The organism is Streptomyces sp. NPDC046349, assembly GCF_055587885.1.
In genome coordinates this window covers 412,469-470,139 of sequence record NZ_JBVJFK010000004.1, presented here as the reverse complement: position 1 = coordinate 470,139, position 57,671 = coordinate 412,469, and the positions used below count along the sequence as shown (strand labels likewise).

General features: G+C 69.6%; 52 protein-coding genes and 1 tRNA gene (2 of these 53 running past the window's edge). 31 read left to right on the top strand and 22 right to left on the bottom strand.

Translation table 11 applies throughout. The annotated features are described in order from the left end of the window. The 3 genes from ACZ6JS_RS12180 to ACZ6JS_RS12170 all read left to right on the top strand — a co-directional run. On the top strand, window positions 1–560 hold the final stretch of the coding sequence (locus tag ACZ6JS_RS12180) for a cystathionine gamma-lyase (RefSeq protein WP_469297532.1). It extends 610 nt beyond the left edge of the window; the window shows 560 of its 1,170 coding nt (coding positions 611–1,170); the start codon falls outside the window, past its left edge; the stop codon is at window positions 558–560. Between the two features lie 176 nt (window positions 561–736). Then, window positions 737–1,642 (top strand): LysR family transcriptional regulator, encoded by a 906-nt coding sequence (locus ACZ6JS_RS12175; RefSeq protein WP_469297531.1) that lies wholly within the window; start codon window positions 737–739, stop codon window positions 1,640–1,642. A gap of 60 nt (window positions 1,643–1,702) precedes the next feature. Next, on the top strand, window positions 1,703–2,182 hold the full coding sequence (locus tag ACZ6JS_RS12170; RefSeq protein WP_359124854.1) for an NUDIX hydrolase: 480 nt from the start codon (window positions 1,703–1,705) through the stop codon (window positions 2,180–2,182). 62 nt (window positions 2,183–2,244) lie between these two features. Here ACZ6JS_RS12170 and ACZ6JS_RS12165 read toward each other — a convergent pair whose 3' ends face one another. Then, window positions 2,245–3,432 carry a globin domain-containing protein gene (locus ACZ6JS_RS12165; protein WP_469297530.1) on the bottom strand — a complete coding sequence of 396 codons (1,188 nt, stop codon included), beginning with the start codon at window positions 3,430–3,432 and terminating at the stop codon, window positions 2,245–2,247. Between the two features lie 141 nt (window positions 3,433–3,573). Beyond that, window positions 3,574–4,224, bottom strand: coding sequence for an HAD family hydrolase (locus ACZ6JS_RS12160; protein ID WP_469297529.1), 651 nt, complete (start codon window positions 4,222–4,224; stop codon window positions 3,574–3,576). A gap of 147 nt (window positions 4,225–4,371) precedes the next feature. Between ACZ6JS_RS12160 and ACZ6JS_RS12155 the strand changes: the two genes are divergently transcribed. From ACZ6JS_RS12155 to ACZ6JS_RS12145, 3 genes are all read left to right on the top strand, one after another. Continuing rightward, window positions 4,372–5,259 (top strand): GNAT family N-acetyltransferase, encoded by an 888-nt coding sequence (locus ACZ6JS_RS12155; RefSeq protein ID WP_469297528.1) that lies wholly within the window; start codon window positions 4,372–4,374, stop codon window positions 5,257–5,259. Window positions 5,260–5,274: 15 nt separating this feature from the next. Further along, entirely contained in the window at window positions 5,275–5,736 is a 462-nt protein-coding gene (locus tag ACZ6JS_RS12150; protein WP_469297527.1) for a GNAT family N-acetyltransferase, read from the top strand. 61 nt (window positions 5,737–5,797) lie between these two features. After that, window positions 5,798–6,973, top strand: coding sequence for a winged helix DNA-binding domain-containing protein (locus tag ACZ6JS_RS12145; protein WP_469297526.1), 1,176 nt, complete (start codon window positions 5,798–5,800; stop codon window positions 6,971–6,973). A 16-nt stretch (window positions 6,974–6,989) separates the two neighbouring features. Here the strand turns inward: ACZ6JS_RS12145 and ACZ6JS_RS12140 are convergent, their stop codons facing one another. Together ACZ6JS_RS12140 and dnaB are read right to left on the bottom strand one after the other, a co-directional pair. After that, the gene (locus ACZ6JS_RS12140; RefSeq protein WP_469297525.1) at window positions 6,990–8,375 is read right to left on the bottom strand and encodes a serine hydrolase domain-containing protein; all 1,386 of its coding nucleotides are present in this window, start codon (window positions 8,373–8,375) and stop codon (window positions 6,990–6,992) included. A 9-nt stretch (window positions 8,376–8,384) separates the two neighbouring features. Then, window positions 8,385–9,842 (bottom strand): replicative DNA helicase, encoded by a 1,458-nt coding sequence (gene dnaB, locus ACZ6JS_RS12135; protein ID WP_030762553.1) that lies wholly within the window; start codon window positions 9,840–9,842, stop codon window positions 8,385–8,387. Window positions 9,843–10,293: 451 nt separating this feature from the next. Here dnaB and ACZ6JS_RS12130 point away from each other — a divergent pair, with 451 nt between their 5' ends. Continuing rightward, entirely contained in the window at window positions 10,294–11,631 is a 1,338-nt protein-coding gene (locus ACZ6JS_RS12130) for an MATE family efflux transporter (RefSeq protein ID WP_469297524.1), read from the top strand. A gap of 141 nt (window positions 11,632–11,772) precedes the next feature. Here ACZ6JS_RS12130 and rplI read toward each other — a convergent pair whose 3' ends face one another. From rplI to rpsF, 4 genes are all read right to left on the bottom strand, one after another. Then, window positions 11,773–12,219, bottom strand: a complete 447-nt coding sequence (gene rplI, locus ACZ6JS_RS12125) for a 50S ribosomal protein L9 (RefSeq protein ID WP_469297523.1) — start codon at window positions 12,217–12,219, stop codon at window positions 11,773–11,775. Between the two features lie 18 nt (window positions 12,220–12,237). Beyond that, on the bottom strand, window positions 12,238–12,474 hold the full coding sequence (rpsR, locus tag ACZ6JS_RS12120) for a 30S ribosomal protein S18 (protein WP_005315025.1): 237 nt from the start codon (window positions 12,472–12,474) through the stop codon (window positions 12,238–12,240). A gap of 42 nt (window positions 12,475–12,516) precedes the next feature. Next, a complete protein-coding gene (locus tag ACZ6JS_RS12115) occupies window positions 12,517–13,107 on the bottom strand; it encodes a single-stranded DNA-binding protein (protein ID WP_060177162.1) in 591 nt (196 codons plus the stop codon). Window positions 13,108–13,179: 72 nt separating this feature from the next. Further along, window positions 13,180–13,470: a 30S ribosomal protein S6 gene (gene rpsF, locus ACZ6JS_RS12110; protein WP_004950685.1), complete on the bottom strand. Its 291-nt coding sequence runs from the start codon at window positions 13,468–13,470 to the stop codon at window positions 13,180–13,182. A 250-nt stretch (window positions 13,471–13,720) separates the two neighbouring features. Here rpsF and ACZ6JS_RS12105 point away from each other — a divergent pair, with 250 nt between their 5' ends. The 3 genes from ACZ6JS_RS12105 to ACZ6JS_RS12095 all read left to right on the top strand — a co-directional run bounded on the left by ACZ6JS_RS12105 (window position 13,721) and on the right by ACZ6JS_RS12095 (window position 16,391). After that, entirely contained in the window at window positions 13,721–14,023 is a 303-nt protein-coding gene (locus tag ACZ6JS_RS12105; RefSeq protein ID WP_202200733.1) for a hypothetical protein, read from the top strand. Between the two features lie 141 nt (window positions 14,024–14,164). Then, entirely contained in the window at window positions 14,165–15,283 is a 1,119-nt protein-coding gene (locus tag ACZ6JS_RS12100; RefSeq protein ID WP_030025757.1) for a lipid II:glycine glycyltransferase FemX, read from the top strand. A gap of 76 nt (window positions 15,284–15,359) precedes the next feature. Continuing rightward, window positions 15,360–16,391, top strand: coding sequence for an alanine racemase (locus tag ACZ6JS_RS12095; protein WP_469297522.1), 1,032 nt, complete (start codon window positions 15,360–15,362; stop codon window positions 16,389–16,391). A gap of 10 nt (window positions 16,392–16,401) precedes the next feature. Here ACZ6JS_RS12095 and ACZ6JS_RS12090 read toward each other — a convergent pair whose 3' ends face one another. After that, window positions 16,402–17,862: a glycosyltransferase family 87 protein gene (locus ACZ6JS_RS12090; protein ID WP_469297521.1), complete on the bottom strand. Its 1,461-nt coding sequence runs from the start codon at window positions 17,860–17,862 to the stop codon at window positions 16,402–16,404. Window positions 17,863–17,956: 94 nt separating this feature from the next. Next, window positions 17,957–20,539 carry a transglycosylase domain-containing protein gene (locus ACZ6JS_RS12085; RefSeq protein ID WP_469297520.1) on the bottom strand — a complete coding sequence of 861 codons (2,583 nt, stop codon included), beginning with the start codon at window positions 20,537–20,539 and terminating at the stop codon, window positions 17,957–17,959. A 275-nt stretch (window positions 20,540–20,814) separates the two neighbouring features. Between ACZ6JS_RS12085 and ACZ6JS_RS12080 the strand changes: the two genes are divergently transcribed. The 3 genes from ACZ6JS_RS12080 to ACZ6JS_RS12070 all read left to right on the top strand — a co-directional run bounded on the left by ACZ6JS_RS12080 (window position 20,815) and on the right by ACZ6JS_RS12070 (window position 23,923). Further along, window positions 20,815–21,417 (top strand): PadR family transcriptional regulator, encoded by a 603-nt coding sequence (locus tag ACZ6JS_RS12080; RefSeq protein WP_030025751.1) that lies wholly within the window; start codon window positions 20,815–20,817, stop codon window positions 21,415–21,417. A gap of 49 nt (window positions 21,418–21,466) precedes the next feature. After that, window positions 21,467–22,549: an inositol-3-phosphate synthase gene (locus tag ACZ6JS_RS12075; protein ID WP_030956798.1), complete on the top strand. Its 1,083-nt coding sequence runs from the start codon at window positions 21,467–21,469 to the stop codon at window positions 22,547–22,549. 105 nt (window positions 22,550–22,654) lie between these two features. Beyond that, window positions 22,655–23,923: an MFS transporter gene (locus ACZ6JS_RS12070; RefSeq protein ID WP_469297519.1), complete on the top strand. Its 1,269-nt coding sequence runs from the start codon at window positions 22,655–22,657 to the stop codon at window positions 23,921–23,923. 70 nt (window positions 23,924–23,993) lie between these two features. Here ACZ6JS_RS12070 and ACZ6JS_RS12065 read toward each other — a convergent pair whose 3' ends face one another. After that, entirely contained in the window at window positions 23,994–25,460 is a 1,467-nt protein-coding gene (locus ACZ6JS_RS12065) for a CCA tRNA nucleotidyltransferase (protein ID WP_469297518.1), read from the bottom strand. A 186-nt stretch (window positions 25,461–25,646) separates the two neighbouring features. On the opposite strand from ACZ6JS_RS12065, the gene ACZ6JS_RS12060 reads away from it, so the two are divergent. From ACZ6JS_RS12060 to trxA, 7 genes are all read left to right on the top strand, one after another. Then, window positions 25,647–27,911: a DUF6049 family protein gene (locus tag ACZ6JS_RS12060; protein ID WP_469297517.1), complete on the top strand. Its 2,265-nt coding sequence runs from the start codon at window positions 25,647–25,649 to the stop codon at window positions 27,909–27,911. A gap of 46 nt (window positions 27,912–27,957) precedes the next feature. Further along, window positions 27,958–30,132 (top strand): murein biosynthesis integral membrane protein MurJ, encoded by a 2,175-nt coding sequence (murJ, locus tag ACZ6JS_RS12055; protein WP_469297516.1) that lies wholly within the window; start codon window positions 27,958–27,960, stop codon window positions 30,130–30,132. Window positions 30,133–30,249: 117 nt separating this feature from the next. Beyond that, window positions 30,250–31,974, top strand: coding sequence for a protein kinase family protein (locus ACZ6JS_RS12050; protein ID WP_469297515.1), 1,725 nt, complete (start codon window positions 30,250–30,252; stop codon window positions 31,972–31,974). A 25-nt stretch (window positions 31,975–31,999) separates the two neighbouring features. Then, window positions 32,000–32,698: an RNA polymerase sigma factor SigM gene (gene sigM / locus ACZ6JS_RS12045; RefSeq protein WP_469297514.1), complete on the top strand. Its 699-nt coding sequence runs from the start codon at window positions 32,000–32,002 to the stop codon at window positions 32,696–32,698. After that, entirely contained in the window at window positions 32,695–33,609 is a 915-nt protein-coding gene (locus ACZ6JS_RS12040) for an anti-sigma factor (RefSeq protein WP_469297513.1), read from the top strand. Before sigM ends, ACZ6JS_RS12040 begins: the two co-directional genes overlap by 4 nt. A gap of 124 nt (window positions 33,610–33,733) precedes the next feature. Further along, entirely contained in the window at window positions 33,734–34,693 is a 960-nt protein-coding gene (gene trxB, locus ACZ6JS_RS12035; protein WP_469297512.1) for a thioredoxin-disulfide reductase, read from the top strand. Window positions 34,694–34,754: 61 nt separating this feature from the next. Further along, window positions 34,755–35,096 (top strand): thioredoxin, encoded by a 342-nt coding sequence (gene trxA / locus ACZ6JS_RS12030; RefSeq protein WP_112448015.1) that lies wholly within the window; start codon window positions 34,755–34,757, stop codon window positions 35,094–35,096. A gap of 66 nt (window positions 35,097–35,162) precedes the next feature. Here the strand turns inward: trxA and ACZ6JS_RS12025 are convergent, their stop codons facing one another. From ACZ6JS_RS12025 to rpmH, 9 genes are all read right to left on the bottom strand, one after another. Next, window positions 35,163–35,780: a GNAT family N-acetyltransferase gene (locus ACZ6JS_RS12025; RefSeq protein WP_469297511.1), complete on the bottom strand. Its 618-nt coding sequence runs from the start codon at window positions 35,778–35,780 to the stop codon at window positions 35,163–35,165. A 103-nt stretch (window positions 35,781–35,883) separates the two neighbouring features. Further along, on the bottom strand, window positions 35,884–36,972 hold the full coding sequence (locus ACZ6JS_RS12020) for a ParB/RepB/Spo0J family partition protein (protein ID WP_469297510.1): 1,089 nt from the start codon (window positions 36,970–36,972) through the stop codon (window positions 35,884–35,886). Then, a complete protein-coding gene (locus tag ACZ6JS_RS12015) occupies window positions 36,969–38,057 on the bottom strand; it encodes a ParA family protein (protein WP_078959535.1) in 1,089 nt (362 codons plus the stop codon). Before ACZ6JS_RS12015 ends, ACZ6JS_RS12020 begins: the two co-directional genes overlap by 4 nt. A gap of 265 nt (window positions 38,058–38,322) precedes the next feature. Further along, on the bottom strand, window positions 38,323–39,039 hold the full coding sequence (gene rsmG / locus ACZ6JS_RS12010; RefSeq protein ID WP_469297509.1) for a 16S rRNA (guanine(527)-N(7))-methyltransferase RsmG: 717 nt from the start codon (window positions 39,037–39,039) through the stop codon (window positions 38,323–38,325). A gap of 129 nt (window positions 39,040–39,168) precedes the next feature. After that, complete coding sequence (locus ACZ6JS_RS12005; protein WP_030025736.1) at window positions 39,169–39,681, bottom strand: Jag family protein; 513 nt, start codon at window positions 39,679–39,681, stop codon at window positions 39,169–39,171. Between the two features lie 15 nt (window positions 39,682–39,696). Further along, window positions 39,697–40,800 carry a membrane protein insertase YidC gene (gene yidC, locus ACZ6JS_RS12000; RefSeq protein WP_469297508.1) on the bottom strand — a complete coding sequence of 368 codons (1,104 nt, stop codon included), beginning with the start codon at window positions 40,798–40,800 and terminating at the stop codon, window positions 39,697–39,699. Between the two features lie 3 nt (window positions 40,801–40,803). Further along, entirely contained in the window at window positions 40,804–41,085 is a 282-nt protein-coding gene (yidD, locus tag ACZ6JS_RS11995; RefSeq protein WP_076043740.1) for a membrane protein insertion efficiency factor YidD, read from the bottom strand. Beyond that, a complete protein-coding gene (gene rnpA / locus ACZ6JS_RS11990; RefSeq protein WP_469297507.1) occupies window positions 41,082–41,456 on the bottom strand; it encodes a ribonuclease P protein component in 375 nt (124 codons plus the stop codon). The genes yidD and rnpA overlap by 4 nt, the downstream gene beginning before the upstream one ends. Window positions 41,457–41,477: 21 nt before the next feature. Further along, on the bottom strand, window positions 41,478–41,615 hold the full coding sequence (rpmH, locus tag ACZ6JS_RS11985; protein WP_018547628.1) for a 50S ribosomal protein L34: 138 nt from the start codon (window positions 41,613–41,615) through the stop codon (window positions 41,478–41,480). A gap of 100 nt (window positions 41,616–41,715) precedes the next feature. Between rpmH and dnaA the strand changes: the two genes are divergently transcribed. The 11 genes from dnaA to ACZ6JS_RS11930 all read left to right on the top strand — a co-directional run bounded on the left by dnaA (window position 41,716) and on the right by ACZ6JS_RS11930 (window position 56,160). After that, window positions 41,716–43,764, top strand: a complete 2,049-nt coding sequence (dnaA, locus tag ACZ6JS_RS11980) for a chromosomal replication initiator protein DnaA (protein WP_469297506.1) — start codon at window positions 41,716–41,718, stop codon at window positions 43,762–43,764. A gap of 875 nt (window positions 43,765–44,639) precedes the next feature. Then, window positions 44,640–45,770: a DNA polymerase III subunit beta gene (dnaN, locus tag ACZ6JS_RS11975; RefSeq protein ID WP_469297505.1), complete on the top strand. Its 1,131-nt coding sequence runs from the start codon at window positions 44,640–44,642 to the stop codon at window positions 45,768–45,770. 243 nt (window positions 45,771–46,013) lie between these two features. Continuing rightward, the gene (gene gnd, locus ACZ6JS_RS11970) at window positions 46,014–46,889 is read left to right on the top strand and encodes a phosphogluconate dehydrogenase (NAD(+)-dependent, decarboxylating) (RefSeq protein ID WP_469297504.1); all 876 of its coding nucleotides are present in this window, start codon (window positions 46,014–46,016) and stop codon (window positions 46,887–46,889) included. 70 nt (window positions 46,890–46,959) lie between these two features. Further along, window positions 46,960–48,096 carry a DNA replication/repair protein RecF gene (recF, locus tag ACZ6JS_RS11965; RefSeq protein WP_469297503.1) on the top strand — a complete coding sequence of 379 codons (1,137 nt, stop codon included), beginning with the start codon at window positions 46,960–46,962 and terminating at the stop codon, window positions 48,094–48,096. After that, complete coding sequence (locus ACZ6JS_RS11960; RefSeq protein ID WP_469297502.1) at window positions 48,093–48,629, top strand: DciA family protein; 537 nt, start codon at window positions 48,093–48,095, stop codon at window positions 48,627–48,629. The genes recF and ACZ6JS_RS11960 overlap by 4 nt, the downstream gene beginning before the upstream one ends. A gap of 305 nt (window positions 48,630–48,934) precedes the next feature. Continuing rightward, complete coding sequence (gyrB, locus tag ACZ6JS_RS11955) at window positions 48,935–50,956, top strand: DNA topoisomerase (ATP-hydrolyzing) subunit B (RefSeq protein WP_469297667.1); 2,022 nt, start codon at window positions 48,935–48,937, stop codon at window positions 50,954–50,956. 45 nt (window positions 50,957–51,001) lie between these two features. Further along, window positions 51,002–53,608, top strand: a complete 2,607-nt coding sequence (gene gyrA / locus ACZ6JS_RS11950) for a DNA gyrase subunit A (protein ID WP_469297501.1) — start codon at window positions 51,002–51,004, stop codon at window positions 53,606–53,608. A gap of 87 nt (window positions 53,609–53,695) precedes the next feature. Then, window positions 53,696–54,256 carry a DUF3566 domain-containing protein gene (locus tag ACZ6JS_RS11945; RefSeq protein WP_469297500.1) on the top strand — a complete coding sequence of 187 codons (561 nt, stop codon included), beginning with the start codon at window positions 53,696–53,698 and terminating at the stop codon, window positions 54,254–54,256. Window positions 54,257–54,373: 117 nt separating this feature from the next. Beyond that, window positions 54,374–54,447 (top strand) — tRNA-Ile (locus ACZ6JS_RS11940). 145 nt (window positions 54,448–54,592) lie between these two features. Beyond that, window positions 54,593–54,727 (top strand): DLW-39 family protein, encoded by a 135-nt coding sequence (locus ACZ6JS_RS11935; RefSeq protein WP_208809277.1) that lies wholly within the window; start codon window positions 54,593–54,595, stop codon window positions 54,725–54,727. Window positions 54,728–54,849: 122 nt separating this feature from the next. Then, on the top strand, window positions 54,850–56,160 hold the full coding sequence (locus ACZ6JS_RS11930; RefSeq protein WP_469297499.1) for a hypothetical protein: 1,311 nt from the start codon (window positions 54,850–54,852) through the stop codon (window positions 56,158–56,160). Here the strand turns inward: ACZ6JS_RS11930 and ACZ6JS_RS11925 are convergent. Further along, window positions 56,147–57,454, bottom strand: a complete 1,308-nt coding sequence (locus ACZ6JS_RS11925; RefSeq protein WP_469297498.1) for a serine/threonine-protein kinase — start codon at window positions 57,452–57,454, stop codon at window positions 56,147–56,149. The genes ACZ6JS_RS11930 and ACZ6JS_RS11925 overlap by 14 nt on opposite strands. 44 nt (window positions 57,455–57,498) lie before the next feature. Further along, on the bottom strand, window positions 57,499–57,671 hold the 3' end of the coding sequence (locus ACZ6JS_RS11920; RefSeq protein ID WP_031156000.1) for a helix-turn-helix domain-containing protein. The gene runs 376 nt beyond the window's last position; 173 of the gene's 549 nt are visible here — the last part of the coding sequence; its start codon lies beyond the right edge, outside the window; its stop codon occupies window positions 57,499–57,501.

Below are 57,671 nucleotides of genomic sequence, written 5' to 3'. Positions count from 1 at the left end.
GCGGCACCAAGGGCCTCACCGGCCACGGCGACCTGCTCCTCGGGTACGTCGTGTGCCGCGACCCCGGACTCGCGGCACGCGTCAGGGGGTGGCGCAAGATCGTCGGCGCGATCCCCGGCCCCATGGAGGCCTGGCTCGCCCACCGTTCGCTGGCCACGATCCAGTTGCGCGCGCAGCGCCAGTGGGCCAACGCCCTGGCCGTCGCGCAGGCGCTCGGCGAGCGCCGCGAGGTGAGCGAGGTGCGCTACCCGGGGCTGGCCACGGACCCCTCCCACAAGACGGCTGCCCGCCAGATGCGGGGCTTCGGCTCAGTGGTCTCCTTCACCCTGCCGGACCGGTCACACGCGGAGCGGTTCATGGCCGCCCTGCACCTGGTCGAGGACGCCACGAGTTTCGGTGGCGTGCGGTCCACCGCCGAGCGGCGCGGACGGTGGGGCGGCGACGCAGTGCCCGAGGGCTTCATCCGCTTCTCCGCCGGGGCCGAGGACACCGCGGACCTGGTCGCAGACGTCTTGCGGGCACTCGATCGTGCCCTCGACCCGGCCGGTCACGACCGCTGAGCACGATGTGGAAAGGCAGTCCGAGCCTCCCCCCTAGTGGCTCGGACCGCCCCGGGTTCCGCGCGTGAAGAACCACGCGACAAGGCTAATTGACTCTGCGTCAGAGTCCAATCACGGTAGCGACAGGGGCCTATCTGCATATTTATAGTTGTAGGCCCCCACCGAGAGGTGTCGCGATGGATCTGGCCCTGCTGCGCACCTTCGTCACCGTTCACCGGGCGGGCTCGTTCACGCGCGCCGCCGCCCTGCTCGGGCTGTCCCAGCCCGCCGTGACCTCGCAGATCCGGACACTGGAGCGCCAGTTGGGTCGGCCGCTCTTCCACCGCCGGGCTCGCGGGGTCACTCCCACCACTGTCGGCGACGAACTCGCCCACAAGGCCGCCCCCCACCTCGACGCCCTGCTCCGGATCACCGAGGCCGAGCGGGAGGACGCGGGCGGGCTGCGGTCCCTCCACGTCGCGGGGCCTGCCGAGTTCCTGTCGCTGCGGGTGCTTCCCGCCCTCGCGCCCCTCGTCGGCCAGGGCCACACCCTGCGCGCCACCCTGCAGAGCGACTCCGCGACCGTCCTCGACGGACTCGCCGCCGGCCACCACGACCTCGTCGTCACCACCGCCCGCCCCCGCAGCGGACCCTTCACGGCCACCGCCCTGTGCGACGAGGAACACGTCCTGGTCGCCGCTCCCTACTGGGCCGCCCTCGTCGACACCGACCGGCTGCGGGACGACGGCCCCGCGGCTCTGGAGGGCATCCCGCTCGTCGAGGTCCACGAGACCCTGCCGCTCGTCACCCGGTACTGGAGCGCCGTCTTCGACACCCTGCCGGACGCCAGGTCCCTCGCGGCAACCGTGGTCGCACCCGACCTGCGCGCCGTACTGGAATGCGTCCTTGCAGGCGGGGGGCTCGCCGTGCTGCCCCGCTACCTGTGCCAGGACGCCCTCGACAGCGGCCGGATCGCCGCCGTGGCGGAGCCTCCCGTCCCACCGCTGCGCACCTGGTTCCTGGTCCTGCGGACGGGGAGCCCCTCTCTCGCCCACCTCGCCCGCGCCCGCGAGCGGCTGCTGGACGCCGCCGTGCACTGGTGAGCCCCCTGTTTCCGACACGTGGCGCGTTTCAGAAGCGGAGCGGTGGGCCACTCTTCTCCCATGACCGAACGTCCCGTGGTCAAACGCACCGCTCGCGCGATTCTGCTCGACGGTGACGACCTGATCCTCATCAAGCGCACCAAGCCCGGCGTCGACCCGTACTGGCTCACCCCCGGCGGGGGAGTGGAGTCCTCGGACGCCACCGTCGTCGACGCCCTCCACCGAGAGGTCCACGAGGAACTCGGCGCGAAGATCACTGACGTCGTGCCCTGTTTCGTCGACACCGTCGAGCACATCGCCGGCGGCGGGGTGACCGGCGTGAAGGTGCAGCACTTCTTCGTCTGCCGCCTCGAATCCATGGACCCCGGCCTCCGGCACGGCCCCGAGGTCGACGAGCCCGAGGGTGAGTACGAGATCGTCCGGGTGCCCTTCAGCCGAGTGGGCATCGCCGCGGTCCACCTCGTCCCGCTGTCGCTGCGGCACTACCTGGACGGCAACATCGAGGGCGTGCGCGCCATGCACGCGCCCGACCTGGGCTGAGGCCCTCCAGGTCCGGGTCCGGTGGGCAACCGCCGGTCCCGGACCGGCCGTGCCCGCCGGTCTCACCCGGCGATGCCCACCAGTTCCTCGACCGCGTCGTGCCGGATCCGCTCGCCGGGGATTCCGATGCGCAGCAGTTCGTCGACCCCGCTGCGGATCATCGCGGGCGGGCCGGAGATGAACGCGTCGTATGAGCTCCACGGCCCGTGCTCACCCACGGCGTGCGGCAGCTGTCCGGCCAGCCCGTCCCCGACCACCGGCCGGACCGAGAGCCACGGGTGCGAGCGCTGCAGTCCCATCAGGGTGTCCTTGTCATACAGGTCGCTGTCGCTGCGCGCACCGAAGAACACCTCCACCGGCCGCCGCTCCCCATGTCCGGCCACATCCTCGATCAACGCCTTGATCGGGGCGATACCGGTGCCCCCGCCCAGGCACAGCATCCCGTTGTCCGTGGTGTGGTCCACCACCATCGACCCGGCCGGCGGACCCAGACGCAGTACGTCACCGGGGCGGGCGTGGCGCACCAGAGCGTTGGAGACCCAGCCTGCGGGGACGGCTTTGACATGGAAGGTGAGCAGCCCGTCGGGCCGGGGGGCCGAAGCGAAGGAGTAGTGCCGCCACACCCGCGGCCACCACGGGGTCTCCAGGCTCGCGTACTGGCCGGCGAGGAAGGCGTACGGCTGGTCGGGGCGGACGGTCAGCACGGCGATGTCCGGGGTGCGCAGGTCGTGGGAGACCACCTCCGCGTGCCACCACGCGGGGGCCTTCACCTCGTCCTCCGCCGCGGCGTCGATCATGATCTGGGAGATCGCGGTGTAGGCCCGCACCCACGCGGCCTCGGTCTCCGGCCCCCAGCTCAGTGTGGCGAAGCGGGCCAGCGCCCCGACGAGGGCCTCGCCGATCACGGGGTAGTGCCCGGCCATGGTGCCGTACTTGCGGTGCCCGGTGCCGAGTCGGCAGAGGTAGGGGGCGAGTACGTCGGGGTTGTCGATGTGCTCGGCGGCAGTAAGGAGCGCCTTCAGCAGTCGGTCGCGCTGCGTGTCCATGGCCGCCGGGAACATGCCCCGTACTTCCGGGTGCCCGGTGAAGACCAGAGCGTAGAAGTACGAGGTCACCTTGTCGGCTACCGGGGCGATCTCCGCGAGCGTCCGGCGGATGAGTACGGCATCCGGTGAGGGCTCGGCCGCACCGCCCTCGGAGGGTATCCGGGCCGCTTCGCGTCTGGCCGATCTGGTGGGCGGAGCGTCCATGCGGTGCCTCGCTTCGAGCATCTCGGTCGGTCTGCACACGCCACGGTCATGAATCCGTGGTTCCCGATCTCACAGCGTGCCACCCGCCCCAGAGGCCTGCGGGGAAACGCGGAAAATCCGCGTTTCGAACCCACTTTCCTCCTAAGATGCGTCAACTTCCGGGCGTGCCACCGCCACGATCTGGTATGCCTCCCGCAGATCACGTCCCTCGTACACGTGGGTCGCGCGCGCGGCCAGGTGCGGCCGCGCGTTGACCGCCACCGAGACGGACACGGCCTCGAAGAGGTGGATGTCGGTCCCGGAGTCGCCGTACGCCACGCAGTCGCTCCGCGTCACGCCGAACTGCTCGCACAGCCGGTCGGCCACCATGACCTTGCCCTCGGGGGTCAGAATCCCGGCCTCCTCAACCGGCCGGGTGAACGGCACTTCCGGGAAAACCGAGCCGTGGGCGGCATGAGCGCCCCACTCCAGCAGCAACTCAACGAAGAAGGACGGTGACAGGGAGACCACCGCGCAGTACTCACCACGCTGCCGGATCTCCTGCCAGACGTCCCGGATCCCCGCGAGCCAGGGAGCCCCGTCGAACGCCGCCCTGACGTGCGAGGGTGTCAGCTCGGCCCACAGTGCGTGCACTGCCACCGAGAACTGGTGCGGCCCGATCTCACGCGCCGCGAAGGACCGCTCAAGCTTGCCGATCTCGGCACTCACCCCGAGTTGGCGGGAGATCTCCACCGGAGCCGCCGAGCCGTACATCAGGGTTCCGTCGAGGTCGAAGAGGTGCAGGCGCGTCATAGCCGTCGAGGCTAGTGGGTTGGTTTCACGTGAAACACCGTGTTTCACGTGAAACCCGGTCGGGCCCGACCCCACGCTCATGTTTCACGTGAAACATCGGCCCCAAATCCGCTGGACGGCTCCCGGTCCATGATCCAGTCTGGGCCGGTGACACCACACATCACCGATCTGCCGATCCGGGCGCTGACCGTGGACGATCTCCACCGCTGCGCCGACCTGTCCGAAGATCGTGGCTGGCTCCGCGAGGACCACAAGTGGGGATTGCTGCTCGCGGCAGGGAACGGCTACGGGGTCGATGCCCCGGACGGCCGGGGCCTCGCCGCCGCGTGCGTCGTCACCCGGTACGGCAGCATCCCGGCAGGCCCCGGACTCGCCGCCATCGGCATGGTCCTCGTGGCCGACCGCTACGCCCGCCAAGGGCTGGGGCGCGCCCTGATGACCCACGTGTGCAACGACGTGCTCAAGGGCGTCCCACTCACCCTCCACGCCACGCCCTACGGTCGCCCGCTCTACGAAGAGCTGGGGTTCAAGACCACGGGCCGCGCCGAGATGCTGGTGGGAACTTTCCGGGAGGAAGGCACCTCCGCCCCTCACGGCTCTCGGGTCCGGCGGGCGGTCGCAGACGACCTTCCGCGCATCCTGCGCCTGGACGCCGAGGTCTTCGGCGCGGACCGCACACACATGATCACGCGACTGCCCGCCTTCGCCGACCACCTGCTGGTCGCCGAGGACAGCAGGAAGGACGGAATGCTCACCGGATACGCCGCGGCCTGGCCCAACATGAACACCCATGTCATCGGCCCGCTGATCGCTCGCGACACCGACACCGCCAAGGCGTTGATCACCGCCCTCGCAGCAGGGTCGGACCGTGCCCTGCGCACCGATGTCGACGTACGACACGAGGAACTGCTGGCGTGGCTCAAGGAACGCGGCCTGGAGTCCGTCGCTTTCAACACCGTCATGGCCCGGGACATCCCCGAGCTGCCCGGTGACTGGACCCGTCGCTGGGCTCCGCTGACCGTGGCCGCGGGCTGAGGAGAGACTGCCAACGTGACCGGGATTCCCGAGCCGGTGATCCGGCCCGCCACCGCCGCCGATCTGCCAGCCATCGTCGCCATGCTGGCCGATGACCCGCTCGGCGCCACCCGCGAGTCCCCGGAGGACCTCGCCCCGTACCGCGCGGCCCTGGAACGTCTCTCCGGTGACCCGAACCAGCATGTGGTCGTCGCCGTCCGGGCCGGCCGTGTCGTGGGCACCCTCCAGCTGACGATCGTCCCCGGCCTCTCTCGCAAGGGAGCCACCCGCGCCGTCGTCGAGGGCGTCCGCGTCCACTCGGACGAGCGCGGCAGCGGACTGGGCACCCGGTTCATCGAGTGGGCGATCGAGAAGTCCCGTGCCGAGAACTGCACGCTCGTCCAGCTCACGTCGGACGTGACCCGGACCGACGCCCACCGCTTCTACGAACGGCTCGGGTTCACGGCGTCGCACGTCGGGTTCAAGCTCCAGCTCTGACTGTGCCGGATCGTGGGCCGGCCGGGGAGCTGTGTCGGCGGCCCGGCCTACGATCGGGAGGATGAGCGCCCCTCTCCCCCTCATCAGCGCCACCGAGCGCCGGAACCGGCTCGGCCGACGCCACCGCCTGGCTTCGTCGGCCCGAGCCGCGACGGTGGCGGAAGCGGCGGACTCCGTCGTCGCTCTGCACGCCACTGACGCCGCGACCGTCTTCCTCTCCGCGCGCGCCCGGCTGGCCGAAGGCGGCCCCGGCACGGTCGAGCAGGCGCTCTACGAGGACGTCCGGCTCGTGCGGCTGCTCAGCATGCGCAACACCCTCTTCGCGGTGTCGACGGCACTCGCCCCGTACGTCGACGCGTCGACCGCCCGTGCCATCGCCGCCAAGGAGCGCCGCACCTTCCTCAAACACCTCGACGAGGACGGGCAGGGTCTCGATGCCGCCTGGCTGGCCCGGGCGGAGGCAGCCGCGCTGGACACCCTCGACACGAGCGGTCCCCTCACCGGAAGTCAGCTCTCCACCGCTGTTCCCGCCCTGCGCCAGAAGATCACCGTGAGTCGGGGCAAGAAGTACGAGACGGAGCAGGGCGTCGCCACCCGGGTCATCCGCCTGCTGGCCGCCGACGGCAGGATCCGCCGGGACCGGCCGCGCGGATCGTGGACATCCAGCCAGTTCCGCTGGGTCCACACCGCGCCCTGGCCGGCCGTACCGGCCGCGGAGGCACGCGCCGAGATCGCCCGCCGCTGGCTGGACGCTTACGGCCCGGCCACCGAGGCCGACCTCAAGTGGTGGACCGGATGGACCCTGACGGACGTACGCAAGGCGCTCGCGGCCGTCGGTCCCGACCAGGTGCGTCTCGACGACGGCCGTACCGCCCTCGTCAGCCCCGGGGACACCGCACCCGAACCGGTCCCCGAGCCATGGGCGGCCCTGCTGCCCGCGCTCGACCCCACCGGCATGGGCTGGGCCGACCGGAGCTTCCACCTCGATGCCGCCCACAGGCCCGCCCTGTTCGACTACGCGGGCAACATCGGCCCCACGGTGTGGTGGAACGGCGAGATCGTCGGCGGATGGGCCCAGCGCCCGGACGGAGAGATCGTCTGGCGGCTGCTGGGTGACCCCGGCAGCACCGCCGAGAAGGCGATCACCGCCGAGGCGTCCCGCCTCGCCGCCTGGGTGGGCGACGCCCGCGTCACCCCCCGCTTCCGCACTCCGCTGGAGCGTGAACTCGTCGCCTGAGACGCTCCCCGGGCCGTCAGCCGATGCCGCGCCAACCCTGCGGGTCCACCCCGCCGGGCACCGGGGCGCCAGGGTCGTAGGGCTCCCTGGTGAACACGAAGGACGCCAGATCGAGGTGGCTCACCGAGCCGTCCTCGCGGCGCACCGCCCGCAGCGTCTCGCCGGCGTAGTACCCGGACAGGCCGGTCCAGGTGCCGTCGGGCTCGGACCGGAACCGAGCCGTTCGCCCCGTACCCCCGACCGGCGCCAGCTCCAGCGAACCGTCCGCGATCAGCCGGACCACCTGGGCCGAAGTCCCCCAGTACCAAGGGCCGCACAGCTCGAGGGGCGCCTGATCCGCCTCCCGGAACGGTCGCCACGGCCGTGGGAACGGGGGCTCGGCATCCGCCACGACCGCGACGAGGTCGGCGGCCACGGCAGCCGCCGGCAACCCCGACGTGCAGTTGGCCAACACGACCGCCGCCACGTCGTCGGCCTCGCTCAGCCACAGCCCCGCGACGAACCCGGGCAGCGAGCCGCTGTGGCCCGCCAGCCTGCGTGCGCCCTGGGCCATCAGCTGCATCCCCAGCCCGTAGCCCAGGTCGGCCAACCCTGGCTCCGGAGGCGCCGCCGGCCGGCGCATCTCCCGTACGGACTCCGCGTTGAGCACCCGCTCGTCACCGCGCAACAGGAAGTCGGCGAACCGTGCGAGGTCCCCGGTCGTGGACCACAGCTGACCGGCCGCGGCCATCAGCCCGAGGTCCTCGAGCGGTTCGGGCATCATGACGTCGGCCCAGGGGTGCACCGCCCAGCCGCCCGCGTGCGGGGCCTGCGGCCGACAGCTCGTACGGTCCAGGCCGAGGGGCTGCAGCACCTCGGCCCGCAGGACCTCTTCCCAGGGCTTGCCGCGCAGTGCCTCAACCAGCGAACCCAGCAGGGTGTAACCGGGGTTGGAGTAGTGGTGCCTGCTGCCCGGCGTGAGCTTGAAGGGCTCCTCGCCCAGCACGTCGGCGAGCTCGGGCCGCTGCGCGCCGGGGGTGCGCTCCCACCACTCGCCCGGGGTCTCCGCGGCCAGCCCGCCTGTGTGGGCCAGCAGTTGGGCGATGGTCACCCGGCCGGCGGCAGTGCCCGGGAGGTGGTCCTCCAGCGGGTCCTCGAGCCTGAGCAGCCCTTCCTCCCGCAGGCGCATGACGAGGACTGCGGTGAAGGTCTTGCTGATCGAACCGATCCGGTACTGCACGTTCCCGTCGGGGCCGTGGCCCTCGACGGAGGTACGGGAGCCCTCCCAGACCACCTGCCCGCCACGCAGCACGGCCGCCACGACCGACGGGGCTCGTCCCGTGCTCTGGGCGACGGCGATCCGGTGCCTCAGCGCACGCCGGGTGGCGGGGAGCAGTTCAAGGTCCTCGGCAAGCTCATCCATGATCGGATGCTACGTGTTGGCCATGTCCACGAAGCGCGAATAGTGGCCCTGGAAGGCCACGGTGATCGTCGCGGTGGGGCCGTTACGGTGCTTGGCCACGATCAGGTCGGCCTCACCGGCGCGAGGGGACTCCTTCTCGTAGGCGTCCTCGCGGTGGAGCAGGATCACCATGTCGGCGTCCTGCTCGATCGATCCCGACTCACGCAGGTCGGAGACCATCGGCTTCTTGTCGGTTCGCTGCTCAGGGCCACGGTTCAGCTGAGAGAGCGCGATCACCGGGACCTCCAGCTCCTTCGCCAGGAGCTTCAGGTTTCGGGACATGTCCGAGACCTCCTGCTGACGGCTCTCGGGACGGCGCGAGCCACCCGACTGCATGAGCTGGAGGTAGTCGATGACCACGAGCGAGAGGTCGTTGCGCTGCTTGAGCCGACGGCACTTGGCCCGGATCTCCATCATCGACAGGTTGGGAGAATCGTCGATGTAGAGCGGAGCGGCGGAGACGTCCGGCATCCGGCGGGCCAGCCGGGTCCAGTCGTCGTCCGTCATCGTGCCCGAGCGCATGTGGTGCAGGGCCACCCTGGCCTCGGCCGACAGGAGTCGCATGGCGATCTCGTTGCGCCCCATTTCGAGGGAGAAGATCACGCTTGGCAGGTTGCTCTTGATGGAGCAGGCCCTGGCGAAGTCCAGCGCGAGCGTGGACTTGCCCATGGCCGGACGGGCGGCGATGACGATCATCTGGCCCGGGTGGAGGCCGTTGGTCAGGGAGTCCAGGTCGGTGAACCCGGTGGGCACGCCAGACATCTGCCCGCTGCGTGAACCGATGGCCTCGATCTCGTCGAGGGCGCCTTCCATGATGTCGCCGAGGGGCAGGTAGTCCTCGGAGGTCCGCTGCTCGGTGACGGCGTAGATCTCGGCCTGGGCACTGTTGACGATCTCATCGACGTCGCCGTCGGCCGCGTACCCCATCTGCGTGATCTTCGTACCGGCGGCGACGAGGCGGCGCAGGACGGCCCGCTCGTGGACGATCTCCGCGTAGTACTCGGCGTTCGCCGCCGTGGGCACGGATTGGACCAGCGTGTGCAGATACGAGGCCCCGCCGACCTTGCTGATCTCGCCGCGCCTCGTCAGCTCGGCGCCGACGGTGATGGGGTCGGCCGGCTCTCCCTTGGCGTAGAGGTCGAGGATCGCCTGGTAGATCGTCTCGTGCGAGGGCCGGTAGAAGTCGTGGCCCTTGAGGACCTCGACGACGTCGGCGATGGCGTCCTTGGAGAGGAGCATGCCGCCGAGTACGGACTGCTCGGCGTCGAGGTCCTGCGGAGGGACGCGCTCGAAGCCGCCACCATCCCAGGAGCCTCCCTCGCGACCCCGGTCGTGCTGCTCGTCGCCGCGGCCCCGGCCTTCACTGTTGCGGCGCGGACGGGCGGGCAGACGGTCGCTCGGACCGCTGTCGGCCCAGGGGTCGTCCATGGGCTCGGGCATGCTCACGGGCCGCCTCCTCCCGTCCGCAACGCGGACCTCGCCGTGCGGCTCTTTCTACGGCACGGCTCTGACATGTGGGGCACCCGAGCCGGCTGTCGGCGAGTCGGGCAACGCCCCACGGTAGGGCCGCGAGCGGCGACAGCCAATCTTGTTATCCACAGGCTCTGTGGATGAGATGTGGACGACGGCGCCAATGCTGTGGGTAACTCCCGCGAAGCTGTGCACGGACCGGGGGACGACGCTGTGGACAAAATCACCCGAGCCACCTCCTTACCCCACCTGACCTGGGATTTCCTCATCCACCGGCAGCGGCGGAGAAAATTCTTCGCCCGGGTTCCGAGAAGGCCTCCAACGTGGGGGAACGAACGCCCAAGTCAGCGCACAGGTAAGGATTGATACCAGGTTGCGTCCGTTACCTGTGGAAGATTAGATTGGGCGCATGACACAGGCCCTCGCAGCACCCACGGCGGGGCCGAGACGGCATGACCGAGAGATCTTCGCACTCGCCGTCCCCGCCTTCGGCGCCCTCGTGGCCGAGCCCCTCTTCGTGCTGGCCGACAGCGCCATCGTGGGACACCTCGGCACTCCCCAGCTGGCCGGCCTCGGCATTGCCGCCGCCCTGCTCACCACGGCCGTGAGCGTCTTCGTCTTCCTCGCCTACGCCACCACCGCAGCCGTCTCCCGCCGGGTCGGCGCCGGAGACCTGCCGGCAGCCATCCGGCAGGGCATGGACGGCATCTGGCTGGGCCTCCTGCTCGGTCTCGCCGTCGTCGCCGTGGTGCTGCCCGCCGCACCCTCGCTGGTCGCCCTCTTCGGAGCCTCGGACAGCGTCGCCCTCCACGCGATCACCTACCTGCGCATCTCGGCCTTCGGTATCCCGGCGATGCTCGTGGTCCTGGCCGCCACGGGGGTCATCCGCGGCCTCCAGGACACCCGCACGCCGCTCTACGTGGCCATAGGCGGCTTCGCCCTCAACGCGGGCCTGAACGTCGCGCTCGTCTACGGCGCGGGCTTCGGCATCGCCGGCTCCGCCTGGGGCACCGTCCTCGCCCAGTGCGCCATGGCCGCCGCCTACCTCTGCGTGGTCGCCCGGGGGGCCCGACGGCACGGCGCCTCGCTGCGTCCCGACACCGCCGGCATCCGCGCCTGCGCCCAGGCCGGGGCCCCGCTGCTGGTCCGCACCCTGTCCCTGCGTGCCATCCTGCTGATCGCGACCGCCGTGGCCGCCCGGCTCGGCGACGCCGAGATCGCGGCCCACCAGATCCTGCTTTCCTTGTGGAGCCTGCTCGCCTTCGCCCTGGACGCCATCGCGATAGCCGGCCAGGCGATCATCGGCCGCTATCTGGGCTCGGGCGACACGGATGGCGCGAAGGCCGTCTGCCGCCGGATGGTGCAGTGGGGCATCGCCACGGGCCTCCTGCTCGGCCTCCTGGTGGTCCTGGCCCGCCCCGTGTTCATCCCCCTGTTCACCAGCGACCCGGCCGTGGAGAAGGCACTGCTGCCCGCGCTGCTGGTCGTAGCCCTCTCCCAGCCCGTGTCCGGCATCGTCTTCGTGCTGGACGGGGTGCTGATGGGGGCGGGTGACGGCCGCTACCTGGCCCGGGCCATGCTGCTCACGCTTGCCGTGTTCACCCCGGTCGCGCTGCTCGTCCCGGCCCTGGGCGGCGGCCTGACGACGCTCTGGTGGGCCATGACCCTGATGATGCTGGTCCGGATGCTCACCCTGCAGCTGCGTGCCCGCTCCGGCCGATGGGCGATCGCGGGCGCCACGCGGTAGCCGGTTTCACGTGAAACACCGCCGAGCCATCGTGTGTTTCACGTGAAACACACCGGGCCGCCGCCCACGGTACTTGCGGAGAAGCTCGGGAAACGGCGAAGGGCCGCACCCCGTCGGGATGCGGCCCTTCGCGTGCAGCCCTTAGGCGGCGACGACCTCGATGCCCACGTTCGCGGCCACGTCGGCGTGCAGACGCACGGAGACCTGGTACGAACCGAGGGTCTTGATCGGGGAGCCGAGCTCCACGCGGCGCTTGTCGACCTTCGGGCCACCGGAAGCCTCGATCGCCGTGGCGATGTCGGCCGGGGTCACGGAGCCGAAGAGACGACCGGCGTCACCCGCGCGGGTGGCCAGACGGACCTTCACGCCCTCGAGCTTGGCCTTGACCTCGCTGGCCTGCTCGATGGTCGCGATCTCGTGGATCTTGCGGGCGCGGCGGATCTGCGCCACGTCCTTCTCGCCACCCTTGGTCCAGCGGATCGCGAAACCACGCGGGACCAGGTAGTTGCGAGCGTAACCGTCCTTGACGTCGACGACATCGCCGGCGGCACCGAGGCCAGAAACCTCGTGGGTCAGGATGATCTTCATTAGTCGGTCACCCTTTCCTTATCGCGCGGTGGACGTGTAGGGCAGCAGCGCCATCTCACGGCTGTTCTTCACGGCCGTGGCGACGTCACGCTGGTGCTGCGTGCAGTTGCCGGTGACGCGGCGGGCACGGATCTTGCCGCGGTCGGAAATGAACTTCCGCAGCATGTTCGTGTCCTTGTAGTCCACGTAAGCGGTCTTGTCCTTGCAGAACGCGCAGACCTTCTTCTTAGGCTTGCGCACAGGCGGCTTCGCCATTGTGTCTCTCCTGTGTGATCAAGAAGTTTGGATGGAGCTGCCCTAGAAGGGCGGCTCGTCCGAGTAGCCACCGCCGGAGCCGCCGGAGCTTCCGCCCCAACCGCCCCCGCCGCCGCCCTGCTGCTGGCCACCGGCCGGCGCGCTGGACGCCCACGGGTCGTCGGAGGGAGCTCCGCCGCCCTGCTGGCCGCCGCTGGGGGCTCCGCCCCAGCCACCGCCGCCGCCCTGCTGCTGACCGCCGCCGCCGTACCCACCCTGGCCACCGCGGCCGGTGGTCTTGGCGACCTTGGCCGTGGCGTTCTTCAGGCTGGGGCCGACTTCCTCGACGTCCAGCTCGTAGACCGTGCGCTTGACACCCTCACGGTCCTCGTACGACCGCTGCCTCAGCCGGCCCTGCACGATGACGCGCATGCCTCGCTGGAGGGACTCGGCGACGTTCTCCGCCGCCTGCCGCCACACCGAGCAGGTCAGGAACAGGCTCTCGCCGTCCTTCCACTCATTGGTCTGACGGTCGAAGGTGCGGGGGGTGGACGCGACACGGAACTTCGCGACCGCCGCACCCGAGGGGGTGAAGCGCAGCTCGGGGTCGTCGACGAGATTGCCGACGACCGTGATGACGGTCTCGCCTGCCATGGATGAACCTCTCGGCGGGGATTGCTGCTGGGCTGCTGTGCTACTCGTTCCCGATTACCGCTGAACCGAAGTTCAGTGGGTCTCGGGGCGAAGGACCTTGGTCCGGAGAACCGACTCGTTCAGGTTCATCTGTCGGTCAAGCTCCTTGACGACCGCAGGCTCGGCCTGAAGGTCGATGACCGAGTAGATGCCCTCGGGCTTCTTCTTGATCTCGTAAGCGAGACGACGACGGCCCCAGGTGTCGACCTTCTCGACCTTTCCGTTGCCCTCGCGGACGACGGAGAGGAAGTTCTCGATCAGCGGGGAGACAGCGCGCTCCTCGAGATCGGGGTCGAGGATGACCATCACTTCGTAGTGACGCATGTGGAACCCACCTCCTTTGGACTCAGCGGCCACGGTCGTTCCGTGGCAGGAGGGTCGTGATGCGTGAGCACGGCGTCCGCAGAGCAGACACCGCGCAGCTGTACAGACTACCTGCTCGCGTCCTTCCGGTTGAAATCCGGCAGGAGAGGTCCACAATCTGTATCCATCGGGTGTGCTCGGTGCTATGTCCTCGGCCCCCTGCCGGAGGCAGCCCGCAGCACCGCCAGCTTCAGCCAGGAGGTGCCTTCCGATGGCACAGGCAATGCGGCCCCCTCAGATCTCCCTGCTCTCCACCGACGGAAAGCCCCACCCGCTGCAGGACGCCCTGATGGCGGTCACCCTGACCCTCGGCGCCGTGGCGTTCGTCACGGCCTTCTTCCACAACCTGCACCTGATCAGCTCGTGGGCCGGGCTGATCGGCATCCTGACCGGCGCGTACGGACAGTTCGTCTCCGTCACGACACGCGAGCGCTTCGCGCTGATCATCGGCCTAGGCGCGTCTGCCATCGGCTTCTACCTCGGCATGTTCCACGGCGGCCTCTTCGGGGGCTGACCGGGCCTCCCGCGGCACCTCCTCGGCAGGGCGCCGGCCGCACACCGGCCCGGGCCCACGGCCCGTCCCCCAGAAGGGTGGCGCCCCTGTCGCAGTAGGCTTCGCGCCATAGCCAGCGAAGCCGCCGAGGAGACGCCCCGCATGAGCCTGTCCCTGAGGACCATCAGCCGAGAGCAGCATCTGGGTTACCTCCAGAGCCTGCCCTCGGCGAGCCACTGCCAGGTCCCGGCGTGGGCCGACGTGAAGAACGAGTGGCGTTCCGAGAACCTCGGTTGGTTCAACGAGTCCGAGGAACTCGTCGGAGCGGCCCTCGTGCTGTACCGCCAGCTGCCCAAGGTGAAGCGCTACCTCGCGTACCTCCCCGAGGGGCCGGTCATCAACTGGTACGCCCCGAATCTGGAGGAGTGGCTCCAGCCGATGCTGGCCCACCTCAAGCAGCAGGGCGCCTTCACCGTGAAGATGGGCCCGCCCGTCGTCATCCGCCGCTGGAACTCGGCCGCCATCAAGGCCGGGATCCAGGACCCCAACGTCAAGCGCCTGCGCGACGTGGAGGCCTCGGTCATCGAGCCGCGCGCCTTCGAGGTGTCCGACAAGCTGCGCCGCATGGGATGGCAGCAGGCCGAGGACGGCGGCGCCGGCTTCGGCGACGTCCAGCCGCGCTACGTCTTCCAGGTACCGCTCGCCAACCGCTCGCTGGACGACGTCCTCAAGGGCTTCAACCAGCTGTGGCGCCGCAACATCAAGAAGGCGGAGAAGGCCGGCGTCGAGGTCGTCCAGGGCGGCTACGACGACCTGCCGACCTGGCAGCACCTCTACGAGATCACGGCCGAGCGCGACAAGTTCCGCCCGCGCCCCCTCAGCTACTTCCAGCGCCAGTGGACGGCCCTCAACTCCGAGGACCCCAACCGGATGCGCCTGTACATCGCCACGCACGAGGGAGAGCCTCTGGCCGCCGCCACGATGCTCACCGTCGGCCAGCACGTCTGGTACTCGTACGGCGCTTCCGCCAACCACAAGCGCGAGGTCCGGCCCTCGAACGCGATGCAGTGGCGCATGCTGCGCGACGCGTACGCACTCGGTGCGAGCGTCTACGACCTGCGCGGAATCTCTGACACGCTGGACGAGAACGACCACCTGTTCGGTCTGATCCAGTTCAAGGTCGGTACCGGCGGCGAAGCCGTCGAGTACGTCGGCGAGTGGGACTTCCCGCTGAACAAGGTGCTGCACAAGGCGCTCGACATCTACATGTCGCGTCGCTGACCCACCCAGATCCACCCGCTTTCCCCACACAGTCCCGCTGCACCGCGCAGCTTCACAGGAGAGGTTCCGGACGGGCATGGCGCTCACGCTCTACGTCGACACCGCGCGCTGGCGTGCGCACCAGAAGCAGGTCCAGGACCAGTTCCCCGGGATGATCCCGGTCTGCAAGGGCAACGGCTACGGCTTCGGCCACGAGCGGCTGTGCGAGGAGGCGACCCGGATGGGCGCCGACGTACTCGCGGTCGGCACGACGTACGAGGCCGCCAGCATCAAGGACTGGTTCGGCGGCGACCTGCTCGTCCTCACCCCGTTCCGCCGGGGCGAGGAGCCGGTGCCGCTGCCGGACCGGGTCATCCGCTCCGTGTCCTCGCTGGAAGGCGTTCGCAGCCTGGTCGGCGCCCGCGTGGTCATCGAGTGCATGAGCTCGATGCGCCGCCACGGCATCTCCGAGCAGGACCTCGGCCAGTTGCTCGGCGCCATCGAGGACGTCCGGCTGGAGGGCTTCGCCCTGCACCTGCCGCTGGACCGCCCGGACGGCTCGGACGCCGTGGAGGAGGTCATCGGCTGGATGGACCGACTGCGTGCGGCCCGGCTGCCGCTGCACACCATGTTCGTCAGCCACCTGCGGGCCGAGGAGCTGGCACGGCTCCAGCAGCAGTTCCCGCAGACCCGCTTCCGGGCCCGCATCGGCACCAGGCTGTGGCTGGGCGACCACGAGGCGACCGAATACCGCGGCTCGGTGCTCGACGTCACGCGTGTGGCCAAGGGTGACCGGTTCGGCTACCGCCAGCAGAAGGCCGCCTCCGACGGCTGGCTGGTCGTGGTCGCCGGCGGTACCTCGCACGGTGTGGGCCTGGAGGCCCCGAAGGCACTGCACGGTGTGATGCCGCGCGCCAAGGGCGTCGCCCGGGCAGGCCTGGCCACCGTCAACCGGAACCTCTCGCCCTTCGTGTGGGCGGGCAAGCAGCGCTGGTTCGCCGAGCCGCCGCACATGCAGGTGTCGATCCTGTTCGTACCCGCCGACGCGACCGAACCGAAGGTCGGCGACGAGCTGGTGGCGCACCTGCGCCACACCACCACGCAGTTCGACCGGATGCTCGACTCCTGAGCCGTCCCGGTCAGTCCTTGGGGCCGGCGCCCCAGTCGACCCGCTGTCCCTCCGAGGGCGTCGCGTACCGCGGCGCCCTCGCTGCCTCCGACAGCACGAACACGTCCTCCGCCCCCTCCAGGACGCCCCCCGAGGGGTCGTCCGAGCCGTCCCGGCGTACGACGTCGTGCTCCGGCAACAGGATGTCGCGGACGACGACGGCGCACAGGTACAGCGTGGCGAGCAGGTGGGCCGCGATCGCCAGCTGGTAGCCCTCCACGGGCAGGCCCTGGTGCTTGTCCCCGCTGTTGATGTAGGCGAGGTAGAACCAGATCCCGAGGAAGTAGGCGACCTCGCCGGCCTGCCAGATCAGGAAGTCCCGCCAGCGCGGCCGGGCCAGGGCAGCGAGCGGGATGAGCCACAGCACGTACTGCGGCGAGTAGACCTTGTTGCAGAGGATGAAGGCGGCGACGACCAGGAAGGCCAGCTGGGCGAAGCGCGGGCGGCGGGGGGCCGTCAGGGTGAGCAGTCCGATGGCCCCGCACAGCAGGAGCGTCAGCCCGGTCGCGTACGTGTTGGCGTCGTGCAGGGGGTTGCCGGAGCGCTGGGAGATCAGCAGCCAGACGGAGCCGAAGTCGATCGGCCGCTCCTGGCTGAAGGTGTAGAACTTCTTCCAGCCCTCCCAGGCGAAGAACATGACCGGAAGGTTCACCACGAGCCAGGCTCCGGCCGCTCCGCAAGCGGCAAGGCCGAAGTCGCGCCACTTGCCGGCCCGCCAGCAGAGCACGAACAGGACCCCGAGCAGCAGGACGGGGTACAGCTTGGCGGCGGTGGCCAGGCCGATGAGGACGCCGAAGAGGACCGTCCGCCCACGGGACCACATGAGCATCCCGGCCGCGGTCAGGGCGATGGCCAGGAGGTCCCAGTTGATCGTCGCCGTCAGGGCGAAGGCGGGCGCGAGCGCGAAGAGCAGGGCATCCCAGGGCCGGCGGCGGTGGGTGCGCGCGACGCACACGGCGATGACGGCCGCGCAGGCCATCAGCATGCCCGCGTTGACCATCCAGTACATCTGCTCGCGGTGCTGCATGGAGCCGCTGCCGGGGGTGAGCCAGGAGGCGATCTCCATGAAGAGCCCGGTGAGCACCGGGTACTCCAGGTACTCCATGTCGCCGGGGAGCCGGTCGAAGTAGGGCGTCAGGTTGTCGGCGAAGCCGCGGACCGCGTACAGGTGCGGGATGTCGGAGTAGCAGGCGTGGGTGTACTGCGAGGACGCCCCGCGGAACCAGGCCCACTCGTAGCAGGGCAGCTTCTGCACCATGCCGAGCGCGAACATGCCGATGGCGATGAGGGCCACGACGCGCACCGGTCCCAGCCAGCTGCCGCCGATGCGGGCGTAGCGGCCGAGCGGGCCGCCGATGAGCTCACTGCCGGCTGCGGCGACCTCGTCCTGCTGCGTGGGCAGTACGGGGCGGTCCTCGTGCACCTGGGTCATGGGGGTCATCCTGCCGTACGGGGGCGGGGACGGGGGAAGGCCGCCGCACCGTGGGTGCGACGGCCTTCCTCGGCCGGCGGGGCGGTGGGGCGGATCAGTCCGCCATGGTGCTGGTGGTCGATCCGGTGAGGCCGCCCGGGCGGCCCGGTCTGCCGCTGGGCGACGGGGACGGCGATCCGCTGGGGCCGCCGATGATCCCTGAGTTGGTGCCGGTGGTCGTGCCCTCGTCGGTGCCGCCGCTCGTGGTGTCCGGGTCGCAGTACAGCTCCCACGGCTTGCAGGGCCGGCCTCCGCCCTTGGAAGGCGACGGGGAGGGCGGCGGGGAGCTCGGCGGGAGGGACGACGGGGACTGGGACGGCGTGACGGGTGCCACGGGGGTGGGGGAGGGGGCACCGGCCGAGTCGGCCGTGACGCCGATGTCCTCGGCCTCGGGGAACTGCTTGACCGGGGTGCCCTTGAGGGCCTCGCTCATGTACTCGGTCCAGATCTCGGCCGGGATGTCACCACCGTGGAGGGAGGGGATGTCGCCCACGCCCTTCATGGAGATCAGCTTCTTCTCCGCCGAGTTGGGGTCGGTGCGGAAGAGGACCACGGAGGTGGACAGCTCCGGGGTGTAGCCGACGAACCACGCCGACTTGTTCTCGTCCGTGGTACCGGTCTTGCCCGCTGCGGGCCGGCCCAGTTTCTTGGCCTTCTTGCCGGTGCCGTTCTGGACGACGTTCTCCAGCACCTTGGTGACGTTGTCCGCGACCGCGTTGTCCATGGCCCGCTGGTCCTTGGGCGCCTCGAAGCCGGGCAGCTTCTCGCCGTTCTTCTCGACCGCGGTCACGGAATACGGCTCGCGGTGCATGCCGGAGGCGGCGAAGGTCGCGTACGAGTTGGCCATCCGGATGGCGCTGGGGGTGGAGGTACCCAGGGCGAAGGAGGCGTCGTTGTTCGGGTTGATCGACTCCTCGAGGATGCCCGTGGACTTCGCCACGGTCTTGACCTTGTCGTGGCCGACGTCGAAGACGAGCTGGGCGAACGGCACGTTGATGGACTTCTCCATCGCCTCGTTGAGGGTCACGTACCCGAAGGCGGTGGGACTCTCGTTCTTCTGCCTGAACGGGTTGCCCGAGGAGTCGCGCAGCGGCTTGCCCTCACGGTTGTTGATCACCGTGAGGTCGTTCGCCTGGTACTTGCTGTCGACCGAGATGCCCTTGCCGTTGGAGTTCTGGGTGCCGTACTCCATGGCCGCGGCCAGCACGTACGGCTTCCAGGTCGAGCCGACCGGGACGCCGCTGGTGTTGGCGTTGTTGCTGAAGTACTTCCGGTCCCAGCCCGGGCCGCCGTAGAGGGCCACGAGAGCGCCGGTCTTGACGTCCACGGAGGCGGCGCCGAACTGTACGAAGGTGTCGGTCTCCGGGCGCTTCTTCTCGTCGATCAGCCCGGCGCGGATGTCCTCGACCGCCTTCGTCATGGCGTCCACCTTGGGCTTCTCGAAGGTGGTTTTGATGCGGTAGCCGCCCATGGCCATCTGCTCGGCGGTGATGCCCTGGGTCTTCATCACGTACGCCTTGGCCGTGTCGACCAGGTAGCCGATCTGGCCGGTCATCCCGCGGGCCTGCTCCGACTCCACGAGCGCGGGGAACTCCGTGTGCTTCGCACGCTCCGCCGGGTCCATGCGGCCCACCTCGACCTCGCGGTCCAGCACCCACGCCCATCGCTTCTTTGCGCGGTCCGCGTTGAGCTCGGGGGTGGCGGCGGCGCCGATGCCGCCGTCCGGGTTGTAGAGGTTGGGGCCCTTGAGCACGGCGGCGAGAAAAGCGCATTCGGAGGGGTTCAGGTCCTGGCTGTCCTTGCCGAAGTAGGCACGGGCCGCGGCCTGGATGCCGTAGGCGTCCCGCCCGTAGTACGCGGTGTTGAGGTAGCCGGCGAGGACCGTGTCCTTCTCCTCCGTGACACCCAGCCTTATCGCGATGAAGAGCTCGGTGACCTTGCGCTTGAGCGTCTGGTCGGAGTCCAGGTAGGTGTTCTTCACGTACTGCTGGGTGATCGTCGAGCCGCCCTGGGTGGAGCCGCCCGTGCCCATGTTCCACACGGCGCGGGCGATGCCCATCGGGTCCACGCCCTTGTCGGTCTCGAAGGATTCGTTCTCCGCCGCGATCACGGCGTCCCTCATCGACCGGGGGATGCTCGAGATGGGGACGATCTGCCGGTTCATCGAACCGCCCGTCGCCACCATCTGGCTGCTGTCGGCCCAGTAGAAGACGTTGTTCTGCGCCTTGGCCGCCTTGTTCGGGTCGGGCGTGCTCACCATGGCGATGCCGATGCCGGTACCGGCGATGATGACCGCGAAAAAGCCCAGTGCGGTGCCGGAGACCAGCTTCCATGAGGGCACGAAGCGCTTCCAGCCGTCCCGGTCGGACCGCGGGTAGTTGATCAGCCGCTTGTCCGGGCGGCCGGCGCCACGCGCGCTGCCGGCTCCGCCTCTGCCGCGGCCCGAAGACCCTCTCTGCGCGGCCCGGCGGGCGTCGGCGCGACTGCCCTGGGCGGGCGGTGGTGCGTACGGGCCGCTGTGCGACGCGGTGGAAACGTCACGTCCGGCACCCCTGCCGGGGCGCTGCTGGGCGGCGCGGCGGGCGGAGGCCCGCCCCCCGCCCTGGGGCTGCGGCGGTTTGCGGCGGTGCTCGCTCATCGAACGACTACTCCTCGGGCAGGCGAGTGGCCTGGAAGCGGCAGATGAATTCCGGTTCCCCCCGGTGTCATGGCGCACAGACTACGCACGCTCAAAACCCGCCCAGTGCCGAAGTTCACCCCAAATCAGGCAACCTGCCTGGTGCGAATCGGTGATGTGATGCCGGTCACCATGTCTCCCCTTGTCGATGGAGGCGGCCCGTTCTATCGTCTGGATGTATCGAGCCGATACATCAGCTCGACATAAAGACTCAGGGGTGGAGGAGAGGCAGGCGGATGAGCAGACGCTCCGGCATCCTCGAGTTCGCCGTCCTCGGACTGCTCCGCGAATCCCCCATGCACGGCTATGAGCTGCGCAAGCGGCTCAACACCTCGCTGGGAGTGTTCAGGGCCTTCAGCTACGGGACGCTCTACCCCTGCCTCAAGACGCTCGTCGCCAACGGCTGGTTGATCGAAGAACCGGGCAACGCCCCGGAAGACGCTCTCGCCGCTTCACTCGCAGGGCGCCGCGCCAAGATCGTCTACCGGTTGACGGCCGCGGGCAAGGAGCACTTCGAGGAGCTCCTCTCCCACACGGGCCCCGAGACCTGGGAGGACGAGTCCTTCGCCGCCCGCTTCGCCTTCTTCGGCCAGACCGAACGAGACGTGCGCATGCGGGTACTGGAGGGCCGCCGCAGCCGGCTGGAGGAGCGCCTGGAGAAGATGCGCGCCTCCCTCGCCCGAACGCGGGAGCGCCTCGACGACTACACGCTTGAGCTGCAGCGGCACGGCATGGAGTCCGTGGAGCGCGAAGTGCGCTGGCTGAACGAGCTCATCGAGAGTGAGCGGGCGGGACGGGATCGGAGACGATCCGGTCCGTCCGACGAAACCGAAAAATGAGGACTGCAGCTTGCAGCCCTCGTCCGAGAACAAACAGGGAGCAACCGGAATGGGTTCGGTTCGCGTAGCCATCGTCGGCGTGGGCAACTGCGCCGCCTCGCTGGTGCAGGGCGTCGAGTACTACAAGGACGCCGACCCGGCGTCCAAGGTCCCCGGGCTGATGCACGTCCAGTTCGGCGACTACCACGTGCGTGACATCGAGTTCGTCGCCGCGTTCGACGTCGACGCGAAGAAGGTCGGCCTCGACCTTTCGGACGCCATCGGCGCCAGCGAGAACAACACCATCAAGATCTGCGACGTCCCGAACGCCGGTGTGACCGTTCAGCGCGGCCACACCTACGACGGCCTGGGCAAGTACTACCGCCAGACGATCGAGGAGTCCGCCGAGGCCCCGGTCGACGTCGTCCAGGTCCTCAAGGACCGCGAGGTCGACGTTCTGATCTGCTACCTGCCGGTCGGTTCCGAGGACGCAGCGAAGTTCTACGCGCAGTGCGCCATCGACGCCAAGGTCGCCTTCGTCAACGCCCTCCCGGTCTTCATCGCCGGCACCAAGGAGTGGGCCGACAAGTTCACCGAGGCCGGTGTCCCGATCGTCGGCGACGACATCAAGTCGCAGGTCGGCGCCACCATCACGCACCGCGTGATGGCAAAGCTGTTCGAAGACCGCGGTGTCCGTCTCGAGCGCACCATGCAGCTCAACGTCGGCGGCAACATGGACTTCAAGAACATGCTCGAGCGCGACCGCCTCGAGTCGAAGAAGATCTCCAAGACGCAGGCCGTCACCTCGCAGATCCCCGACCGCGAGCTGGGCGAGAAGAACGTCCACATCGGACCGTCGGACTACGTCGCGTGGCTCGACGACCGCAAGTGGGCCTACGTCCGCCTCGAGGGCCGCGCGTTCGGCGACGTCCCGCTGAACCTCGAGTACAAGCTCGAGGTGTGGGACTCCCCGAACTCCGCCGGTGTCATCATCGACGCCCTGCGCGCCGCGAAGATCGCCAAGGACCGCGGTATCGGCGGCCCGATCCTGTCGGCGTCCAGCTACTTCATGAAGTCCCCGCCGGTGCAGTACTTCGACGACGAGGCCCTGGCCAACGTCGAGAAGTTCATCAAGGGCGAGGTCGAGCGCTAGTCGAAGCCGGCGAGTCCTGTCGACACCGGGACTTCGGCTGTTCTTCCGCGGAGGGTCCCCGGGCAATGTGCCCGGGGACCCTCCGCGTATGTGACCCTTTCCCTCATGCCTGTCGTACGTGATCTGCGCGTACTCCTGCGCCTGAGGGACTTCCGCAACCTGCTCGCCGTACGGCTGCTCTCCCAGGCGGCGGACGGCGTGTACCAGGTCGCTCTCGCCACCTATGTCGTCTTCTCCCCCGAGAAACAGACCTCGCCGGCGGCCATCGCCTCGGCCATGGCGGTACTGCTGCTGCCCTACTCGGTGATCGGCCCCTTCGCCGGAGTGCTGCTCGACCGCTGGCGCCGCCGTCAGGTCTTCCTCTACGGCAACCTGCTGCGGGCCTTCCTCGCCTGCATCACCGCGGTATTGATCGTCGCGCACGTACCCGACTGGCTGTTCTACGCCTCGGCGCTGTCCGTGACCGCGGTCAACCGCTTCGTCCTGGCCGGGCTGGCCGCCTCACTGCCCCGCGTCGTCGGAGCCGATCAGCTGGTCACCGCTAACGCGCTCTCCCCCACGGCGGGGACGCTCGCGGCCGTGGCCGGCGGAGGGCTGGCCTTCCTCGTCCGTCTGCTCGCGTCCGGCTCCAACGCCCTCGTCGTGCTGCTCGGGGCCTGCCTCTACCTCTGTGCGGCCCTGGTCTCCCTCAGACTGGCGATCGGGCTGCTCGGCCCCGATCACTCCGCGGGGCAGGCCCATCCCTCGGTGGTCCAAGGCATCACCCTTACCGTGCGGGGCATGGCCGAGGGCCTCCGGCACCTCGCCGCCCGGCGCCAGGCGGCCCGGGCGCTCACCGCGATGACCATGATGAGGTTCTGCTACGGGGCCCTGTTCGTCATGCTGCTGATGCTTTGCCGCTATGCCTGGTCGGACACCGAGGCCGAGGGACTCGCCCTGCTGGGCATCGCGGTCGGCGCTTCCGGGGCCGGATTCTTCGCAGCGGCGGTCGTCACCCCGTGGATGGTGGGACGGCTGGGGACCCTCGGCTGGATCACCGCCTGCGCTGCGGGCTCCGCAGTCCTGGTACCGGCCCTCGGCCTGTTCTTCGCTCCGGGTCCGATGCTGGTCGCCGCGTTCGTCCTCGGCCTCGCCACCCAGGGCGCCAAGATCTCCACCGACACCGAAGTGCAGTCCCGCGTGGACGACGACTACCGCGGCCGGGTGTTCTCCGTCTACGACGTGCTCTTCAACGTCGCGTTCGTCGGGGCGGCGGCTGTGGCCGCCCTCATGCTCCCCGCCGACGGGCAGTCCGTGGTCCTGCTCCTCTGTGTGTCCGTGCTCTACGGGCTGACCGCGGTGCTGCTCGGCCGGCGCCGCCGATGTTTCACGTGAAACATCGGCGGCGCCCAGTCACTCGGGGTGTCGATGTTTCACGTGAAACATCGACACGGACACCGGCGGATCAGTCCTGGGCCGCCCACCACTCCTTGAGCGCGGCAACCGCGGCGTCATGCCCCATGGGGCCGTTCTCCAGCCGCATCTCCAGCAGGAAGGCATAGGCCTTGCCGATCACCGGCCCCGGGCCGACGTCCAGGACGCGCATGATCTCGTTGCCGTCCAGGTCGGGCCGGATCGCGTCCAGCTCCTCCTGCTCCTGGAGCTGCGCGATGCGCTGCTCCAGCCCGTCGTAGGTGCGGGAGAGCGCGTTGGCCTTGCGCTTGTTGCGCGTGGTGCAGTCGGACCGCGTCAGCTTGTGAAGGCGCTCCAGCAGCGGCCCGGCGTCCCGTACGTAGCGCCGCACCGCCGAGTCGGTCCATTCCCCGTCCCCGTAGCCATGGAATCGCAGGTGCAGCTCGACCAGCCGGGACACGTCCTTGACCATGTCGTTGGAGTACTTCAGCGCGGTCAGGCGCTTCTTGGTCATCTTCGCGCCCACCACTTCGTGGTGGTGGAAGGAGACCCGGCCGTCGCTCTCGAAGCGGCGCGTGCGGGGCTTGCCGATGTCGTGCAGCAGGGCAGCGAGCCGCAGCACCAGGTCCGGGCCGTCCTCCTCCAGCGCGATCGCCTGCTCCAGGACGATCAGCGAGTGGTCGTAGACGTCCTTGTGCCGGTGGTGCTCGTCACTCTCCAACCGCAGCGCGGGCAGCTCCGGCAGCACCCGGTCGGCCAGCCCGGTGTCCACCAGCAGTCCCAGACCCCGGCGCGGGTTGTCGGACAGGATCAGCTTGTTCAGCTCGGCCTGTACCCGCTCCGCGGAAACGATCTCGATGCGGTCGGACATGGCCTTCATCGCCGCCACGACCTCCGGGGCGACCTCGAAGTCCAGCTGCGCCGAGAACCGAGCCGCGCGCAGCATGCGCAGGGGGTCGTCGGAGAAGGAGGCCTCAGGGGTTCCGGGGGTGCGCAGCACGCCGGCGGCCAGGTCGTCGAGGCCGCCGTGCGGGTCGATGAACTCCTGCTCGGGCAAAGCCAGGGCCATCGCGTTCACCGTGAAATCACGGCGCACGAGGTCCTCGTCGATCGAGTCGCCGTAGGAGACCTCCGGCTTGCGCGACGTACGGTCGTATGCCTCCGAGCGGTACGTCGTGACCTCGATCTGGAAGTTCCGCACGGCGCCCGCGACGCGCGCGTTCTTCTGGGCCCCGACGGTGCCGAAGGCGATGCCCACGTCCCAGACCGAGTCGGCCCACGGTCGGACGATCTTCAGAACGTCCTCGGGGCGGGCGTCGGTGGTGAAGTCGAGATCGTTGCCGAGACGCCCGAGCAGCGCGTCGCGTACGGACCCGCCGACCAGGGCGAGCCGGTAGCCCGCCTGCTGGAACCGGCGGCCGAGCTCGTCGGCGACGGGAGCGACCTGCAGCAGTTCACTGACCGCGCGGCGCTGCACCTGACTCAGGGCATTGGGGTTGTCTTCATTGGCGTTCGGCACAACTGAAAAGGGTACGTGCCCGGCCCGCCGGGAGCCGCCCCGTTTATCGGCGACCCCGGTACACGCCCGCCGCGACACTGTGCCGATCATGTGGAGCAAGGGGCGGCACTCGCACACAGCGCACCTCGTTACCATTCGTGGACGCACAAAAGACGACCACTGACACTTCTAGGGACGGGCTAGCGCGTGGCCGAGGCGGCAGACATCCAAGGGGCGTCGCCCGCCCCTGTCCGGCGCCGGTGGCTGCGGCGCGCGATCGTCCTGCTCGCCGGGACCCCCGTGCTGGCCGCTCTCGTCTACGCCCCCGCCCCGCAGGCCGAGGCCGTGCAGGCCTCCTCCGTCGACGTGCAGCTGGTCTCCATGGCGCCCAGCGCCCCTGTGAAGGGCGACACGCTCACCATCGAGGGCACCGTGGTCAACACCGGGTACGAGACGATCACCGACGCCCACGTCGGCCTGCGGGTCGGCCCCGCGCTCACGGACCGGTCGTCCATCGACGAGACGGCGGACCGCAACGGCTTCCGGGCCGGCACCGACCCAGGCGAGATCGACTCGGCCTACGCGGTGAAGATCGCCTCCCTGCCGTCGAAGGTCACCCAGAACTTCACGCTGACCGTCCCGGTCAACAAGCTCGAACTCGACAAGGACGGGGTCTACCAGCTCGGTGTCTCCCTGTCCGGGGTGACCGAGAGCCGGCCGTCCGAGCAGGTGCTGGGCATCAAGCGGACCTTCCTGCCCTGGCAGCCGGAGGCCGCCGCCAAGCGCTCACAGCTCACTTACGTCTGGCCGCTGATCTCCGCCACCCGCGTCACGGCCGAGACCGGGTCCGACGAGCTCCAGACACCCGTCTTCCTCGACGACTCCCTGTCCGAGGAACTCAAGCCGGGCGGCCGTCTGGAGCAGATGGTCACCCTCGGCAGGGACCTGCCGGTCACCTGGGTCATCGATCCCGACCTGCTTTACACGGTCGACGCCATGACCAAGGGCTACCGGGTCCGCGGCGCCAACGGAAAGTCCGTCCAGGGCAAGAACAAGGCCGTAGCCGAGCAGTGGCTGAGCTCCCTGGAAGCGGCAGTCCAGGGCAAGAAAGTCGTGGCACTGCCCTTCGCCGACCCCGACCTCGCCTCCCTCGCGCACCACGGCAAGGACGTCTCGGGCACGCTGGGGCAGCTGCGTCCGGCCACCGACAAGGCGAAGAACGCCGTGCAGACCGTTCTGCACGTCCCCGCGTCCACCGACTTCTCCTGGCCCGTGAACGGCGCCATCGACCCCTCGATCGTCAACGTGGCCACCTCGGCCGGTGCCCACAACGTCCTGACCCGCAGCGACAGCCTCGTGGAGAGCGGCGCCCTGGGCTACACACCGTCGGCCGCCCGTCCCATCGGGGCAGGCACCACCGCGGTCGTGGCGGACGCCGAGCTGTCCACCGCGTTCGAGGGCGACATGCTGAACGCCGGGCCCTCCACGCTCGCCGTGCAGCGGTTCCTCGCCCACAGCCTCGCTCTGAACCTGCAGAAGACCGACGAGCAGCGCAGCTTCGTCGTGGCTCCGCAGCGGATGCCGAGTGTCAGCCAGGCGCGGTCGATGGCCGCCGCCATACGGGGCCTGCAGGGGGGTCGCTGGACGCAGCCGGCGGACCTCGAGGCTGCGGCCGCCGCCAAGCCCGACCCGGGCGCCGCCACCCAGGTGCCGGGCGCCGGCCAGTACCCGGAGGACCTGCGCAAGCAGGAACTGCCGGTATCGGCCTTCGAGAAGATCCGCACCACGCAGAACACGCTCGACCACTTCAAGGTGATCCTCGCTGCGCCCGACCGCGTGGAGATCCCCTTCGGCAACACCATCAACCGGGAGATGTCGACCTCCTGGCGAGGGCGCCCCGACGAGGCCCGCCTCTATCGGGACCAGGTTCAGGAATACCTGATCGGTCTCACCGAGAAGGTCAAGGTCATCCCCAAGTCCGACGCCACCCTGTCCGGGCACAGCGCCACCATCCCGGTCAGCGTCCAGAACAGCCTCGTGCAGGACGTGCACGATCTGGTCCTGCGGGTGAAGTCCGCCAATCCGTCCCGCCTGATGTTCGGCGAGAGCGGCCAGGCGGAGCAGCAGGTCACCGTCCAGGGCGACCACACCCAGACGGTGAAGTTCCCCGCCAACGCCACCGCGAGCGGGCCGGTCGAGGTCACCGCGCAGCTCTTCACCAAGGACGGCGTCCCCTACGGCAAGGAACGCCGGTTCACCGTGGAGGCCACGGAGATCACTCCCACCGTGATGCTCGTGATCGCCGGCGGTGTGCTCCTCCTGGTCCTGGCAGGCATCAAGATGTACGCCAGTCGCAAGCGTGTCGCAGCCCGCGCCGCCGCCGAGGAGAGCACGCAGCCGAGTGACGAGTCCCCGGACACCGAACCGCAAAGCACCGAGGGGTCCGGCACGAGTGAGACAGTGGACCGTTGAGCGATGCCGTGGCCGGTCGGCCTGGGGACGATGAGGTGGGGTTTCGATGAACGCGCCGTACGACGGTGACCGCGCGCAGGGCACTGGTGGGCCTGCGCCCTCCCAGGGCACTGCCCCGGGCACTCCGGTGCCCGGGCAGGTTCCCGTGCCTGCGCCCGCGCCGGACCGCGACCCGTATGTCCAGGATGCCTACGACTACGACCCGTACCGGTCCCAGGACCTGTCGGCCCAGGACCCCGTCGACGAGGTCCTCTACGACCGCGCCGCGCACCCTCCGCCGCCGCCCGGCACCTTCCAGGAGCCCGGTCCGCTCTATGCGGCGCCGAGTGCGCCCATGTACTCCCCCGACCCGCGCGTCTGGGCCCAGACCCCGCCGCCCGAGCCGGACGGCCCCTCACGCCACCTGCCGTACGGCGACCGCGCCACCACCACCGAGTTCGTGGGCGTGGACTCGCTCGTCACCCGGGCCTCCGAGGAGCAGCCCGAGCCGGATGCCTTCGCCCACCTGTACCGGGACCAGGAGGCGGCGCCCCGTACCCCTGCCGAGGACGTTCCCGTCGCCGCCCCGGCCCCGAGCAAGCCGGCCGGACGGGCCGCGAGCCTGCTCAAGTCGAGCGCGCTCATGGCCGCGGGCACGATCGTCTCCCGCATCACCGGCTTCCTGAGAACCCTGGTCATCGCCGCGGCGATCGGCGTCGGCACCTTCAACGACACGTACCAGATCGCCAACACGCTGCCCACGATGATCTATGTGCTCGTCGGCGGCGGCGCCCTCAACGCCGTCTTCATCCCGCAGCTGGTCCGCGCGATGAAGAACGACGACGACGGGGGAGAGGCGTACGCCAACCGGCTGCTGACCCTCGTCGTGGTGCTGCTGGCCGGCATCACCACCATCTGCGTCCTGGCCGCACCGGTGTTCATCACGATGATGTCGCCGAAGATCGCCTCGGACCCGCAGCAAATGGACGTGGCCGTGGCCTTCGCCCGCTACTGCCTGCCCACCATGTTCTTCATGGGCGTCCATGTGGTGCTGGGTCAGATCCTGAACGCCCGCGGCCGCTTCGGCGCGATGATGTGGACCCCCGTCCTCAACAACATCGTGGTCATCGCCACCTTCGGTGCCTTCATCTGGGCCTTCGGCGGTTTCACCACCTCCGGTGTCAACGCCACCACCGTCACCCCGGAGGGCATCCGCCTCCTGGGCCTCGGCACCCTGCTCGGCCTGACCGTCCAGGCCCTCGCGATGCTCCCGTACCTGCGCGACGCCGGCTTCAAGCCGCGCCTGCGCTTCGACTGGAAGGGCCACGGACTCGGCAAGGCGGCCCGCCTGGCCAAGTGGACGTTCTTCTTCGTCCTGGCCAACCAGGTCGGCCTCGTCATCGTCACCCAGCTCGCCACCTGGGCCGGTTCGGTCGCCGAGAAGCAGGGCCACCCCGGTACCGGCATCACCGCCTACAACTATGCGCTGCTGCTGTGGCAGATGCCCCAGGCGATCATCACCGTCTCCGTCATGACGGCCGTCCTGCCCCGCATCTCCCGCTCCGCCCACGACGGGGACGCCGCCGCGGTCCGCGACGACATCTCCTACGGACTGCGCACCTCGGCCGTCGCGATCGTCCCCTGCGCCTTCGCGTTCCTCGCCCTCGGCGTCCCGATGGCGACCCTGCTCTACGCGGGCTCCGGCTCCGGCGCCCAGAACATCGGCTACGTCCTGATGGCCTTCGGCCTCGGACTGATCCCGTACTCCGTCCAGTACGTCGTCCTGCGCGGCTTCTACGCCTACGAGGACACCCGGACGCCCTTCTACAACACGGTCATCGTCGCCGCCGTCAACGCGGCGGGCTCCGCGGTCTCCTTCTTCGTCCTCCCGGCCCGCTGGGCGGTCGTCGGCATGGCCGCCTCCTACGGTCTCGGCTACGCGGTGGGCGTGGGTGTTGCCTGGCGCCGCCTGCGCACCAGGCTCGGCGGCGACCTCGACGGTGCCCATGTAATGCGCACCTACGCCCGCCTCACCGGGGCCTGCGTCCCGGCCGCCGCCGTGGCCGGCGCGGCCGCCTACGCGGTCACTCAGTGGCTGGGCAGCGGAGTCCTGGGTTCCGCCACTGCCCTTGTCGCCGGCGGGATCGCCCTGGCGGCCGTGTTCCTCATCGCGGCCAAGCGGATGCGGATCGAAGAGCTCAACGCGATGGTCGGGATGGTCCGCGGACGTTTGGGGCGCTGATGCGCACAACCGTCGCCCCCTTTCGTGTGTCGTGCATAGCGTCGGACTGTGGGCACAATTGGCATGGCTTCGCAGACTGGCCTACAGCGCGCAACGGATGGGGAGGCAGGAACGACGGTGGCGGAACGTAGCACGGCTGCCGTCGACGTGGCCGACAACGACGGCGACGAGCCGTCTGCCGCTCAGGCGGCAAAGGCCACGTCCGACGGGGTGGACACCCAGAACGGACGAGCCGCGGACGGACCCATGCCCGACAAGGACGGCGAACGCAAGAACACGGCCTCCACGGCCGCACCCGAACTCCACAGCGGCCACAAGCTCGCCAGACGCTACCGGCTGGAAGAGTGCGTCACCCGTGTGGACGGATTCAGCAGTTGGCGCGCGATGGACGAGAAGTTGCGCCGGGCCGTGGGTGTGCATCTGATGCCCGCCGACCACTCACGGGCACGCTCCGTCCTGGCCGCCGCCCGCTCGTCCGCCCTCCTCGGCGACCCGCGCTTCGTGCAGGTGCTCGACGCCGTGGAGGAGAACGACCTCGTCTACGTCGTCCACGAGTGGCTGCCCGATGCCACGGAGCTCACCGCCCTGCTCGCCGCGGGCCCGCTGGAGGCCCACGAGGCCTACCAGCTCGTCAGCCAGGTCTCCCAGGCGATGGCCGCCGCGCACCGCGAGGGCCTCGCCCACCTTCGGCTGACGCCGAGCGCCATACTGCGTACGTCCACCGGCCAGTGGCGCATCCGCGGCCTCGCCGTGAACGCCGCGCTGCGCGGCATCACAAGCGAGACCCCGCAGCGCGCCGACACCGAAGCCATCGGCGCCCTGCTGTACGCGGCCCTCACCCAGCGCTGGCCGTACGAGAGCGACGCCTACGGCCTCACCGGTCTGCCCAAGGGCGTCGGCCTCATCGCCCCCGACCAGGTCCGCGCCGGCGTCCACCGCGGTCTGGGCGAGCTCGCCATGCGCGCGCTCGCCAACGACGGGGCCACCGCCTCCCGTCAGGAGCCCGCCTGCACCACCCCGGAAGAGCTGTCCAAGGCCGTTTCTGCGATGCCCCGCATCCGTCCGCCGGAGCCCGCCTTCACCGCCCCGCCGGAGTACCAGCACACCACCTACCAGCAGGGCAGCTACGGCCGCACCACGCCCTCCGGCGTGGCCACCGCCCAGAGCCTGACTGTCGCGCCCCCGCCGGCGCCCCTGCAGAGCCGTACCGGCCGCGCGCTCAAGTGGGGTGTCGCCGCCCTGCTCATCGCCGCCCTCGGCCTGGGCAGCTGGCAGCTGGCCGACACCCTCCTGGAGCGCGGCACCCAGAAGGGCAACAACGGTACGAGCAACAACACCAAGCCCGGCACCGACGACAGCGGGGAGAAGAAGGATCCGACCCCGATCACGATCACGGGTGCCCAGGAGTACGCCCCCGACGGCAAGCCGCAGAACGCCGAGGACGTGGCGAACACGTACGACGCGGATACCGCCAGCTACTGGCGGACCAAGAGCTACATCGACGGCCCCGAAGTGAAGATCAAGGACGGCCTCGGAATCGTCTACGACCTCGGGTCCGAGCAAGAGGTCAGCGCAGCCTCGATAGCGCTGAAGTACGGCGGCCCGCACACCACCCTCACCCTGTACGCCACCGATTCGAAGTCCCCCAAGGGCTCCGTCGGCTCCATGGTGAAGATCGCCAACACCACCAGCTCGGAGACGAACCTCCAGTTGACCGCCGAGAAACCGATCACGACCCGGTACGTGCTCGTGTGGATCACAGCCATGCCCCACGCACCGGGCGACACCTACAGCGACTCCGGCTACAAGCAGGCCATCACGGACGTGAAGTTCTCGGGCTGACCGCACCATCGGGAGGGGCTCACCGTTGAACAACACGACACGCGGCGCGTGCAGCGACCAGGAGCTTCTGGCGCTGCACGCGGGCGGTGATCCCGATGCCTTCGGGGAGCTCGTGCGGCGGCATAGGGACCGCCTGTGGGCCGTGGCCCTGCGGACGCTCGGGGACCGGGAAGAGGCCGCGGACGCCGTGCAGGACGCCCTGGTCTCCGCGTACCGGGCCGCGCACACCTTCCGGGGCGAGTCGGCCGTCACCACATGGCTGCACCGGATCACCGTCAACGCCTGCCTCGACCGTGCCCGCAAGGCCGCCTCCCGCAGGACCGCTCCCCTGGACGACACGGAGCGCCTGGAGAGCCTTCTGGAGCCCCACGAGTCCGCCGAGGCACCCGCTGAGCGCGAGGACCTCCACCGACAGCTCCTGGCCGCCCTCAGGACCCTCCCGGACGAGCAGCGAGCCGCCCTGGTCCTCGTGGACATGCAGGGTTACCCCGTCGCCGAAGCCGCCGACATCCTCGACGTGCCCTCCGGCACGGTGAAAAGCCGGTGCGCGCGAGGCCGGGCGAAACTGCTGCCGCTTCTCACTCATCTGCGCACGAATGCCGGGGATAACCCCACCGTCGAGCGGGGAAGGAACCGGACGCCGGGCACGCCCGTCCCACCAGCGGCAGCACAACCCCGGCAACCAGACCCAGACGCTGTGAAGGGCGGAGGTGGACGACCGTGAGCCCTGCGACCGGCACGCCCGGCACGATCCGGCACCCGGACGTCTCGGAGATCTCCGACCTGACCGAGGGGCTCCTCTCCCCGTCCCGAACCGCGGAAATCCGCCGCCATCTCGACGGCTGCAACCTGTGCGCCGACGTCCGCTCCTCCTTGGAGGAGATCCGCGGCCTCCTAGGCACGTTGCCCGGGCCTGCCCGCATGCCCAGCGACATCGCCGGACGGATCGACGCAGCCCTGGCTGCCGAGGCCCTGCTCGACGCCACCCAACCGCGGGACCAGGCCATGCCGGCCCCTCGCTCGCGCACGACGGATCGGGCTGTTTCACGTGAAACAGCGCCCGCCGGTCACCCCACCGGCCCAACCGGCCCCGGGCGACGCCGTGCCCGTCGCCGGATCGCCGTTCTCGGCAGCCTGGCCGGCGCCGCCGTGTGCGCCCTCGGCCTTTTCCTCTTCATCGATTTCTCCGGCACCCCCCACCCCAACACCGCGGCCTCGGACTCCGCCGCCCACCCGCCCGTCAGCGAGGCCGCCGGCGGTACGTACACCGCGCAAGGTCTGAGGGGCAGCGTCCAGCGCCTCATCTCGTCCGGAACGGCTGCCAAGACCGACCCAGGAGAGCAGAACAACACCTACGGGCTGGACGACACCACCGGTGCTCCCCGGGTCGCCCCTGGAGACAGTCGGGCGGCCCCGGCCGTCCCCGCCTGCGTCCGGGACGCCACAGGCCGCTCCGATGCGCCGCTCGCCGCCGAACGCGGCAGCTACCAGGGCTCCGACGTCCACCTGCTCGTCCTGCCGCACCCGGAAGACGCCTCACGCGTGGACGCCTACCTCGTCGACACCGCGTGCGAGAACCCCGGTTCGGCCACCCCGGGGAAGGTCCTCCTGAAGAACACCTATCCGCGAAGCTGACGCGTTCAGGTTCGCACTGCGACGGGTGGGGAATGCGGGCGCCGTAGGATCCGTTGGGTGGGGTGAGAGTCCGCACCGGCCCCCGGTAGGCAGCACGCAGTCCGCAGAGACGAGGAAGAAACCCGTGAGCGACGTTCGAAACGTGATCATCATCGGCTCCGGGCCGGCCGGTTACACCGCCGCCCTGTACACCGCACGCGCTTCGCTCAAGCCTCTGGTCTTCGAAGGTGCCGTCACCGCCGGTGGCGCCCTGATGAACACCACCGAGGTGGAGAACTTTCCCGGTTTCCAGGACGGCATCATGGGCCCGGACCTGATGGACAACATGCGTGGCCAGGCCGAGCGCTTCGGCGCCGAGCTGGTCCCGGACGACATCGTGGCCGTTGATCTCACCGGTGAGATCAAGACCGTCACCGACACCGCCGGCACCGTGCACCGCGCGAAGGCCGTCATCGTCACCACCGGCTCGCAGCACCGCAAGCTCGGCCTGCCCAACGAGGACGCCCTCTCCGGCCGCGGCGTCTCCTGGTGCGCCACCTGTGACGGGTTCTTCTTCAAGGACCACGACATCGCCGTGGTCGGCGGGGGTGACACCGCGATCGAGGAAGCAACCTTCCTCTCCCGGTTCGCCAAGTCCGTGACGATCGTCCACCGCCGCGACAGCTTGCGCGCCTCCAAGGCCATGCAGGACCGCGCGTTCGCCGACCCGAAGATCAAGTTCGCCTGGGACAGCGAGGTCGCCGAGATCCACGGCGAGCAGAAGCTCTCCGGCCTCACCCTCCGGAACACCAAGACCGGTGAGACCTCCGAGCTGCCCGTGACCGGCCTGTTCATCGCCGTCGGCCACGACCCGCGCACCGAGCTCTTCAAGGACCAGCTGGACCTCGACGACGAGGGCTACCTCAAGGTCGACGCCCCCTCCACCCGCACCAGCATCACCGGCGTGTTCGGCGCCGGCGACGTCGTGGACCACACGTACCGTCAGGCCATCACGGCCGCGGGCACCGGTTGCTCCGCCGCCCTCGACGCCGAGCGCTTCCTCGCCGCCCTCGCGGACGTTGAGAAGGCGCACGCAGCGGTCTGACCGGTCCCACCCCCCGCACCAGCCCCACACCCCACCCCGCAGGAAGAACAAGGAGGCCGCTGTGGCCGGCACCCTCAAGAACGTGACCGACGCCGACTTCGACGCCGAGGTCCTCAGGAGCGACAAGCCCGTACTGGTCGACTTCTGGGCCGCCTGGTGCGGACCGTGCCGCCAGATCGCGCCGTCCCTCGAGGCCATCGCCGCCGAGTACGGCGACCAGATCGAGATCGTCAAGCTCAACATCGACGAGAACCCGGCCACCGCCGCCAAGTACGGCGTCATGTCCATCCCGACGCTCAACGTCTACCAGGGCGGCGAGGTCGCCAAGACCATCGTCGGCGCCAAGCCGAAGGCCGCCATCCTGCGTGACCTCGCTGACTTCGTCGAGGTCAAGACCGTCTGACGGCGGCCGATGTTCCACGTGAAACGGCCCGCCCCCTCGGAGGGGGCGGGCCGTTTCACGTACCCGTCAGAGCGGCCGGAGCGCCGGCTCCTTGCGTGCGCCGCCCAGCAGCCGGTCCAGAGCCAGCTCCACGTCTTCCTTCCACGACAGGGTCGACCGCAGCTCCAGCCGCAGCCGGGGATAGGCCGGATGAGGACGTACGGTCTTGAAGCCCACGGCCAGCAGATGGTCCGCCGGCAACAGGCAGGCCGGGCCCTCCCACCGTGCGTCTCCGAACGCCTCGATCGCGCGGAACCCCCTGCGCAGCAGATCCTTGGCTACCGTCTGGACCATCACCCGGCCCAGCCCCTGCCCCTGGTATCCCGGCATGATCCACGCGGTGATCAGCTGAACGGCATCCGGCGAGACCGGACTCGTCGGGAAGGCGGTGGACCGAGGCACATACGCCGGTGGGGCGTACAGCACGAAGCCCACCGGAACCTCGTCCACGTAGACCACACGGCCGCAGGATCCCCACTCCAGCAGGACAGCGGAGATCCACGCCTCCTTCTCTGTCACCGAAGTGCCCGCCTTCACGGCGGCCTCACCGCTGACCGGGTCCAGCTCCCAGAAGACGCAGGACCGGCAACGTCGGGGCAGATCCTGGAGGTTGTCCAGCGTGAGTGGTACCAGCCGACGACCCATGACCGCATCGTATCCACTGGTCCATCGTTCTTCGACAGCAAAGCGAAGGGGCGGATCACGCCGATTCACACCGGCACGATCCGCCCCTCGGCCCACTCGGGGATCACTCCCCGGACAGCCCCTGATCCAGCACCCGGCCCTCGCCCGGTGCGAGCGTCCCCAGAATCCGCTCCAGATCCTCCATCGAAGCGAACTCGACGGTGATCTTGCCCTTCTTCTGGCCCAGGTCCACCTTCACCCGGGTCTCGAACCGGTCCGACAGCCGCGTCGCCAGCTCGCTGAGCGCCGGCGACACCCGGGCCCCCGCACGCGGACCCTTCGGCTTCACCGCGCTCGACGGCTCCGAGGCCATCAGCGTCACGATCTCCTCGACCGCACGCACCGACAGCCCCTCGGCCACGATCCGGTGCGCCAGCCGGTCCTGCTCCGCGGAGTCCTCCACAGAGAGCAGGGCCCGCGCGTGCCCCGCCGAGAGCACCCCGGCGGCCACCCGGCGCTGCACCGGCGGGGACAGCTTCAGCAGCCGCAGGGTGTTGGACACCTGGGGACGCGAGCGGCCGATCCGGTCGGCCAGCTGGTCGTGCGTGCAGTTGAAGTCCTGGAGCAGCTGATCGTAGGCCGCTGCCTCTTCCAGCGGATTGAGCTGGGCACGATGCAGGTTCTCCAGCAGAGCGTCCAGCAGCAGCTTCTCATCGTCCGTCGCACGGATGATCGCCGGAATGGCCTCCAGGCCGGCTTCCCGGCAGGCGCGCCAGCGCCGCTCACCCATGATCAGCTCGTAGCGGCCGGGTGCCGACTGGCGCACCACCACCGGCTGGAGCAGACCAACCTCCTGAATGGAGGTCACCAGCTCGGCGAGCGCGTCCTCATCGAACACCTCGCGCGGCTGCCGCGGGTTCGGCGTGATCGTGTCCATCGGGAGTTCCGCGAACGTCGCTCCCGCCACCGTGTTCGCCTCGGCCTCCGGCTCCGGCTCGGCCACCGGGAGAACCGCGAGCGATGTTTCACGTGAAACATCGGCCTGCGTCAGCGCCGCGAGCTTCGCCGCCGCGACTCCGCGCTCGCTCGTCAACTCCGGCACCGCTGTCGGAGACGTGGAACCAACAGTGCTCGCCGGCAGCGTCTTCTCCTGCGGAGCCTGCGGGATCAGTGCGGCGAGCCCCCGTCCCAGCCCTCTACGTCGCTCACTCACTGGATCCCCTCCGCCATACTCTGCGTGCTGTTCATGCCCGCGCCCAAGTGGGCGTGCTGAGACTCGTACTGCATCCCGACCCCCCGATACGCGATTTCTCGCGCCGCCTCCAGATAGGAGAGGGAACCACTGGAACCCGGGTCATAGGTGAGCACCGTCTGCCCGTAGCTCGGCGCCTCCGAGATGCGCACCGACCGGGGGATGCTCGTCCGGAGCACCTCCTTGCCGAAGTGGCTGCGCACCTCATCCGCCACCTGCGATGCCAGCCGGGTTCTGCCGTCGTACATCGTCAGCAGGATGGTCGACACGTGGAGCGCCGGGTTGAGGTGGGCCCGCACCAGATCGACGTTGCGCAGCAGCTGGCCCAGGCCCTCCAGCGCGTAGTACTCGCACTGGATGGGGATCAGCACCTCGGCGCCGGCCACCAGGGCGTTCACCGTCAGCAGACCGAGCGAGGGCGGGCAGTCGATCAGGATGTAGTCGAGGGGCTGGTCGTAGGCCTGGATCGCCCGCTGAAGCCGGCTCTCCCTTGCCACCAGCGACACCAGCTCGATTTCCGCACCCGCCAGATCGATCGTTGCCGGAGCGCAGAAGAGACCCTCCACGTCGACCACCGGCTGGACGACCTCCAGCAGCGGCCGGCTGTCCACAAGCACGTGGTAGATGGACGGCACGTCCGCGTGGTGGTCGATGCCCAAGGCCGTGGACGCATTCCCCTGCGGGTCGAGGTCGACCACGAGGACCCGTGCCCCGTTCAGAGCCAGCGAGGCCGCCAGATTCACGGTTGTCGTGGTCTTACCCACGCCGCCCTTCTGGTTGGCGACCACGATGACACGAGTCTGATCCGGGCGCGGCATGGCCGCACCGGAGCGTCCCATCGCCTCCACCGCCAGCTGGGCGGATCGACCGATGGGGGTCTCGTTGTCTACAAGGGGTGGGGGCGATGTTTCACGTGAAACATCTTCACCCACCGGTTCAGAGCGGGGACCGGGGACCGGGTCGGCCATCGGCCCCGCGAGGTTGGCGTCGGACCGCACGGTGTCACTCTCCTCGACATCAGGCTCGCGATGAACAGAGCCTGCCATGTCACCGGGGTCGCGAACCAGCGGGGCCCGTACTCCTGTGGATGAATCCACCGATGTGGACAACTCCGTCCCCCTTGTGTCCTTGCGCTGGAGGGGGGACGCAGCCGCACGACCGCGGCTGATGATTCCGTGCAGCAGAGAGCGACGTTTCACGTGAAACACGATGCCCGGACGGAGTCTTCCGGCCTCTACGACACTCCGAAATGCATACCTATAGGGCCCAACACAGACGAAATCTCCGCGCGGGCCCCATACAACCAGCGATTCAGCGACGCCGCCGAGACCGTCCGACCCTGGCTGCCTTAGCCCGCTTGGCCGCGAACCTCACCCCACCGGGGCTTTCTCCGACCTCGACCCGGACCACCGTCGACAGCGGGTCCACCAGCCCCTCGCCCACCTGCAGCACCGAGGTCTTCACCACACCGAGCTTCGTCAGCGCCGCCTTGGCCGACACCAGCTCCTCCTCGGCAGTGTCTCCCTTGAGCGCCAGCATCTCCCCGTACGGACGTAGCAGGGGAACTCCCCAGCCGGCCAGCCGGTCCAGCGGGGCCACGGCACGCGCCGTTACGACGTGCACCGGCTGCAGCTTGCCGAGGACCTCCTCGGCTCGCCCGCGCACCACGGTGACGTGGTCGAGGCCCAGCAGCTCCACGGCCTCCTGGAGGAAGGTCGTCCGCCGCAGCAGCGGCTCAAGCAGTGTGATCTTGAGATCCCGGCGCACCAGCGCCAGCGGGATGCCCGGCAGACCTGCACCCGAGCCCACGTCGCACACGGTGACGCCCTGGGGCACCACCTCCGACAGGACCGCACAGTTCAGCAGGTGCCGCTCCCACAGGCGCGGCACCTCGCGCGGCCCGATCAGGCCGCGCTTGACTCCCGCGTCCGCGAGCAGCTCCGCATACCGCACAGCTTCCGGGAAAAACTCACCGAACACCGCGCGCGCCTCTTCGGGCGCCTCGGGAAGCTCAGCTGCCTCCGTCACGGGGACCGTCCTTCCGTACCTCGTGGTCCCGAAGACCACGTATTCAAGATGCCGCGTCGTTCACATGCCAGGCTGACAAACATCGGCCCCGCCTGCGACACAGACGGGGCCGAACACTCGTGCTGGCGCTCAGGCCGGGAGCACAACGACGAAGCGCTGCGGCTCCTCGCCCTCGGACTCGCTCCGCAGACCGGCGGCCGCCACGGCGTCGTGGACGACCTTCCGTTCGAACGGGGTCATCGGAGCCAGCTTCAGCGGCTCGCCCGACGCCTTCACGTCCGCAGCCGCCTTCGCGCCCAGGGCTGCCAGCTCCTCGCGCTTCTTCGCGCGGAACCCGGCGATGTCGAGCATCAGCCGGCTGCGGTCCCCGGTCTCGCGGTGGACGGCCAGGCGGGTCAGCTCCTGGAGGGCCTCCAGGACCTCGCCGTCGCGGCCCACGAGCTTCTGCAGGTCGCGGCTGGCGGAGTCACTGACGATCGACACCGCGGCACGGTCGGCCTCGACGTCCATGTCGATGTCGCCGTCCAGGTCTGCGATGTCCAACAGACCCTCGAGGTAGTCGGCCGCGATCTCACCCTCCTGCTCGAGGCGGGTCAGGGTGTCGCCACTCTCAGCGGCGGCGGTGGTGGTGCCTTCCGTCACGGGAGGGACTCCTTCTTACTTCTTGGGAGAGGGCTTGCTGGGCGTCTGGCGCTGCGACTTCGTCTGCCGCTTCGGCTGCTGCCGCTTCGCGGCACCGCCGCTCGCGGCGTCCGAATCGGCCGTGGCCTCGGAACTCTTGATCACCGAACCGTCCGCCTGAGCGGCCAGACCCTGCTTCGACAGCGCCGTGATGAACTTCCGCTCGATGTCGTTGCGGTCCGGCCCCTTGGCCACGATGGCAGCGACGATCTTCTTCTTGCCCCGGCCCTTGACCTCACCGTGCGAGGTGGCGTGCTTGAGCAGCCGCGTCAGGTACTGGTCCTGCGCCTTGCTGCCCGGCGTCGGGTTCTGGTTGATCACGTACATCTGCTGGCCCATGGTCCAGACGTTGGTGGTCAGCCAGTAGACGAGGACACCGACGGGGAAGTTGATACCCATGACCGCGAAGATCACCGGGAAGATGTACATCAGCATCTTCTGCTGCTGCATGAACGGCGTCTTGACCGACAGGTCGACGTTCTTCTGCATCAGCTGACGCTGGGTGTAGAACTGCGACAGCGACATCAGGACGATCATGACGGCGGTCACGATCCGGACGTCCGTCAGCGAGGCGCCCAGGGCGGCCACCTTCTCGGAGCTGTCCATGAACTTGGCGGCGATCGGCGCGCCGAAGATCTTGGCCTCACGAGCGCTGTCGACGAGCTCCTGGTTCAGGACGCCGATGGTCTTGCCGTCGGCGATGTTCGCCAGTACGTGGTACAGCGCGAAGAAGAACGGCGACTGCGCCAGGATGGGAAGGCACGAGGAGAGCGGGTTGGTACCCGTCTCCTTGTACAGCTTCATCATCTCTTCGGACTGACGCTGCTTGTCGTTCTTGTAGCGCTCCTGGATCGCCTTCATCTTCGGCTGGAGCGCCTGCATGCCACGCGTCGCCTTGATCTGCTTGACGAAGAGCGGGATCAGGCAGATACGGATCAAGACCACCAGGGACACGATGGACAGGCCCCAGGCCCATCCACTGTCCGGCCCGAAGACCGCCCCGTACAGCGAGTGGAACTGGACGATGATCCAGGAAACGGGTGTGGTGATAAAGCTGAACAGACCGGCGATCGTGTCCACTAATCAGGCTCCTTGAGCATTGCGAGATCTACGCAACGCACTGCGCAGCTGCTCGTGCCAACGCGGGCGTTTACGGGGTGGGACATGGTCCACGCCACCCGGGGACCACGGATTGCACCGCAGGATCCGCCAGGCGGTCAGCGCTGTCCCCTTCACCGCACCATGCCGGTCGATGGCCGTATACCCGTAGTGCGAACACGACGGGTAATAGCGGCACACCGGCCCGAGCAGCGGACTGATCGTCCACTGGTACAGCTTGATCAAAGCGAGCAGCGGGTACTTCATCGAGCCAGGCCTCCCAGGAGCCGCGCCAGAGCGGCATCCAGGTCCCGGGCCAGTTCGTCGGGGCCGGCATCGCCCGCTCCGGGCAACGCTCGTACCACCACCAGGCTACCGGCGGGCAGCTGCGACAGCCGCTCGCGGACCAGATGGCGAAGGCGGCGCTTCACCCGGTTCCGTATGACGGCATTGCCGACGGCCTTGCTGACGACGAAACCCGCACGCGACGAGGGATCGATCTCCCCCGACTCGTGCGGGTCCGTTGCACCGCTTGTACGTAGGTGGACGACGAGGAGTGGGCGACCGGCCCGGCGTCCTCGGCGTACCGCGCTCGCGAAGTCCTCGCGCCGCCTCAGCCGATTCTCGGGAGACAGCACGACGTCACGACCCGCGCGCTGTTACGCGGAAAGGGCGGCGCGGCCCTTGGAACGACGGTTCGCGAGAATCGCGCGACCGGCACGGGTACGCATCCGCAGGCGGAAGCCGTGGGTCTTGGCACGACGGCGGTTGTTCGGCTGGAAGGTGCGCTTGCTCACTCGGGGGCTCCAGAGAATGAATCGTTGTGGCGGGACATCGCCTGGCTGTCACCGTGCGCCCACGAGGAAACTCGCGTGTTCGCCCGAGTGGCACCGCTAAATGATCACTATCAGTGACCTTCGCCCATCGGTAGGCAGGCGGCAGCAGCCATCGACAACTCGACCTCGTTACGGTACGCGCGGCTACGCCATCCGGTCAAACCGAGCCTGCCCTGCCGCACACTGTGCACAGGCTGTGGACAACGACTTGAACCGCAGCCTCCGGCCTGACTACCGTTGTCCGACCCCGGATTTTTTGTCCCGACCGTCCCAAAGAACCACACATTCGTGGGACCCCTGTGAGAGAGCGTGCTCTGTGGCTGACGTACCTGCCGATCTTGCCGCAGTGTGGCCAAGGGTGCTCGAGAAGCTCCTCGGGGAGGGACAGCCGGGCATCGAGCCCAAGGACAAGCAGTGGGTCGAGCGGTGCCAGCCCCTGGCACTCGTCGCCGACACCGCCCTGCTCGCCGTCCCCAACGAGTGGGGCAAGCGCGTCCTCGAAGGCCGCCTCGCCCCGCTGATCAGCGATGCGCTCAGCCGGGAGTGCGGCCGCCCCATCCGGATCGCCATCACGGTGGACGACTCCGCCGGCGAGCCGTCCCCCTCCGCCCCTCCCGTCCAGCAGCCCGGCGGCTACGAGCCGTACGGCGGCCAGCGCTCGGGCGGCGGTCCCTCCGACGATCAGCTCCCCACGGCCCGCCCGGCCTATCCGGACTACCAGCAGCCACGCTCCGAGCCCGGCGCATGGCCCCGCGGGCAGCAGGACGACTACGGCTGGCAGCAGCCGCGCCTGGGCGGCTTCCCCGAGCGCGACCCCTACGCCTCTCCGCAGCCGGGCTACCTCCAGCAGGCCGAGCCCTCGGGCTACGACCAGCAGCAGTACGACCAGTCCTCCTATGACAAGGGCTCCTACGACCAGCAGCAGTACGAGCAGTCCCCGTACGAGCAGCAGCCGTCGCACCAGCCCCATCAGTACGAGCAGACGTCCTACGAGCAGCCCGCGCCGCGCCAGGCTCCCGGCCGGCCCGCCCCGCCGCCGGCCCCGTCCGGCGGCTCCAGCTCCGGTCCCCTGGAGCCCACCGCCCGGCTGAACCCCAAATACCTCTTCGACACGTTCGTCATCGGCGCGTCCAACCGCTTCGCGCACGCAGCCGCCGTGGCCGTCGCCGAGGCGCCGGCGAAGGCCTACAACCCCCTTTTCATCTATGGGGAGTCGGGGCTGGGCAAGACGCACCTGCTGCACGCCATCGGGCACTACGCACGCAGCCTCTACCCCGGCACCCGCGTCCGGTACGTGAGCTCAGAGGAGTTCACCAACGAGTTCATCAACTCGATCCGCGACGGCAAGGGCGACGCGTTCCGCAAGCGGTACCGCGAGATGGACATCCTGCTCGTCGACGACATCCAGTTCCTCGCGAGCAAGGAATCGACTCAGGAGGAGTTCTTCCACACCTTCAACACGCTCCACAACGCCAACAAGCAGATCGTCCTCTCCTCCGACCGGCCGCCCAAGCAGCTCGTCACCCTCGAGGACCGGCTCCGCAACCGCTTCGAGTGGGGCCTGATCACGGACGTCCAGCCGCCCGAGCTGGAGACCCGTATCGCGATCCTGCGCAAGAAGGCGGTGCAGGAGCAGCTCAACGCCCCGCCGGAGGTACTGGAGTTCATCGCCTCCCGCATCTCTCGCAACATCCGCGAGCTGGAGGGAGCGCTGATCCGGGTCACGGCCTTCGCGAGCCTCAACCGGCAGCCGGTCGACCTGGGCCTCACCGAGGACGTCCTCAAGAACCTGATCCCGGGCGGCGAGGACAGCGCACCGGAGATCACGGCCAGCGACATCATGGCGGCCACCGCGGACTACTTCGGCCTGACCGTGGACGACCTGTGCGGCTCCTCGCGCAGCCGGGTCCTGGTCACCGCCCGGCAGATCGCCATGTACCTCTGCCGGGAGCTCACCGACCTGTCGCTGCCCAAGATCGGGGCCCAGTTCGGCGGCCGCGACCACACCACGGTCATGCACGCGGACCGCAAGATCCGCGCTCTGATGGCCGAGCGGCGCTCCATCTACAACCAGGTCACGGAGCTCACCAACCGCATCAAGAACGCCTGAGCGCGGGCAACCGGTCGGCTGGACCGGTGCGGCTCCAGGCCCCTCAAACGCATCCAGAGGGCGCTCCCGGTCCACAACGGGGGCGCCCTTCTTCGTGCGTGCGCCCCTGACCTGTTCGAATACGCCCCCTGAGGGGCAACTCATCCACAGATTCGGCGACTTTCTCCCGTCCACACCCTGGGGACTGCCCGCGTCGCCCACAATTTGTCCACAGGGGTGGCTGTTGAGGATCCATCAGGCCTGGTCAGAACCCTGTGGATTTGTGCGCAAACGTCATCCACAGCCTGTGGACAAAAATCTCGTCCACAGGCCTGTCCACGTCGTTGTCCACCGCCACCCCACAGGTTCCCCCATGCTGTGCACAGGTTCTGCGGACTTCTCCACACCCTTGTCCACTGTTCGGCAACCCGCCACCCCTTCTCACCGCCCGGAGTGAAAGCCGTCACACGGATGTAGACGTTTGGGTTGTGGAGTACCGGGGGAAAGCTGGGGACACACCTGTGGAGTAATCGGGGCCACCTGGGGACAGCCTGTGCAGAACTTTTCGTTCTCCACAGGGACACCGTGTTGTCCACCGGTGCCGCCCACAGGGCCGGTGGATAAAAAACGCACTCTGACCTGCGACGACGGGCTTATCCACCGTTTCCACAGGCCCTACTACTACCCCCATAGAGAGTTAGCCCGGTTTCGGTTTTCAAGCAGGTCCTGTGCACAACTCGTCGGTCGCCCGCCCCGGCGCCTCGCTCCCGACTTGACCGCCGGCCGCACCGAGTGTCGGCGCCGTACGTCAGACTGGTCCCCGGCATCGGTCGAGGCATCGACGAGCCGACGACGAAGGCCGGCAGACGAGCGAGCAACAGCAGGAGGCGGTTCCGGTGAAGATCCGGGTGGAGCGCGACGTACTCGCGGAGGCGGTGGCCTGGGCGGCCCGCAGCCTCCCGGCCCGGCCGCCGGTGCCCGTTCTCGCGGGCCTGCTGCTCAAGGCCGAGGACGGCACCCTGAGCCTCTCCGGCTTCGACTACGAGGTCTCGGCCCGCGTCTCCGTCGAGGCTGACGTCGAGGAGGACGGCACCGTCCTGGTCTCCGGCCGACTGCTCGCCGACATCTGCCGCGCCCTCCCCAACCGGCCGGTGGAGATTTCCACAGACGGTGTACGGGCGACCGTGGTCTGCGGCTCCTCGCGATTCACACTCCACACCCTTCCTGTGGAGGAGTACCCGGCGCTGCCGCAGATGCCGACCGCGACCGGCACCGTGTCCGGCGAGGTCTTCGCCGCCGCCGCCAAGCAGGTCGCCACGGCCGCGGGCCGCGACGACACGCTGCCCGTGCTGACCGGTGTCCGCATCGAGATCGAGGGCGACCGCGTCACGCTGGCCTCCACCGACCGCTACCGCTTCGCGGTCCGCGAATTCCTGTGGAAGCCGGAGAACCCGGAGGCCTCGGCCGTGGCCCTGGTGCCCGCCAAGACGCTCCAGGAGATCGCCAACTCTCTGACCAGCGGCGACACCGTGACCCTGGCGCTGTCCGGCTCCGGTGCCGGCGAGGGCCTGATCGGTTTCGAGGGCGCCGGCCGCCGCACCACCACCCGGCTCCTCGAGGGCGACCTGCCCAAGTACCGGACGCTCTTCCCGACCGAGTTCAACTCCGTCGCCGTGATCGAGACCGCCCCGTTCGTCGAGGCCGTCAAGCGCGTGGCCCTGGTGGCCGAGCGCAACACCCCGGTCCGCCTCAGCTTCGAGCAGGGTGTGCTGATCCTGGAGGCCGGCTCCTCCGACGACGCACAGGCTGTGGAAAGGGTCGACGCCCAGCTGGAGGGCGACGACATCTCCATCGCCTTCAACCCGACCTTCCTGCTGGACGGCCTCAGCGCGATCGCCTCGCCGGTGGCCCAGCTCAGCTTCACCACGTCGACCAAGCCCGCGCTGCTCAGCGGCCGCCCGGCGGTCGACGCGGAGGCCGACGAGGCCTACAAGTACCTGATCATGCCGGTACGCCTGTCCGGCTGACGCTCCACCTGTCGACGTCGGGCCCGGTCTCGCACGCTGCTGCGGGACCGGGCCCGACGTCGTCCACAGGCTGGGGAGGGCGCCGGGAACCCGGCAAGCCGCCCGGCCGCCATGGAGCGCCCGCGGGGCCCGTCGCCACGGCCCGGCGTAGGCTCGGATCCGGTGGGCGACCCCCCGCGCGTCCGCGAGGACACGGCCGGGGCTGCCCCGCAAAGACGGCCACAACGCTTAAGGAACCACCTGATGGAGCTTGGTCTCGTCGGTCTCGGCAAGATGGGCGGCAACATGCGCGAGCGCATCCGCCGCGCAGGCCACACCGTCATCGGATACGACCGCAACCCGGACCTCGCGGACGTCCACAGCCTCCGGGAACTTGTGGACAGCCTGCAGGCCCCCCGCGTCGTGTGGGTCATGGTCCCCGCCGGCGCGGCGACCCAGTCCACCATCGACGAGCTGGGCGAGCTGCTCTCGATCGGCGACGTGGTCGTCGACGGCGGAAACTCCCGCTGGACGGACGACGAGAAGCACGCCGAGGAGCTGGCCGCCAAGGGCATCGGCTTCGTCGACTGCGGTGTCTCCGGCGGCGTGTGGGGCCTGGAGAACGGCTACGCGCTGATGTACGGCGGTGCCAAGGACCATGTCGCACGCGTCCAGCCGGTCTTCGACGCCCTCAAGCCCGAGGGCGAGTTCGGCGCCGTGCACGCCGGCAAGGTCGGCGCGGGCCACTTCGCGAAGATGGTCCACAACGGCATCGAGTACGCCATGATGCAGGCCTACGCGGAGGGCTGGGAGCTCCTGGAGAAGGTGGACTCGGTCACCGACGTCCGCGAGGTCTTCCGCTCCTGGCAGGAAGGCACCGTCATCCGTTCCTGGCTGCTGGACCTGGCCGTGAACGCCCTCGACGAGGACGAGCACCTGGAGCGGCTGAAGGGCTTCGCGCAGGACTCCGGCGAGGGTCGCTGGACGGTGGAGGCGGCGATCGACAACGCCGTGCCGCTGCCCGCGATCACCGCCTCGCTGTTCGCGCGGTTCGCCTCCCGCCAGGAGGACTCCCCGCAGATGAAGATGATCGCCGCCCTGCGCAACCAGTTCGGCGGCCACGCGGTCGAAAAGGCCTGAGCGCCCGCAGCGGGCAGCAGCACAAGCACCACGAAAGAGCAGTTGGGAAGCCGGGGGAGGTCGGCGCCGTATGCATGTCTCGCATCTCTCACTGGCCGACTTCCGCTCGTACGCCCGGGCCGAGGTTCCCCTCGACCCGGGCGTCACCGCTTTCGTGGGCCCCAACGGCCAGGGCAAGACCAACCTCGTCGAGGCGGTCGGCTACCTCGCGACCCTGGGCAGCCACCGGGTCTCCTCGGACGCTCCGCTCGTACGGATGGGCGCGGACCGGGCGGTCGTCCGCGCGGCCGTCACCCAGGGCGAGCGCCAGCAGCTGGTCGAGCTGGAGCTGAATCCCGGCCGCGCCAACCGTGCCCGGATCAACCGGTCCTCGCAGGTCAGGCCGCGGGACGTGCTGGGGATCGTACGGACGGTGCTGTTCGCGCCGGAGGACCTGGCCCTGGTCAAGGGCGACCCGGGCGAGCGGCGCAGGTTCCTGGACGAGCTGGTCACCGCACGCTCGCCGCGGATGGCCGGGGTCCGCTCCGACTACGAGCGCGTCCTCAAGCAGCGCAACACGCTGCTGAAGTCCGCGGCGATGGCCCGTCGGCACGGCGGGCGCTCGATGGACCTGTCCACGCTCGACGTGTGGGACCAGCACCTGGCGCGCGCGGGCGCCGAGCTGCTGGCGCAGCGCCTGGACCTGATCGCGACGCTGCTGCCGCTGGCGGACAAGGCCTACGAGCAGCTCGCGCCCGGCGGCGGCCCGCTGGGGCTGGCGTACAGGTGCTCGGCCGGGGAGCCGGTGGACAGCGGCGGGGCCCGCACCCGCGAGGCGCTCTACGAGGTGCTGCTGGCCGCGCTCGGCGAGGTGCGCAAGCAGGAGATCGAGCGCGGGGTGACGCTGGTCGGCCCGCACCGCGACGACGTGCTCCTGCGGCTGGGGGAGCTCCCCGCCAAGGGGTACGCCAGCCACGGCGAGTCCTGGTCCTACGCGCTGGCGCTGCGGCTGGCCTCCTACGAGCTGCTGCGCTCGGAAGGCAGCGAGCCGGTGCTGATCCTGGACGACGTCTTCGCGGAACTGGACGCGCGGCGCCGGGAGCGGCTGGCGGAGCTGGTGGCGCCGGGCGAGCAGGTCCTCGTGACCGCGGCCGTGGACGACGACGTTCCCGGCGTGCTGGCGGGAGCGCGGTTCGGGGTGTCCGGCGGTGAGGTGACCCGGTTGTGAACGAGCAGGGCAAGGATCCGCAGCAGGGGCGCAGGGTCCCGGAGGCCTCCGGGGTGGACCTGGCCCGCCAGGCCCTCGCTGCTGCGCGCGAGCAGGCGCGGGCCCGTGGCAACGCGGCGGGCGGCAGGAAGCGCCAGCAGCAGCCGGGGCTGCGGTCGGGCGCCCGCGCGGACGGCCGGGACCCGATGCCGCTCATGGCGGCGCTGGACCGGCTGCGCACCGAGCGCGGCTGGGAGATGCCGATGGCGGTGGCGGGCGTGATGGAGCGCTGGCCGCAGATCGTCGGCCCCGAGATCGCTGCGCACTGTGAACCGCAGCGGTACGAGAACCGTGAGCTGGTCGTGAGATGCGACTCCTCGGCGTGGGCGGCGCAGCTGAAGCTGCTGGCCCCGCAGCTGGTGGCGCGGCTGAACGCGGATCTGGGGCAGGGCACGGTCCGCCTGATCAAGGTGCAGGGACCGGGCGGCCGCCCGAAGGGGTACGGGCCGTGGAGGGCTCCCGGGAGCACCGGACCCGGCGATACCTACGGGTGAGTAGCACCCGCGGACCCCTGTCGTGCACGCGTCGGCGGGTGGCGTCCCTCACGGTAGCCGGAGGTTGACAGCCCGAAGCGCTGGGTGCCCGTGTGAGCCTCTTTGAGCCCCTCCCCGGATGTGGGGAGTCGGAGAGAGGAGGTTCAGGGCGGCACATGCGGACTCAGGTACCGGCAAACCCCCATTCATGTCCGTGGTACCGGTAGACTGGAGCAAATCCCGCCCGTTCGCGGGATCACGCAGACAACGCAGATCGACGCGGCCGCTCCCGCCGGCGCACTTGCTGGTCCGGAGTACGGGCTGCGCTGTGCCAGAAAGGGCGCTTCGTGGCCGATTCCGGCGACTCCAACGAGAAGAATTACGACGCCAGTGCGATCCAGGTCCTCGAGGGCCTGGACGCGGTCCGCAAGCGGCCGGGTATGTACATCGGCTCGACGGGTGAGCGTGGTCTGCACCACCTCGTCTACGAGGTCGTCGACAACTCGGTCGACGAGGCGCTGGCCGGGCACGCGGACACCATCGACGTGACGATCCTCGCCGACGGTGGGGTGCGCGTGGTCGACAACGGTCGCGGTATCCCGGTCGGCATCGTCCCGTCCGAGGGCAAGCCGGCCGTCGAGGTCGTCCTGACGGTCCTGCACGCGGGCGGCAAGTTCGGTGGCGGCGGCTACGCCGTATCCGGCGGTCTGCACGGCGTCGGCGTGTCCGTCGTGAACGCCCTGTCGACCAAGGTCGCGGTCGAGGTCAAGACGGACGGCCACCGCTGGACCCAGGACTACAAGCTGGGCGTGCCGACGGCTCCGCTGGCCAAGAACGAGGAGACCGCCGACACCGGCACCTCGGTCACCTTCTGGGCCGACGGCGACATCTTCGAGACGACCGAGTACTCCTTCGAGACGCTGTCGCGGCGCTTCCAGGAGATGGCCTTCCTCAACAAGGGCCTCACCCTGACGCTGACCGACGAGCGCGAGTCGGCGAAGGCGACCGTCGGCGCGGACGACCCGGACGCGGACACGGCGGAGCCCACGGCGCGCACGGTGAAGTACTACTACGAGGGCGGCATCGTCGACTTCGTGAAGTACCTCAACTCGCGCAAGGGCGAGCTGATCCACCCGACCGTCATCGACGTCGAGGCCGAGGACAAGGAGCGCATGCTCTCGGTCGAGATCGCCATGCAGTGGAACTCGCAGTACACCGAGGGTGTCTACTCCTTCGCGAACACGATCCACACGCACGAGGGCGGCACGCACGAGGAGGGCTTCCGCGCGGCGCTGACCGGTCTCGTCAACCGCTACGCGCGTGACAAGAAGCTGCTTCGCGAGAAGGACGACAACCTCGCCGGCGAGGACATCCGCGAAGGCCTGACGGCGATCATCTCGGTCAAGCTGGGCGAGCCCCAGTTCGAGGGCCAGACCAAGACCAAGCTGGGCAACACCGAGGCCAAGACCTTTGTGCAGAAGGTCGTCCACGAGCACCTGAACGACTGGTTCGACCGCAATCCGGTCGAGGCCGCGGACATCGTCCGCAAGGCCATCCAGGCGGCCACGGCTCGCGTCGCGGCCCGCAAGGCCCGCGACCTGACGCGCCGCAAGGGCCTGCTGGAGAGCGCCTCGCTGCCGGGCAAGCTGTCCGACTGCCAGTCGAACGACCCGACCAAGTGCGAGATCTTCATCGTCGAGGGTGACTCCGCCGGCGGCTCGGCCAAGTCCGGCCGCAACCCGATGTACCAGGCCATCCTGCCCATCCGCGGCAAGATCCTGAACGTCGAGAAGGCGCGCATCGACAAGATCCTCCAGAACACCGAGGTCCAGGCGCTGATCAGCGCCTTCGGCACCGGTGTGCACGAGGACTTCGACATCGAGAAGCTCCGCTATCACAAGATCATCCTGATGGCGGACGCCGACGTCGACGGCCAGCACATCAACACCCTGCTGCTGACCTTCCTCTTCCGCTTCATGCGGCCGCTGGTCGAGGCCGGCCACGTGTACCTGTCGCGTCCGCCGCTCTACAAGATCAAGTGGGGCCGCGACGACTTCGAGTACGCGTACTCCGACCGCGAGCGCGACGCCCTCGTGGAGCTGGGCAAGCAGAACGGCAAGCGGATCAGGGAAGACTCGATCCAGCGCTTCAAGGGTCTGGGCGAGATGAACGCCGAGGAGCTGCGCGTCACCACGATGGACGTGGACCACCGCGTGCTCGGCCAGGTCACCCTCGACGACGCGGCGCAGGCCGACGACCTGTTCTCGGTGCTCATGGGTGAGGACGTCGAGGCCCGGCGCTCGTTCATCCAGCGCAACGCCAAGGACGTCCGCTTCCTCGACATCTGAGTCGGCCCGACGCTGACCGCCGCCTGAAAGGATTTCTGACCAGCAATGGCCGACGAAACCACCCCCACCGCAGAGAACCCCGCGGACGAGGAGCCGCAGCTTCGCATCGAGCCCGTCGGGCTCGAGACAGAGATGCAGCGCTCCTACCTCGACTACGCGATGTCCGTCATCGTCTCGCGTGCGCTGCCCGACGTTCGGGACGGCCTCAAGCCCGTCCACCGTCGTGTGCTCTACGCGATGTACGACGGCGGCTACCGGCCCGAGAAGGGCTTCTACAAGTGCGCCCGCGTCGTCGGCGACGTCATGGGCACCTACCACCCGCACGGTGACAGCTCCATCTACGACGCCCTGGTCCGTCTGGCCCAGCCGTGGTCGATGCGCATGCCGCTGGTGGACTCCAACGGCAACTTCGGCTCCCCAGGCAACGACCCGGCGGCCGCCATGCGCTACACCGAGTGCAAGCTGATGCCGCTGGCCATGGAGATGCTCCGGGACATCGACGAGGAGACCGTCGACTTCCAGGACAACTACGACGGCCGCAACCAGGAGCCGACGGTCCTCCCGGCGCGCTTCCCGAACCTGCTGGTCAACGGCAGCGCCGGCATCGCGGTGGGCATGGCCACCAACATCCCGCCGCACAACCTGCGCGAGGTCGCGGCCGGTGCCCAGTGGGCGCTGGAGCACCCGCAGGCCACGCACGAGGAGCTCCAGGACGCGCTCCTCGAGCGCATCAAGGGCCCGGACTTCCCGACCGGCGCCCTCGTGGTGGGCCGCAAGGGCATCGAGGAGGCGTACCGCACCGGGCGCGGCTCCATCACGATGCGCGCGGTGGTCGAGGTCGAGGAGATCCAGAACCGCCAGTGCCTGGTGGTCACGGAGCTTCCGTACCAGACCAACCCCGACAACCTGGCGCAGAAGATCGCCGACCTCGTCAAGGACGGCAAGATCGGCGGCATCGCGGACGTCCGCGACGAGACCTCCTCGCGGACCGGTCAGCGCCTGGTGATCGTGCTCAAGCGCGACGCCGTCGCCAAGGTCGTGCTGAACAACCTCTACAAGCACACCGACCTGCAGACGAACTTCGGCGCGAACATGCTGGCGCTGGTGGACGGCGTGCCGCGCACCCTGTCGATCGACGCCTTCATCCGCCACTGGGTGACGCACCAGATCGAGGTCATCGTCCGGCGCACGCGCTTCCGCCTGCGCAAGGCGGAGGAGCGCGCCCACATCCTGCGCGGTCTGCTCAAGGCGCTGGACGCGATCGACGAGGTCATCGCGCTGATCCGGCGCAGCAACACGGTCGAGATCGCGCGCGAGGGCCTGATGGGCCTCCTGGAGATCGACGAGATCCAGGCGAACGCGATCCTCGAGATGCAGCTGCGCCGCCTCGCGGCGCTGGAGCGGCAGAAGATCGTCGCCGAGCACGACGAGCTGCAGGCCCGGATCAACGAGTACAACGCGATCCTGGCCTCCGAGGACCGCCAGCGCTCCATCGTGAGCGAGGAACTGGCCGCGCTCGTCGAGAAGTTCGGCGACGACCGGCGTTCCAAGCTGGTGCCCTTCGACGGTGACATGTCCATCGAGGACCTGATCGCCGAAGAGGACATCGTCGTCACCATCACGCACGGCGGTTACGTCAAGCGCACCAAGACCGAGGACTACCGCTCGCAGAAGCGCGGCGGCAAGGGCGTGCGCGGCACGAAGCTGAAGCAGGACGACCTGGTCGACCACTTCTTCGTCTCCACCACGCACCACTGGCTGCTGTTCTTCACCAACAAGGGCCGGGTCTACCGCTCCAAGGCGTACGAGCTGCCGGATGCCGGCCGTGACGCGCGCGGGCAGCACGTGGCGAACCTGCTGGCCTTCCAGCCGGACGAGAAGATCGCGCAGATCCTCGCCATCCGCGACTACGACGCGGCGCCCTACCTGATCCTGGCCACCAAGGGCGGTCTGGTGAAGAAGACGGCGCTCAAGGACTACGACTCGCCCCGTTCGGGTGGCGTCATCGCCATCAACCTGCGCGAGACGGAGGACGGCAGCGACGACGAGCTGATCGGCGCGGAGCTGGTGTCCGCCGCGGACGACCTGCTGCTGATCAGCAAGAAGGCGCAGTCGATCCGTTTCACGGCGACCGACGACGCGCTGCGCCCGATGGGCCGCGCGACCTCCGGCGTGAAGGGCATGAGTTTCCGCGAAGGAGACGAACTGCTCTCCATGAGCGTGGTCCGGCCCGGTACGTTCGTCTTCACCGCGACCGACGGCGGCTACGCCAAGCGGACGGCGGTCGACGAGTACCGCGTCCAGGGCCGTGGCGGTCTGGGCATCAAGGCCGCGAAGATCGTGGAGGACCGCGGGTCGCTCGTCGGGGCGCTCGTGGTGGACGAAACGGACGAGATTCTCGCCATCACGCTCAGCGGTGGTGTGATTCGTACGCGCGTCAATGAAGTCAGGGAGACCGGCCGTGACACCATGGGCGTCCAGCTGATCAACCTGGGCAAGCGCGATGCCGTGGTCGGCATCGCCCGCAACGCCGAGGCCGGTCAGGAAGCTGACGAGGTCGAGGTCGACGAGAACGAGACCGAGGCGGCCGACGCACCGGCCGCCGAGGCCGCCGAGGGCACGCAGCCTTCGGCCGGGGAGCACGAGGAGTAAGTCGTGAGTGGAGCCACGGGCGCCGGACCGGCCAAGACTGGAGCGAACGGTGCCCGTGGCCCCGCCGCGGACTCCCAGGGGGGAACCGTGACGGACACCCGAGGACCGCAGGCGCCGGCCGAGGCCGAGCCCGCTGTCGGCACGGACATGGACAAGCCCGCGCAGCCGTACCAGCCGCCGCAGGCGTACTCGGCGCCCTCGGGCCCCGGTGCCCCGCGCGCGGGCGGTGCGGCCGCCACCCAGCGCAAGCCGCGTACGCAGGTCCGTACGACGCCCAGGACGCGCAAGGCGCGGCTGCGGGTGGCCAAGGCGGACCCGTGGTCGGTGATGAAGGTCAGCTTCCTGCTGTCGATCGCGCTGGGCGTCTGCACGATCGTGGCGGCGGCGGTGCTGTGGATGGTCATGGACGCGATGGGCGTCTTCTCGACCGTCGGCGGCACGATCAGCGAGGCGACCGGCTCGAACGAGAGCAACGGCTTCGACCTCCAGTCCTTCCTCTCGCTGCCGCGCGTACTGATCTTCACGTCGGTGATCGCCGTGATCGACGTCGTGCTGGCGACGGCGCTGGCGACGCTGGGCGCGTTCATCTACAACTTGTCGGCGGGATTCGTCGGCGGCGTCGAGCTCACCCTCGCCGAGGACGAGTAGGCCTTCCGGACAAGCGTCGGTGATGGGTCGGATGACCTGCGCAGACGCCCCCCGGGAACCGATTTTGGCCTGACCGGGTCTGTGCGCTAACCTTCAGGAGTCAGCGCGCAGCGCGGAGGGGCTATAGCTCAGTTGGTTAGAGCGCATCCCTGATAAGGATGAGGCCACAGGTTCAAATCCTGTTAGCCCCACAGTGTCGAAGACCCCCAGGCCGAAGGCCTGGGGGTCTTCTTCGTTGGGCCAGTTGGCGGGCCGCCAGGTCACCGATCGGTATCGGTCGGTGTGTATTGTTGGGCGCCAGAAGTCCCCTACGTCAACGAAAGACGAGGTCGCGCGGTGAAGAAGCTGCTCCTGGTCGCACTGGCCGCCATCGGCGGGCTCCTCGTGTACCGCCAGATCCAGGCGGACCGCGCCGAGCAGGACCTGTGGACGGAGGCAACCGACTCCGTGCCCTCTGGTTCCGGTGTGTGAGACCGAAGGCTGAGTTCATGAAGCCCCGGCTGCCGCTGCGGCCGGGGCTTTGTGCTGTTCTGTGACAAAAAATTACGTTTTGCAAAGATTTGGCTTGCGGTAGCAAACGCGGGGTGGGCGTGATGGGTCGGGTACGGACGACGGTGTGGGCGGCGGCCCTCGGCATGGTGGCGGCCGGCGTGCCGGTCACCGCGTACGCCGAGGTGGGCGCGCCCGGGCCGCTGCCCGCCTACCGCGCCGCCGACGGCGCCAGGAAGGTCGAGGGCAAGCCCTCCACGGCGGACGCCCCGCTCATCGAGGCCGGGCACACCTACGAGGACACCATCGGGCCCGGAGACCGCGTCTACCGGCTCGTCCTGGAGCAGGACGGTTCCAACGCCTACGTCTCCGCCGTGCTCCGCCCCCCGGCGGGCGCCAAGGTCTCCGGCAGCGACGGAGTCGAGGTGGAGATCATGACCACCGCCGGGCGTTCCTGTCCGGCGAGCACGGGCCGGGCGACCTTCGGCTACGACGCGGTGCCCCTCGCCGCCGCCGGGGTCCGCAGGGGGGCCGAGGACGACGACTGCGCGCCGGCCGGCGTGTACTACGCCAAGGTCACCCGGACTTCGGCCAAGGGCTCCGACCAGAGTCCCTGGCCGCTCGAACTCAAGGTCCAGCGCGAACCGGGCCGAGGACCGGGCGCCCCCACCACCGCACCCAGCGGCTGGCCCACGCAAGCCCCGTCCCTGCCCGGCACCGAAGCGGTGGGCCGGGCCGGCGGCACGGGATTCAACGACGCACGGGCCCTGGGCGCCGGCGTGTGGCGCGACGAGATGCGTCCCGGGCAGACCCGCTGGTACCGCGTCCCCCTCGACTGGGGGCAGCGGCTCGGCCTCGGCGCCGAGCTCTCCGCCGCGAAGAAGACCAAGGACTTCACCTCCGCCTCGGGGGGACTGAGCGTCACCCTCTACAACCCGTTCCGGAGCCCGGTTTCGGGCAAGGACGTGTCCTACGACGGCGTACAGGCCGGGGTCGTCCTGGAGAAGACCCCGCCGGTCGACTACGGGAACCGTTTCTCCGGTGACCGTGAGACCCAGCCCGTGAGCGTCGCGGGCTGGTACTACGTCGCCGTGACGATGGGCGCGAAAGTCGCCGACTTCACCGAGGACGCGGTACCCGTCCCGCTGACGCTGCGGTTGGAGGTCACCGGTACGCCGGCCAAGGGGCCCGCGTACAAGGAGGATCCGGCCGCGGGCGGGATCGGGGTCGGGGCTGCGGACCGGACGGCGGCGCGGGAGGGGCTCACGGCCCCGGAGGCCGTCGAGGCGGCCGGGACCCGCTCGCTGATGCGCGTCGTGGCGGGCGCCGGCTTCGGCGCCGGGACGCTGCTGCTGGCGGTGCTGGGCGGCTGGGTCCTGCTCGGCCGGCGGGGGCGCGGCGCTACAGCCGGCTGAGGGCCCAGACGCCGACCGCGAAGCACAGCAGCGCCGCGGCGAGCAGTGAGGCCACCGCCTTCGGCGGGGGCGGGGCGATGCCGCCGCGCTTCCCGACCGGCGCGGCCGGGACCGCTGCGGGTGCTGCCGGGACCGCTGCGGCCGGCGCCCCCGGTGTCCCGGCCACGGCCGGCGGCGGCAGGTGGAAGCTGCCCGTCTCCGAGGGGCCGTACGAGGGCCCGTACGGGGCGGCGTGGACCGCGGAGGCGGCGGCCTGCCGAGGGACCGGGGGCGGGGTGGCGGAGGCGCCGCGGGGGTCGGTGCGCGTGGGCTCCGAGGCCAGGGTGACGGCGGATCCGCCGGGTACGGCAGCGCCCGCCGTGGGCGGCTGCGGGGCGACGGCTGCCGCTGCGGCGGGCGCGGACGCAGCCGTTCCCGTCGGGCCGTCGGGGCCGAATCCGGGCGGGAGCGGACCGAGTTGGTCGACCACCTCCACCGGATCCTCGTCCGGGGCGGGCGGGGGCAGCAGCTCCACGGCCCCGGCAAGGGCCTTGCGCGCCCCCGTGGCGGTCCGGAATCGGTTCTGGGGGTTGGGCTGCAGGAGGTTCGCGACGACGTCCCAGAGCGGGCCGGGGACGCCGTGCGGTGCGTCCGGGGTCCCGTGGGCGAGGAAGTGGTCCACCAGGGCCTGCGAGTCGGGTTTGCAGCCCTGGAGGAGGTACAGCGCGACCAGCCCGACGGCGAAGAGGTCCGCGGCGAAGTCGGGCTCCGCACCCATGAGTTGCTCGGGTGCGAAATAACCAGGCGTGCCGACCACGTAGTCGGTCTCGGTCAGGCGGGGCTCGCCCTTGCGCATGGAGATGCCGAAGTCGGACAGCCGCAGGTGCGGCCGCCCGCTTCCGGTCGCCTCCAGCAGGATGTTGGCCGGCTTGATGTCGCGGTGCACGACACCTTCCGCGTGCACGGCCGCCAGGCCCGACAGGAGCTGGTCGAGCAGGGTGCACACGAAGCGGGGCGGTAGGGGGCCGTAGTCCCCGATCACGTGGCCGAGGGAGCCGCCGCCGACCAGGTCCATGGTGAACAGGACCTTGTCGTCGTCGGCCGCCCAGCTGGCAGGAGCCAGTACGTGCGGGTGGTCGATCCGCAGCGCCTGCTCCCGTACGAACCTCAGGAGCGTGTGCGCGTCGCTCTGCAGGAGTACCTTCGCGGCGACATACCGGCGGCGGCGGTGGTCCCAGGCCCGCCATACGGCACCCGCGCCACCGCGCCCGATCGGATCGATCAGCTCGTACCGGCCGGCGAAGACCTCACCCATCGCTGCGCCCGTCCCCCGTCACCCGTTGTCCGTCCTCGTGCGTGTCAGTTCTGGTGCGCCTCGTAGTGGGCGACCGCGTCCGCGGTGCGGCCCGCCCCGTACACACGGAGGAACTCTGCCAGTTCCGGGTGGCTGGGAGCGAGGCTGTTGGCCGCGTCGATGATGTCGCCGGCCGCGGAGACCGAGCGCAGCAGCGACTGGATCTCGCGGACCACGC

Bases quoted from the DNA above. Each gene is read 5' to 3' on its own strand.
- ACZ6JS_RS12175 (WP_469297531.1), top strand. From the start codon at position 737: ATGGATCTGGCCCTGCTGCGCACCTTCGTCACCGTTCACCGGGCGGGC.
- ACZ6JS_RS12170 (WP_359124854.1), top strand. From the start codon at position 1,703: ATGACCGAACGTCCCGTGGTCAAACGCACCGCTCGCGCGATTCTGCTC.
- ACZ6JS_RS12165 (WP_469297530.1), bottom strand. From the start codon at position 3,432: ATGGACGCTCCGCCCACCAGATCGGCCAGACGCGAAGCGGCCCGGATA.
- ACZ6JS_RS12160 (WP_469297529.1), bottom strand. From the start codon at position 4,224: ATGACGCGCCTGCACCTCTTCGACCTCGACGGAACCCTGATGTACGGC.
- ACZ6JS_RS12145 (WP_469297526.1), top strand. From the start codon at position 5,798: ATGAGCGCCCCTCTCCCCCTCATCAGCGCCACCGAGCGCCGGAACCGG.
- ACZ6JS_RS12140 (WP_469297525.1), bottom strand. From the start codon at position 8,375: ATGGATGAGCTTGCCGAGGACCTTGAACTGCTCCCCGCCACCCGGCGT.
- dnaB (WP_030762553.1), bottom strand. From the start codon at position 9,842: ATGGACGACCCCTGGGCCGACAGCGGTCCGAGCGACCGTCTGCCCGCC.
- ACZ6JS_RS12130 (WP_469297524.1), top strand. From the start codon at position 10,294: ATGACACAGGCCCTCGCAGCACCCACGGCGGGGCCGAGACGGCATGAC.
- rplI (WP_469297523.1), bottom strand. From the start codon at position 12,219: ATGAAGATCATCCTGACCCACGAGGTTTCTGGCCTCGGTGCCGCCGGC.
- rpsR (WP_005315025.1), bottom strand. From the start codon at position 12,474: ATGGCGAAGCCGCCTGTGCGCAAGCCTAAGAAGAAGGTCTGCGCGTTC.
- ACZ6JS_RS12115 (WP_060177162.1), bottom strand. From the start codon at position 13,107: ATGGCAGGCGAGACCGTCATCACGGTCGTCGGCAATCTCGTCGACGAC.
- rpsF (WP_004950685.1), bottom strand. From the start codon at position 13,470: ATGCGTCACTACGAAGTGATGGTCATCCTCGACCCCGATCTCGAGGAG.
- ACZ6JS_RS12105 (WP_202200733.1), top strand. From the start codon at position 13,721: ATGGCACAGGCAATGCGGCCCCCTCAGATCTCCCTGCTCTCCACCGAC.
- ACZ6JS_RS12100 (WP_030025757.1), top strand. From the start codon at position 14,165: ATGAGCCTGTCCCTGAGGACCATCAGCCGAGAGCAGCATCTGGGTTAC.
- ACZ6JS_RS12095 (WP_469297522.1), top strand. From the start codon at position 15,360: ATGGCGCTCACGCTCTACGTCGACACCGCGCGCTGGCGTGCGCACCAG.
- ACZ6JS_RS12090 (WP_469297521.1), bottom strand. From the start codon at position 17,862: ATGACCCAGGTGCACGAGGACCGCCCCGTACTGCCCACGCAGCAGGAC.
- ACZ6JS_RS12085 (WP_469297520.1), bottom strand. From the start codon at position 20,539: ATGAGCGAGCACCGCCGCAAACCGCCGCAGCCCCAGGGCGGGGGGCGG.
- ACZ6JS_RS12080 (WP_030025751.1), top strand. From the start codon at position 20,815: ATGAGCAGACGCTCCGGCATCCTCGAGTTCGCCGTCCTCGGACTGCTC.
- ACZ6JS_RS12075 (WP_030956798.1), top strand. From the start codon at position 21,467: ATGGGTTCGGTTCGCGTAGCCATCGTCGGCGTGGGCAACTGCGCCGCC.
- ACZ6JS_RS12070 (WP_469297519.1), top strand. From the start codon at position 22,655: ATGCCTGTCGTACGTGATCTGCGCGTACTCCTGCGCCTGAGGGACTTC.
- murJ (WP_469297516.1), top strand. From the start codon at position 27,958: ATGAACGCGCCGTACGACGGTGACCGCGCGCAGGGCACTGGTGGGCCT.
- ACZ6JS_RS12025 (WP_469297511.1), bottom strand. From the start codon at position 35,780: ATGGGTCGTCGGCTGGTACCACTCACGCTGGACAACCTCCAGGATCTG.
- ACZ6JS_RS12015 (WP_078959535.1), bottom strand. From the start codon at position 38,057: ATGGCAGGCTCTGTTCATCGCGAGCCTGATGTCGAGGAGAGTGACACC.
- yidD (WP_076043740.1), bottom strand. From the start codon at position 41,085: ATGAAGTACCCGCTGCTCGCTTTGATCAAGCTGTACCAGTGGACGATC.
- dnaA (WP_469297506.1), top strand. From the start codon at position 41,716: ATGATCACTATCAGTGACCTTCGCCCATCGGTAGGCAGGCGGCAGCAG.
- gnd (WP_469297504.1), top strand. From the start codon at position 46,014: ATGGAGCTTGGTCTCGTCGGTCTCGGCAAGATGGGCGGCAACATGCGC.
- recF (WP_469297503.1), top strand. From the start codon at position 46,960: ATGCATGTCTCGCATCTCTCACTGGCCGACTTCCGCTCGTACGCCCGG.
- gyrA (WP_469297501.1), top strand. From the start codon at position 51,002: ATGGCCGACGAAACCACCCCCACCGCAGAGAACCCCGCGGACGAGGAG.
- ACZ6JS_RS11930 (WP_469297499.1), top strand. From the start codon at position 54,850: ATGGGTCGGGTACGGACGACGGTGTGGGCGGCGGCCCTCGGCATGGTG.
- ACZ6JS_RS11925 (WP_469297498.1), bottom strand. From the start codon at position 57,454: ATGGGTGAGGTCTTCGCCGGCCGGTACGAGCTGATCGATCCGATCGGG.